General features: G+C 63.2%; 55 protein-coding genes (2 of these 55 only partly in view). 36 read left to right on the forward strand and 19 right to left on the reverse strand.

The genetic code is table 11. From position 1 onward, the window contains the following. The 3 genes in view from BM408_RS17915 to BM408_RS17925 are tightly spaced (each overlapping or abutting the next) and all read left to right on the forward strand, a layout consistent with a single transcriptional unit that may run on beyond the window. A protein-coding gene (locus BM408_RS17915) for a PDR/VanB family oxidoreductase (RefSeq protein WP_092131537.1) crosses the window boundary here: on the forward strand, window positions 1-786 show its 3' portion. It extends 204 nt beyond the left edge of the window; only the last 786 of its 990 coding nucleotides appear in the window; its start codon lies beyond the left edge, outside the window; the stop codon is at window positions 784-786. Next, entirely contained in the window at window positions 783-1,982 is a 1,200-nt protein-coding gene (locus BM408_RS17920) for a Gfo/Idh/MocA family protein (protein WP_092131539.1), read from the forward strand. The genes BM408_RS17915 and BM408_RS17920 overlap by 4 nt, the downstream gene beginning before the upstream one ends. Further along, window positions 1,979-2,584, forward strand: a complete 606-nt coding sequence (locus tag BM408_RS17925; protein WP_254774866.1) for a MarR family winged helix-turn-helix transcriptional regulator — start codon at window positions 1,979-1,981, stop codon at window positions 2,582-2,584. Before BM408_RS17920 ends, BM408_RS17925 begins: the two co-directional genes overlap by 4 nt. Window positions 2,585-2,635: 51 nt before the next feature. Here BM408_RS17925 and BM408_RS17930 read toward each other — a convergent pair whose 3' ends face one another. Both BM408_RS17930 and BM408_RS17935 read right to left on the reverse strand, forming a co-directional pair. Next, entirely contained in the window at window positions 2,636-3,271 is a 636-nt protein-coding gene (locus BM408_RS17930) for a 3-oxoacid CoA-transferase subunit B (RefSeq protein WP_092131541.1), read from the reverse strand. Window position 3,272: 1 nt separating this feature from the next. Further along, window positions 3,273-3,980 (reverse strand): CoA transferase subunit A, encoded by a 708-nt coding sequence (locus BM408_RS17935; RefSeq protein ID WP_092131543.1) that lies wholly within the window; start codon window positions 3,978-3,980, stop codon window positions 3,273-3,275. Between the two features lie 100 nt (window positions 3,981-4,080). Between BM408_RS17935 and BM408_RS17940 the strand changes: the two genes are divergently transcribed. The 3 genes from BM408_RS17940 (at window position 4,081) to BM408_RS17950 (ending at window position 5,774) form a co-directional block, all read left to right on the forward strand. Further along, window positions 4,081-4,638: a PAS and helix-turn-helix domain-containing protein gene (locus tag BM408_RS17940; RefSeq protein WP_092131544.1), complete on the forward strand. Its 558-nt coding sequence runs from the start codon at window positions 4,081-4,083 to the stop codon at window positions 4,636-4,638. Between the two features lie 130 nt (window positions 4,639-4,768). Continuing rightward, window positions 4,769-5,275, forward strand: coding sequence for a DUF1993 domain-containing protein (locus BM408_RS17945; RefSeq protein ID WP_092131546.1), 507 nt, complete (start codon window positions 4,769-4,771; stop codon window positions 5,273-5,275). Between the two features lie 4 nt (window positions 5,276-5,279). Then, on the forward strand, window positions 5,280-5,774 hold the full coding sequence (locus BM408_RS17950; protein WP_092131548.1) for a GNAT family N-acetyltransferase: 495 nt from the start codon (window positions 5,280-5,282) through the stop codon (window positions 5,772-5,774). Between the two features lie 8 nt (window positions 5,775-5,782). Here BM408_RS17950 and BM408_RS17955 read toward each other — a convergent pair whose 3' ends face one another. Further along, a complete protein-coding gene (locus tag BM408_RS17955) occupies window positions 5,783-6,151 on the reverse strand; it encodes an HPF/RaiA family ribosome-associated protein (protein ID WP_092131549.1) in 369 nt (122 codons plus the stop codon). A gap of 192 nt (window positions 6,152-6,343) precedes the next feature. Then, on the reverse strand, window positions 6,344-7,246 hold the full coding sequence (locus BM408_RS17960; protein ID WP_092131551.1) for a LysR family transcriptional regulator: 903 nt from the start codon (window positions 7,244-7,246) through the stop codon (window positions 6,344-6,346). Between the two features lie 135 nt (window positions 7,247-7,381). Between BM408_RS17960 and BM408_RS17965 the strand changes: the two genes are divergently transcribed. Further along, on the forward strand, window positions 7,382-8,407 hold the full coding sequence (locus BM408_RS17965; protein WP_092131552.1) for a zinc-binding alcohol dehydrogenase family protein: 1,026 nt from the start codon (window positions 7,382-7,384) through the stop codon (window positions 8,405-8,407). Window positions 8,408-8,527: 120 nt separating this feature from the next. On the opposite strand, the gene BM408_RS17970 is transcribed toward BM408_RS17965, so the two are convergent. Beyond that, window positions 8,528-9,964, reverse strand: coding sequence for a catalase (locus BM408_RS17970; RefSeq protein ID WP_092131554.1), 1,437 nt, complete (start codon window positions 9,962-9,964; stop codon window positions 8,528-8,530). 306 nt (window positions 9,965-10,270) lie between these two features. Here BM408_RS17970 and BM408_RS17975 point away from each other — a divergent pair, with 306 nt between their 5' ends. Together BM408_RS17975 and BM408_RS17980 are read left to right on the forward strand one after the other, a co-directional pair. Then, window positions 10,271-10,645 (forward strand): carboxymuconolactone decarboxylase family protein, encoded by a 375-nt coding sequence (locus BM408_RS17975; protein ID WP_092131555.1) that lies wholly within the window; start codon window positions 10,271-10,273, stop codon window positions 10,643-10,645. Next, entirely contained in the window at window positions 10,642-11,148 is a 507-nt protein-coding gene (locus BM408_RS17980; RefSeq protein ID WP_092131557.1) for a GNAT family N-acetyltransferase, read from the forward strand. The genes BM408_RS17975 and BM408_RS17980 overlap by 4 nt, the downstream gene beginning before the upstream one ends. Before the next feature lie 52 nt (window positions 11,149-11,200). On the opposite strand, the gene BM408_RS17985 is transcribed toward BM408_RS17980, so the two are convergent. The 3 genes from BM408_RS17985 to BM408_RS17995 all read right to left on the reverse strand — a co-directional run bounded on the left by BM408_RS17985 (window position 11,201) and on the right by BM408_RS17995 (window position 15,810). Further along, entirely contained in the window at window positions 11,201-12,397 is a 1,197-nt protein-coding gene (locus BM408_RS17985; RefSeq protein ID WP_092131559.1) for an FAD-dependent monooxygenase, read from the reverse strand. After that, the gene (locus BM408_RS17990; RefSeq protein WP_175541838.1) at window positions 12,397-15,285 is read right to left on the reverse strand and encodes an aconitate hydratase; all 2,889 of its coding nucleotides are present in this window, start codon (window positions 15,283-15,285) and stop codon (window positions 12,397-12,399) included. The genes BM408_RS17985 and BM408_RS17990 overlap by 1 nt, the downstream gene beginning before the upstream one ends. A 111-nt stretch (window positions 15,286-15,396) precedes the next feature. After that, window positions 15,397-15,810, reverse strand: a complete 414-nt coding sequence (locus BM408_RS17995; protein WP_092131562.1) for a hypothetical protein — start codon at window positions 15,808-15,810, stop codon at window positions 15,397-15,399. A 153-nt stretch (window positions 15,811-15,963) separates the two neighbouring features. Here BM408_RS17995 and BM408_RS18000 point away from each other — a divergent pair, with 153 nt between their 5' ends. Beyond that, window positions 15,964-16,800 (forward strand): helix-turn-helix domain-containing protein, encoded by an 837-nt coding sequence (locus BM408_RS18000; RefSeq protein ID WP_092131724.1) that lies wholly within the window; start codon window positions 15,964-15,966, stop codon window positions 16,798-16,800. Window positions 16,801-16,812: 12 nt separating this feature from the next. Here the strand turns inward: BM408_RS18000 and BM408_RS18005 are convergent, their stop codons facing one another. The 4 genes from BM408_RS18005 to BM408_RS18020 form a co-directional block, all read right to left on the reverse strand. Then, window positions 16,813-17,175: a DUF1428 domain-containing protein gene (locus BM408_RS18005; RefSeq protein ID WP_092131726.1), complete on the reverse strand. Its 363-nt coding sequence runs from the start codon at window positions 17,173-17,175 to the stop codon at window positions 16,813-16,815. 442 nt (window positions 17,176-17,617) lie between these two features. Beyond that, the gene (locus BM408_RS18010; RefSeq protein WP_092131563.1) at window positions 17,618-18,706 is read right to left on the reverse strand and encodes an ABC transporter ATP-binding protein; all 1,089 of its coding nucleotides are present in this window, start codon (window positions 18,704-18,706) and stop codon (window positions 17,618-17,620) included. 24 nt (window positions 18,707-18,730) lie between these two features. Then, entirely contained in the window at window positions 18,731-20,326 is a 1,596-nt protein-coding gene (locus BM408_RS18015) for an ABC transporter permease (protein WP_092131565.1), read from the reverse strand. A 36-nt stretch (window positions 20,327-20,362) separates the two neighbouring features. Continuing rightward, window positions 20,363-21,391, reverse strand: a complete 1,029-nt coding sequence (locus tag BM408_RS18020) for an iron ABC transporter substrate-binding protein (protein WP_092131566.1) — start codon at window positions 21,389-21,391, stop codon at window positions 20,363-20,365. A 320-nt stretch (window positions 21,392-21,711) separates the two neighbouring features. Here BM408_RS18020 and BM408_RS18025 point away from each other — a divergent pair, with 320 nt between their 5' ends. Both BM408_RS18025 and BM408_RS18030 read left to right on the forward strand, forming a co-directional pair. Beyond that, window positions 21,712-22,215: a pyridoxamine 5'-phosphate oxidase family protein gene (locus BM408_RS18025; protein WP_092131568.1), complete on the forward strand. Its 504-nt coding sequence runs from the start codon at window positions 21,712-21,714 to the stop codon at window positions 22,213-22,215. A 16-nt stretch (window positions 22,216-22,231) separates the two neighbouring features. Next, on the forward strand, window positions 22,232-22,615 hold the full coding sequence (locus tag BM408_RS18030; protein ID WP_092131569.1) for a hypothetical protein: 384 nt from the start codon (window positions 22,232-22,234) through the stop codon (window positions 22,613-22,615). A 63-nt stretch (window positions 22,616-22,678) separates the two neighbouring features. Here the strand turns inward: BM408_RS18030 and BM408_RS18035 are convergent, their stop codons facing one another. The 6 genes from BM408_RS18035 to BM408_RS18060 all read right to left on the reverse strand — a co-directional run bounded on the left by BM408_RS18035 (window position 22,679) and on the right by BM408_RS18060 (window position 29,521). Further along, on the reverse strand, window positions 22,679-23,191 hold the full coding sequence (locus tag BM408_RS18035; protein WP_092131571.1) for a BON domain-containing protein: 513 nt from the start codon (window positions 23,189-23,191) through the stop codon (window positions 22,679-22,681). A 55-nt stretch (window positions 23,192-23,246) separates the two neighbouring features. Continuing rightward, window positions 23,247-25,862 (reverse strand): bifunctional aconitate hydratase 2/2-methylisocitrate dehydratase, encoded by a 2,616-nt coding sequence (gene acnB, locus BM408_RS18040; protein WP_092131572.1) that lies wholly within the window; start codon window positions 25,860-25,862, stop codon window positions 23,247-23,249. 63 nt (window positions 25,863-25,925) lie between these two features. After that, complete coding sequence (locus tag BM408_RS18045) at window positions 25,926-26,555, reverse strand: hypothetical protein (protein ID WP_092131727.1); 630 nt, start codon at window positions 26,553-26,555, stop codon at window positions 25,926-25,928. A 123-nt stretch (window positions 26,556-26,678) separates the two neighbouring features. Next, complete coding sequence (locus BM408_RS18050; RefSeq protein ID WP_092131574.1) at window positions 26,679-27,692, reverse strand: HpcH/HpaI aldolase/citrate lyase family protein; 1,014 nt, start codon at window positions 27,690-27,692, stop codon at window positions 26,679-26,681. Next, window positions 27,689-28,474, reverse strand: a complete 786-nt coding sequence (gene tam, locus BM408_RS18055; RefSeq protein ID WP_092131575.1) for a trans-aconitate 2-methyltransferase — start codon at window positions 28,472-28,474, stop codon at window positions 27,689-27,691. The genes BM408_RS18050 and tam overlap by 4 nt, the downstream gene beginning before the upstream one ends. 60 nt (window positions 28,475-28,534) lie before the next feature. Next, entirely contained in the window at window positions 28,535-29,521 is a 987-nt protein-coding gene (locus tag BM408_RS18060; RefSeq protein WP_092131577.1) for a malate dehydrogenase, read from the reverse strand. 286 nt (window positions 29,522-29,807) lie between these two features. Between BM408_RS18060 and BM408_RS18065 the strand changes: the two genes are divergently transcribed. From BM408_RS18065 to BM408_RS18180, 23 genes are all read left to right on the forward strand, one after another. Then, window positions 29,808-30,605 (forward strand): GntR family transcriptional regulator, encoded by a 798-nt coding sequence (locus BM408_RS18065; protein WP_254774867.1) that lies wholly within the window; start codon window positions 29,808-29,810, stop codon window positions 30,603-30,605. 120 nt (window positions 30,606-30,725) lie between these two features. Continuing rightward, window positions 30,726-31,172 carry a succinate dehydrogenase, cytochrome b556 subunit gene (gene sdhC / locus BM408_RS18070; protein ID WP_092131579.1) on the forward strand — a complete coding sequence of 149 codons (447 nt, stop codon included), beginning with the start codon at window positions 30,726-30,728 and terminating at the stop codon, window positions 31,170-31,172. 18 nt (window positions 31,173-31,190) lie between these two features. Further along, window positions 31,191-31,556, forward strand: coding sequence for a succinate dehydrogenase, hydrophobic membrane anchor protein (sdhD, locus tag BM408_RS18075; RefSeq protein ID WP_092131581.1), 366 nt, complete (start codon window positions 31,191-31,193; stop codon window positions 31,554-31,556). Window positions 31,557-31,609: 53 nt separating this feature from the next. Beyond that, the gene (sdhA, locus tag BM408_RS18080) at window positions 31,610-33,403 is read left to right on the forward strand and encodes a succinate dehydrogenase flavoprotein subunit (protein WP_092131582.1); all 1,794 of its coding nucleotides are present in this window, start codon (window positions 31,610-31,612) and stop codon (window positions 33,401-33,403) included. Between the two features lie 54 nt (window positions 33,404-33,457). Beyond that, entirely contained in the window at window positions 33,458-34,162 is a 705-nt protein-coding gene (locus tag BM408_RS18085) for a succinate dehydrogenase iron-sulfur subunit (protein WP_092131584.1), read from the forward strand. Between the two features lie 20 nt (window positions 34,163-34,182). Further along, entirely contained in the window at window positions 34,183-34,491 is a 309-nt protein-coding gene (locus BM408_RS18090; protein WP_092131586.1) for an FAD assembly factor SdhE, read from the forward strand. Between the two features lie 49 nt (window positions 34,492-34,540). Next, window positions 34,541-35,851, forward strand: a complete 1,311-nt coding sequence (gltA, locus tag BM408_RS18095) for a citrate synthase (protein ID WP_092131588.1) — start codon at window positions 34,541-34,543, stop codon at window positions 35,849-35,851. 300 nt (window positions 35,852-36,151) lie between these two features. Further along, window positions 36,152-37,153 (forward strand): LysR family transcriptional regulator, encoded by a 1,002-nt coding sequence (locus tag BM408_RS18105; RefSeq protein ID WP_092131592.1) that lies wholly within the window; start codon window positions 36,152-36,154, stop codon window positions 37,151-37,153. Between the two features lie 74 nt (window positions 37,154-37,227). Further along, window positions 37,228-38,649, forward strand: coding sequence for a 3-isopropylmalate dehydratase large subunit (leuC, locus tag BM408_RS18110; protein ID WP_092131594.1), 1,422 nt, complete (start codon window positions 37,228-37,230; stop codon window positions 38,647-38,649). Window positions 38,650-38,660: 11 nt separating this feature from the next. Beyond that, window positions 38,661-39,311, forward strand: a complete 651-nt coding sequence (gene leuD / locus BM408_RS18115) for a 3-isopropylmalate dehydratase small subunit (protein WP_092131596.1) — start codon at window positions 38,661-38,663, stop codon at window positions 39,309-39,311. Further along, window positions 39,311-39,898, forward strand: coding sequence for a hypothetical protein (locus BM408_RS18120; RefSeq protein ID WP_092131598.1), 588 nt, complete (start codon window positions 39,311-39,313; stop codon window positions 39,896-39,898). The genes leuD and BM408_RS18120 overlap by 1 nt, the downstream gene beginning before the upstream one ends. Continuing rightward, a complete protein-coding gene (gene leuB / locus BM408_RS18125; RefSeq protein WP_092131599.1) occupies window positions 39,895-40,965 on the forward strand; it encodes a 3-isopropylmalate dehydrogenase in 1,071 nt (356 codons plus the stop codon). Before BM408_RS18120 ends, leuB begins: the two co-directional genes overlap by 4 nt. Before the next feature lie 283 nt (window positions 40,966-41,248). Then, the gene (gene asd / locus BM408_RS18130; RefSeq protein WP_092131601.1) at window positions 41,249-42,388 is read left to right on the forward strand and encodes an aspartate-semialdehyde dehydrogenase; all 1,140 of its coding nucleotides are present in this window, start codon (window positions 41,249-41,251) and stop codon (window positions 42,386-42,388) included. A gap of 253 nt (window positions 42,389-42,641) precedes the next feature. Continuing rightward, a complete protein-coding gene (locus BM408_RS18135; protein WP_092131603.1) occupies window positions 42,642-45,341 on the forward strand; it encodes a FimV/HubP family polar landmark protein in 2,700 nt (899 codons plus the stop codon). A gap of 49 nt (window positions 45,342-45,390) precedes the next feature. Further along, the gene (gene truA, locus BM408_RS18140; protein ID WP_092131605.1) at window positions 45,391-46,185 is read left to right on the forward strand and encodes a tRNA pseudouridine(38-40) synthase TruA; all 795 of its coding nucleotides are present in this window, start codon (window positions 45,391-45,393) and stop codon (window positions 46,183-46,185) included. Next, the gene (locus tag BM408_RS18145; RefSeq protein ID WP_371327028.1) at window positions 46,173-46,991 is read left to right on the forward strand and encodes a phosphoribosylanthranilate isomerase; all 819 of its coding nucleotides are present in this window, start codon (window positions 46,173-46,175) and stop codon (window positions 46,989-46,991) included. The genes truA and BM408_RS18145 overlap by 13 nt, the downstream gene beginning before the upstream one ends. Beyond that, window positions 46,969-48,228: a tryptophan synthase subunit beta gene (gene trpB / locus BM408_RS18150; protein ID WP_092131609.1), complete on the forward strand. Its 1,260-nt coding sequence runs from the start codon at window positions 46,969-46,971 to the stop codon at window positions 48,226-48,228. The genes BM408_RS18145 and trpB overlap by 23 nt, the downstream gene beginning before the upstream one ends. Then, entirely contained in the window at window positions 48,225-49,043 is an 819-nt protein-coding gene (gene trpA / locus BM408_RS18155) for a tryptophan synthase subunit alpha (RefSeq protein ID WP_092131610.1), read from the forward strand. The genes trpB and trpA overlap by 4 nt, the downstream gene beginning before the upstream one ends. Window positions 49,044-49,166: 123 nt before the next feature. Further along, window positions 49,167-50,039 carry an acetyl-CoA carboxylase, carboxyltransferase subunit beta gene (gene accD, locus BM408_RS18160; RefSeq protein ID WP_092131730.1) on the forward strand — a complete coding sequence of 291 codons (873 nt, stop codon included), beginning with the start codon at window positions 49,167-49,169 and terminating at the stop codon, window positions 50,037-50,039. Between the two features lie 127 nt (window positions 50,040-50,166). Further along, entirely contained in the window at window positions 50,167-50,829 is a 663-nt protein-coding gene (locus BM408_RS18165; RefSeq protein ID WP_092131612.1) for an LON peptidase substrate-binding domain-containing protein, read from the forward strand. An 87-nt stretch (window positions 50,830-50,916) separates the two neighbouring features. Beyond that, window positions 50,917-52,476 carry a lysine--tRNA ligase gene (lysS, locus tag BM408_RS18170; RefSeq protein WP_092131732.1) on the forward strand — a complete coding sequence of 520 codons (1,560 nt, stop codon included), beginning with the start codon at window positions 50,917-50,919 and terminating at the stop codon, window positions 52,474-52,476. A gap of 35 nt (window positions 52,477-52,511) precedes the next feature. Continuing rightward, complete coding sequence (locus BM408_RS18175; protein ID WP_092131614.1) at window positions 52,512-53,039, forward strand: YgjP-like metallopeptidase domain-containing protein; 528 nt, start codon at window positions 52,512-52,514, stop codon at window positions 53,037-53,039. 64 nt (window positions 53,040-53,103) lie between these two features. After that, a complete protein-coding gene (locus BM408_RS18180) occupies window positions 53,104-53,703 on the forward strand; it encodes a peroxidase-related enzyme (RefSeq protein WP_092131616.1) in 600 nt (199 codons plus the stop codon). Between the two features lie 19 nt (window positions 53,704-53,722). On the opposite strand, the gene BM408_RS18185 is transcribed toward BM408_RS18180, so the two are convergent. Further along, entirely contained in the window at window positions 53,723-54,322 is a 600-nt protein-coding gene (locus BM408_RS18185; RefSeq protein ID WP_254774868.1) for a TetR/AcrR family transcriptional regulator, read from the reverse strand. A 141-nt stretch (window positions 54,323-54,463) separates the two neighbouring features. Here BM408_RS18185 and BM408_RS18190 point away from each other — a divergent pair, with 141 nt between their 5' ends. Further along, window positions 54,464-55,044, forward strand: partial view of a metal-dependent hydrolase gene (locus BM408_RS18190; protein ID WP_092131619.1) — the 5' portion only. 322 nt of this gene lie beyond the right edge of the window; 581 of the gene's 903 nt are visible here — the first part of the coding sequence; it begins with the start codon at window positions 54,464-54,466; its stop codon lies off the right edge, out of view.

Raw genomic sequence — 55,044 nt, forward strand, 5'->3', positions numbered from 1 at the left:
TCGCTGTGCAGCGACCCGGCCGACAGCAGCGCCTGGCAGATCGCCGTCAAGCGCGACGGGCGCGGCCGCGGCGGCTCCATCAGCATGGCCGACGATGTGCAGGCCGGGCAGTTGCTGTCGGTCAGCGCACCGCGCAACAACTTCGAGCTGGCAAGCCACGCCGCGCAATCGATCTTTGTGGCGGGCGGCATCGGCATCACGCCGGTGCTGTCAATGATGCGGCACCTTCAGCGCACCAATGCCGACTTCAAGCTTTACTACTGCACGCGCGATGCGGGCAGCACGGCCTTCATTCACGAGCTGCAATCCGAATTCGCCGGCAAGGTGCAGATCCACCACGACAACGGCGACATCGACCAGGCGCTGGACCTGTGGCCGGTGTTTGAAAAGCCCACTGCGGCACATGTCTACTGCTGCGGCCCCAAAGGCCTGATGGACAGCGTGGAAGACATGTCGGGCCACTGGCCTTCGGGCGCTGTGCATTTTGAAAGCTTCGGCGTTGACGCCACGGTGTATGCGGAAAACACGCCCTTCCATGTTCGCCTGCAAAAGAGCGGAAAGACGGTTGAAGTCAGTGCGGAACAAACCATTCTGGAAGCCTTGCGCGCCACAGGCCTGCGCGTGGCCAGCTCCTGCGAAAGCGGCACCTGCGGCACCTGCAAAACCCGGCTGCTGGCAGGCGTTGCCGAGCACCGCGACATGGTGCTGACCGACGAGGAAAAAGCCGACCACATCATGGTGTGTGTCTCCCGGGCAAAATCGCCTGAACTGGTACTGGACTTATGACAAACCGGCTACTCAAGATCGGCGTGGTGGGCCTGGGGCGGGCCTTCACGCTTATGCTGCCCACCTTTGTGCACGACAGCCGCGTCACGCTCGTAGGCGCGACCGACCCGATTGCGCAGGCCCGCGCGCAGTTTGAAAAAGATTTCGGCGCGCCCTCTTACGATTCCATCGAAGCGCTGTGCGCCAACCCGGCGGTCGAGCTGCTCTACATCGCCTCGCCCCACCAGTTCCACGCCGAGCATGTTCGTCTGGCTGCCTCCTTCGGCAAGCATGTGATGGTGGAAAAGCCCATGGCCCTCACAGTGGACGAATGCACCGGCATGATTGAGGCGGCCCATCGCGCGGGCGTGCACCTCATCGTCGGCCACAGCCACAGCTTCAATACGCCGATCAGGCGCACGCGTGAGCTCATCGACAGCGGCCGCTACGGTGCGGTGAAGATGATCCACGCCATGAACTACACCGACTTCCTCTACCGGCCCCGCCGGCCCGAAGAGCTGGACACGGCCGCCGGCGGCGGCGTGATCCACAGCCAGGCCACGCACCAGATGGACATCGTGCGGCTGCTGGGCGGCGGGCTGGTGCGCAGCGTGCGGGCGCACACCGGCGCGTGGGATGCCAGCCGCCCCACCGAAGGCGCTTACAGCGCATTGATTGAATTTGAAGGCGGCGCATTTGCCTCGTCTACCTACAGCGGCTACGGCCATTACGACTCAGACGAGTTGTTCAGCAACATCGGCGAAATGGGCCAGGCCAAAAACCCGGCCGACTACGGCGCAGCCCGAAAGCGCCTGGAGGCTGCGGCAACGTCTGCCGAAGAAACCGCACTGAAGGCCGCGCGCAACTACGGTGGCAGCCTCTACACGGCCGGCACCGCCCTGCCCCAGGGCCTGCAACACCAGCACTTCGGCCAGTTCATCGTGAGCTGCGAAAAAGCCGATTTACGCCCCGGCCCCGCGGGCATTGCCATCTACACCGACCGCGAAAAGACCTTTGAAGCCCTTTCCGCCCCGGCCATCCCGCGCCAGGAGGTGATTGACGAGCTGTTTTCCGCCGTCGCAGAGGGCAAACCGCCCGTCCATAGCGGCGAATGGGCCCGCGCCACCACCGCCGCCTGCCTGGCGCTGCTGGAATCCGCCCGGTCCGGCGGCAGTTGCACCCCTTCGCACCAAGTCAGTCACAATGCCAACTCATGAGCAATGACACGCAAAACATCATCCGCCACTGGCGTGAAGCCGTTCCCAACGACCGCCTCGCCCACCTGATCCGCGATGCCTCGCGCGCCTTTCACCGGGCGCTGCAGGTCAGGCTGGCGCAGCACGGCGTACCGTTCGGCCACTGGACTTTTCTGCGCATCCTCTGGGAGTCGGACGGGCTGACGCAAAAAGAGCTCAGCGAGCGCGCGGGTGTGATGGAGCCCACCACCTTCACCGCCATGAAGGCCATGGAGTCGCTGGGCTACATCGTGCGCAAGCAGTTGCCCACCAACAAGAAGAATATGTACGTCTACCTGAGCGACGAAGGCCGCGCGCTCAAGAAGCTGCTGGTGCCACTGGCGGAAGAAACCAACAGCGTCAGCATCGAAGGCATCGCGCCCGAAGACATCAAAACCACGCGCACCGTGCTGCTGGCGATGATCGAAAACCTGGCCCGGGACGAACTGCTGCAGACCACACCAACCGCCAGGCGCAAGTCCGGCGCGGCCGCAGGACGCAAGCTCAGCGGCAAAGCCGCGGGAAAAGACAAAGCAGATAAATCCGACAAACCCGCTGCGGGAAATAAAAAAGCCGCCGCCTGAAGAAGGCCGCGGCTTTTTGTTTGGGTTTGGGGCCTCTTAAGCCCCGGTCATTCAGACCAGCGTCACGCCGGTCTTGGCCTGCACCGCTTCACGCGTTACGCCGGGCGCCAGTTCCACCAGCTTCAGGCCAGCGGGCGTCACGTCCATCACGGCCAGGTCTGTGATGATGCGGTCCACCACGCCCACGCCTGTCAGCGGCAAGGTGCACTGCGGCAGGATCTTCATGTCTTCGGTGCCGTCTTTCTTGCGGGCAACGTGCTCCATCAACACGATCACGCGCTTGACGCCGGCCACCAGGTCCATCGCGCCGCCCATGCCCTTGACCATCTTGCCCGGGATCATCCAGTTGGCCAGGTCGCCCTTTTCGCTGACCTGCATCGCGCCCAGGATGGACAGGTTGATCTTGCCGCCGCGAATCATCGCAAAGCTTTCATGGCTGCCAAAAATGGCCGAGCCCTTGATGGTGGTGACAGTCTGCTTGCCGGCGTTGATCAGGTCGGCGTCCACTTCGTCTTCCGTCGGGAAGGGGCCAATGCCCAGCATGCCGTTTTCAGACTGCAGCCACACTTCCTTGTCACCGGTGAAGTTGGCCACCAGCGTCGGGATGCCGATGCCGAGGTTCACATAAAAACCGTCTTCGAGTTCCTGGGCGGCGCGCGCCGCCATCTGGTCTTGGGTCCAAGGCATGTCAGGCTCCTGCTTTCTCGGTGATGGTTCGTTTTTCGATGCGTTTTTCGGGGTTCGCATTCAGCACGATGCGGTGCACATAAATCCCCGGCAGATGGATGTCGTCGGGCGCCAGTTCGCCGATCTCGACAACCTTCTCCACCTCAACGATGCAGATCTTGCCGGCCATCGCGGCGGCGGGGTTGAAATTGCGGGCTGTGAGGTTAAAGCGCAGGTTGCCGGACTTGTCAGCTATATGTGCCTTGACCAGGGCCACATCGGGCACCAGCGAGCGCTCCATCACATAGGTCTCACCGTCAAATTCGCGCAATTCCTTGCCATCGGCCACTTGCGTGCCCACGCCGGTCTTGGTGAAAAAGGCCGGGATGCCCGCGCCGCCCGCGCGCAGCTTTTCAGCCAGCGTGCCCTGCGGCGTGAATTCCAGCTCGAGTTCGCCGGCCAGGTACTGGCGCTCGAACTCCTTGTTCTCGCCCACATAGCTGGCAATCATTCTTTTGATCTGCCGCGTGCGCAGCAGCTTGCCCAGGCCGAAGTCATCCACGCCCGCGTTGTTGGAAATCACCGTCAGGTCCTTGACCTGGCTGTCGCGTAGCGCGTCGATCAGCGCTTCGGGGATGCCGCACAAGCCGAAGCCGCCGACAGCCATCAACTGGCCGTCTTTGACGATGCCCTTGAGGGCCTCAGCGGCGGAGGGAAATAGTTTCTTCACAAAGAGTCTCCTGGTGTCATCGGGCAGTCAGGGTCTGCTACCCGCCATCCATTACGATACTACTTATTAAATTACGTAGTTTTCCGTAAAGGTAAGTACTGTGGAAGTGGATTACCAGCTCGCATTCGATCTGGCACCCGTTGGCTTGGTGCTGTCACGCAACCGTTCCATTGTGGACTGCAACCAGCATTTGTGCGAGATGTTTGGCGCCACGCGCGAGCAGCTCGCCGGCCAGTCCTTCCTGATTCTTTACCCCAGTGTGGACGAATACGAGCGCATAGGCGCGCGCATGATCCCCTTCCTGAACGCCAAGGGACTTTACTCCGACGACCGCATCATGAAACGCGTCGACGGCCGCAACAAGGGCGAGACCTTCTGGTGCCACGTCACCGGCCGGGCGCTCAACCGCAGCGCGCCGCATGAAGCCGGCATCTGGACCTTTGAAGACCTCAGCTCGCGCCGCCCCGTCACCGCCGAACTCACCGCACGCGAACGCGAAGTGGCCGCCCACCTGATGGACGGCATGACCTCCAAGGAAATCGGCCGCGCGCTGGTCATCAGCCACCGCACGGTCGAGATTTACCGAGCGCGGCTGATGCGCAAATACAAGGCATCCACCACAGCCGACCTGGTGCACAAGCTGATGGCCGGTTCCTGAGCCTCCGTTCCAAGGCACCACGAGCAAGGTTTTTGCAACAGGGACAAAATCAGTTCCGGCGTTTATGCCTCGGCCTTCCAGGCCATCCCGGCCATCCCGCCGAAACCACCCACCCCTCACGAGAACCCCCATGCCACTGACGCTGTACCAAGCCTCCATCCCCGTCTTTATCCGCGGCTTTACCAACCTGTCTGCCGTGCTTGAAAAAGCCAAGGCCCACGCCGCAGCCAACAACATCGACCTGGCCACCTACGTCAACGCCCGTCTGGCGCCCGACATGTACCCGCTCTCGGGCCAGGTTCAGAGCGCAAGCGACGCCGCCAAATTCGCCGCCGCGCGCCTGGCGGCCATCACCGCGCCCAGCTTTGCCGACACCGAAACCACGTTTGACGAGTTGCAGGCCCGCATCGCCAAGACGCTGGACTTCCTCAAGACCGTGAGCGAGGAACAAATCAACGCCCGTGCAGGCGGCCAGGTCACGCTGAAAATCCGCGGCAAGGAAATGACTTTCGACTGCGAGCCCTATTTGCTGAACTTCGCGCTGCCCAATTTTTTCTTTCACGTCACCACGGCGTATGACGTGCTGCGCAACCAGGGTGTGCCACTGGGCAAGATGGATTATTTGGGTAGCTTCTGAACGCATGCACATCCGGCCTTACACCGAGGCGGACTTGTCCGCCGTCGCCCAGCTCTTCACCGACGCGATTCACGGCCTGGCGGTGAGCCACTATGACGAAGTGCAGCGCGCCGCATGGGCGCCGCGCCCGCCCGACCTGAGCCTGTGGGAAAACCGCCTGAAACCGATCAAGGTTCTGGTGGCACAGGAAGAAACGCAGGAAGAAAACCGTGGCGCCCTGCTGGGCTTTATCGGTTACGAGAACAACGGCCATATCGACCTGATGTTCACCTCGCCCGCGGCCGCACGGCGCGGCATTGCGTCACGGCTGCTGGGCCAGGCCGAAGCCGTGCTGCGCGCACTCGAAGTCAAAGAGCTGTTCACCGAGGCCAGCCTGCTGGGCCGGCCGTTTTTTGAGCGCCAGGGCTTCGCGGTGAAGGAAGAGCAGCACATCGAATTGCGCGGTGCGCACTTCCGCCGCTTTGCCATGGTCAAGGCACTCGGCCACGGCAAGGCTTAAGGGCTTCCTCAGGACGCGCCGGGCTCGGGCGCCGGCTCGTGCCGAATGGTTTCGCGGTCGCGGTGGTGGTCGCGCAGTTTGCCCAGGGTGTGATCCAGCACGCGTTTGAGTTTGTCGCTGGCGCCGCGAAATGCCAGGTCCTGGTTGGGCGCGTTGTGGTTGACGGCCAGCGGCTCATGGTGCGCCAGCCGCGCTTCCATCACGCAGCGCTTTTGCTCAAGGCCGGCCTTGTCGCTGTTCTCGTCGCTCATGTGTACTTCAATGCGGGTGATGTCGCCCTTGAAGCGGCTCAATGATTCATGGAGTTCGGTGCTGGCCCAGCGCTCAAAAGATTCGCCGGTGTGCAGGGTGTTCTTGGAATTGACCTGGACTTGCATGGGGAGTTTTCCTTTCAGGGTTGGCAGCGCGCGGGCCTGCGGGCCGGGCTGCTTGCCACCAGGGCGGTGGCTTGAAAATTCATTGTGCGCGCGATCGGGAGGAAGCCGTGTAGTCCTGAACGCAACCCTGAAGTAAGGGCGGTCTTCAGCGTTCAGCTTGCGCGCCGTCACAAAGCGTCGCAGACTGTTTCATTAAGCCCTGGACAGTGCCGCGCAGCGTTCAGCAATGAACTCGCGCAGCAGCCGCAAACCCGGCGTGAGCTGCCTGCGCCCAGGCAGCACCATATAGATGGGCGAGGCCTCGGTCTGCCACTCAGTGCATAGCGCCACCAGCCGGCCCGCGGCCAGGTCTGCCGCCACATCCAGCCCCGACTTGTAGATAACCCCCCGGCCGGCCAATGCCCACAGGCGCACCACATCGCCGTCGTTGGCGATATTGCCGCCGCCCACGCGCAGGGCAGCCTCTTCGCCGTCGCGCCAGAAGCGCCAGCGGTCATACACGTCTTCACCCAGCATGAAGCACAGGCAGGCGTGTTGGGCCAAGGCAAGGGGTGTGTCGGGCGCACCGTGCTTTGCCAGGTACGCGGGCGAAGCACACAACACGCGGCGGTTCGTCAGATCGACCGGCAGCGCCAGCATGCTTGAGTCGGGTGGGTCGCCCTGGCGAAAGGCGGCGTCCACCAGGTCGCTGTAGACATTGGTCACGCGGTCCGACAAATGCAGGCGGTACTGGATGCCGGGGTGCAATTGTTGAAACGCCTCCAGCCAGGGCAGCAGCAGGTTGCGGCCGAAGTCCGAAGGCGCAGCCAGTTGCAGCATGCCGCGCACCTGCTGCCGGCCGCTGCTCAGCTCCAGCTGCGCATCACGCAAGGCCGCCAGCGCGGGCCGGCAATGCGCCAGAAACACCTCACCCTCGCGCGTGAGTCGCAGGCTGCGAGTGGAGCGCACGAAAAGCGGCGCCTGCAACTCTTCCTCCAGCCGTTTCAGCGCCGCGCTGGCGGCGGCTGGCGTCAGGTCCAGGCCGCGGGCGGTGGCCGAGAGGCTGCCGGTGTCGACAGTGCGGACAAAGATTTCCAGGTCTTGCAGGGCTTTCATTTACAAATTTTATTTGTAAATACCTTCAATTAAAAGCCTGTTTATCTTCATTTTCAAACTCAATACAGTTCAGGCATCGGTTTTGAATCAATTTTGAGCAAGCCTCCATATCACCACACGCAAAGGAAATCAGACATGAAAGCCATCGGCTACACCCAGGCCCACGCCCTCAACACCGCAGGCCAAAACGGCCTCACCGACATCACCCTGCCCGACCCAACGCCCACCGGCCACGACATCCTGGTGGAGGTCAAAGCGGTGTCTGTGAACCCTGTAGACACGAAGGTGCGAGCCAGCGCGGCCCGCAGCGCCGGCGCCGACTACAAGGTGCTCGGCTATGACGCCAGCGGCATCGTGCGCGCGGTCGGTCCCGAGGTCACGCTGTTCAAGGCGGGCGACAAGGTCTGGTACGCGGGCTCCATCGCCCGGCCCGGCACCAACAGCGAGCTGCACCTGGTCGACGAACGCATCGTGGGCCGCATGCCGCAAACACTGAGCTTTGCCGAAGCCGCCGCCCTGCCGCTGACCAGTATCACCGCCTGGGAAATGCTGTTCGACCGGCTCGGCATCTTGCCGGGCAAAACACCCAACCCGAAAAAGCTGCTGATCATCGGCGCCTCGGGCGGTGTCGGCTCAATCATGACGCAGCTGGCCACCCGCCTGACTTCACTCACCGTGATCGGCACCGCGTCGCGGCCCGAAACCCAGGCCTGGGTAAAAGAACTAGGCGCTCACCACGTCATCGACCACAGCCAGCCGATTGCCGAAGAACTCAAGCGCATCGGCATTCCCGCCGTGGACTACATCGTGAGCCTCACGCAAACCGACAGCCACCTGGCGCAAATCGCCGAAGCCATCGCACCGCAAGGCAAGTTCGGCCTGATCGACGACCCGATGAACTTCGACATCACGCTGTTCAAACGCAAGAGCGCATCCATCCACTGGGAACTGATGTTCACCCGGCCCCTCTTTGGCACGCCCGACATGGTGGCGCAGCACCGGCTGCTCAACGAGGTCGCCCAGCTTGTCGATTCCGGCTTGATCCGCACAACGCTGACGGAGACGTTTGGTGCGATCAATGCGGCCAATTTGCGGCGGGCGCATGGGGTGATTGAGTCTGGGAAGGCTAGAGGGAAGGTTGTGTTGGAAGGTTGGGTTTGAAAGGTCTTTGATCTTTGCCGATCGGGTGGGGTGAGCTGGGGCTGCTGGCCGGGGGTTGCCCGGCCAGCCCCCCTCAGCAGAGGGCGCTAAAGCCGGAACCAGCCCGGACAAGCTAGAGGTTCAACCCGCAATTTTCGCCAACGCCTTAGCCACCCCCGCCCCATAAGCCGGATCAGCCTTAGCGCAATTAGCAATGTGCCGTTCCTGAATAGCCTTGGAAGCCCCCCCAACCGACCGAGCAGTATTCTCAAACAACACCTGCTGCTGCGCCGGCGTCATCAACCGGAACAGATTGCCGGGCTGCGAGTAGTAGTCCTCATCAACCCGGTGATTCCAGTGATCAGCCGCGCCTTCAATCGACAGCGGCGGTTCGGCGAAATCGGGTTGCTCCTGCAAAGCGCCCTTGCTGTTGGGTTCGTAGCCAATTTCCGAGCCGTTGTTGCTGTCCACGCGCATGGCGCCGTCGCGGTGGTTGCTGTGGAAGGGGCACTTGGGTGCATTCACAGGAATCAGGTGGTGGTTCACACCCAGGCGGTAACGCGCCGCGTCGCCATAGCTGAAGAGGCGCGACTGCAGCATCTTGTCGGGTGAGAAGCTGATGCCGGGCACCACATTGGCCGGCGAGAAAGCCAGTTGCTCGACTTCGGCGAAATAGTTTTCGGGGTTGCGGTTCAGTTCCATCACGCCCACATCGATCAGCGGGTAGTCCTTGTGCGGCCAGACCTTGGTCAAATCAAACGGGTTCAGGTGGTAGGTGGCCGCGTCTTTTTCGGGCATGACCTGGATCTTCAGGTTCCAGCGCGGGAAGTCCTTGTTGTCGATGGCGTTCAGCAAGTCTGCCTGGGCGCTTTCACGGTCGCGGCCCACGATCTCGGTGGCTTCGGCGTCGGTAATGTTCTCAATGCCCTGCTGGGTGACGAAGTGGAACTTGACCCAGAAGCGCTCGTTCTTCGCATTGAGGAAACTGAAGGTGTGGCTGCCGAAGCCGTGCATGTGGCGGTACGACTTCGGAATGCCGCGGTCGCTCATCACGATGGTGATCTGGTGCAGCGCCTCGGGCAGCAGTGTCCAGAAGTCCCAGTTGTTTTCGGCGCTGCGCATATTGGTGCGCGGGTCGCGCTTGACGGCGCGGTTTAGGTCGGGAAACTTCAGCGGGTCGCGCAGAAAGAACACCGGCGTGTTGTTGCCCACCATGTCCCAGTTGCCTTCTTCGGTATAAAACTTCACGGCAAAGCCGCGGATGTCGCGCTCGGCATCGGCCGCGCCACGCTCGCCGGCCACGGTCGAAAAGCGGAGCACCAGCTCCGTCTTCTTGCCGACTTGCGAGAAGATTTTGGCCTTGGTGTATTTCGTGATGTCGTGCGTCACGGTGAAGGTGCCGTAAGCGGCCGAGCCCTTGGCATGCATGCGGCGCTCGGGGATCACTTCGCGCGCAAAGTGCGCCAGCTTTTCCAGGTGCCATACGTCCTGCAACAGGACCGGGCCGCGCGGGCCGGCGGTTTGTACGTTCTGGTTGTCGACGACCGGTGCGCCGGCGGCGGTGGTGAGTTTGCTCATGATGGGGCTCCTTTGATCAAATGGGTGGACTGGGCTGGCTGCGTCTCATCAATAGATACGAACTATTGACAGTGAATTGATTGTTGTCAAAAACTATTCATGGCGCAAGGCTTGGCCGATAGTAATTATTCAAAGCGCCGATAGCCGAATACGGCCCAAATTGCAGCCCAAACTACGGCCCACCTAACAGCTTAAATGTCGCGCGCTTGTTTGACGATGCGGTGACCATGGAATCACGACGAACGGTCACCCCGTGACATGCCGCCGCCCGGCTATGCTGGCGGCTTCTATTTCAGGAGCAGTTCAATGGATTCCCAATTCGACAAAGGCCTGGCCACGCGCAAGCAGGTGATGGGCGAGGACTTTGTGGCCAACGCGTTTGGCAAGGCAACCAACTTTTCCATGCCCATCCAGCAGTACATCACCCGCAATGCCTGGGGCGATGTGTGGCAGCGCCCGGGGCTGGACCTGAAAACCCGCAGCATGATCACGGTGGCGATGCTTGCCGCCATGGGCAAGCAGCATGAACTCAAAGGCCATGTGCGCGGCGCGCTCAACAACGGCGTGACGCCCGAACAGCTGCAAGAGGTGTTGCTGCATGCGAGTATTTACTGCGGCCTGCCCGCCGCCGTGGAAGCCTTTCGCACAGCCGCCGAAGTGGTGGATGCGCCCAAACCATGACAGCGATACGCCGCTGCGGGGAGGCCGACTGGCCCGACGTCTGGCCGCTGCTGCGCGCCACCTTTGCCACGGGCGACACCTACACCTTTTCGCCGCAAAGCACCGAAGCCGAGATACACGCCGCCTGGATGGAGGCGCCCCGCGCCACCTATGTGGTGCGCGAAGGCAGCGCCAGCGACGGGCGGGTGCTGGGCACCTACTTCATCAAGCCCAACCAGCCCGGCCAGGGCGCGCATGTCTGCAATTGCGGTTATGTGGTCGCGCCAGAAGCGCAAGGCCAGGGGCTGGCCTCGGCCATGTGTGAGCATTCGCAGCGCGAGGCGCTGGCCATGGGCTTTCTGGCCATGCAGTTCAACATGGTGGTGTCGACGAATGAGCGGGCCGTCAAGCTGTGGCGCAGGCTGGGGTTTGATGTGGTGGGGACGCTACCGGGGGCTTTCCGCCACCAGCGACTGGGTTTGGTGGATGCGTTTGTGATGTTCAAGACTTTAAAAGCGCCTTGAAGCGACTTGAAGCGCCTTGAGCAGTTAAACCTCAGGTACCCCCAAGCCAAATTCAGGTAGCCCTCACCCCGCCCCCATACAGCCAGGGCATGTCCAGCACCCGCGCGCCCAGCATCTTCATCGACACATTGCGCCCCCAGCGGACCACACCATCGGCATGAAATATCTGCCCATTGCGCAGCGCCCTCGCCTGCACACGCGCATTGCGTTGCCAGCGGTTGAGTGCATAGCGCTGCAGCATGGTGGGCACATCAAAGGCCGGGTCCAGCGCCTGGGCCAGGGCGTGGCCCAGCTCGGCGGCGTCTTCAATCGCCATGCCGGCGCCCTGCGCCAGGTAGGGCCGCATCGGGTGGGCAGCATCGCCCAGCAGGGCCACACGGCCCACAGCCTGCTGGTGGGCGCCTTGCATGGGTGGGCGGTCGTGCAGCACCCACAGGCGCCAGCCTTCCACCGCATCGAGCACCTCGCGCAGGGCGGCGGAGCAGCCGGCCGTGGCGGCGGCCAGGTCGGCCGCGTTGGCGCTGTGGTCCCACAGGTCGGCCTCTGCCGGAACTTCGCCTTGCACGATGGCGACGATGTTGAGCCACTCACCGCCGCGCACCGGGTACTGCACCACATGCATGCGTGGGCCCAGCCAGGCGGTAACGTGCTGGCTTCTGAGTAGTTTGGGCAAGCCGGCCTGCGGCACCAGCGCGCGATAAGCCAGGTGGCCGGTGCGCCGCGGCAGGCCGTCGCCCAGCAGTTGCTGGCGCACCATGCTCCACACACCGTCAGCGCCAATCAGCGCATCGCCTTCAATGCCGGGGCCGTCATCGGCTTGCACCATGACGGCCTGCGCGGTCTGGCTGAAGGATTGCAGCGGGCGGCTGAGGTGCAGCTTGACGTCGGCATGCTGTTGCACGGCTTCGAGCAGCAGGCGGTGCAAGTCCGCGCGGTGCAAGGTGGCATAGGGCGCGCCATATCGCTCGGCGATGCTGGCGCCCAGCGGCAACTCGCCCAGTGTCTGGCCTGAAAGCGCACAGCGCACCTGGAGGCGCTCCGGAAACGCGGAGACGATCTGCAAGGCGCCGGCCAGCCCCCAGCCCTGCAACACCTTCACCACGTTGGGGCCAAGCTGGATGCCGGCGCCGGCTTCGCTGAACGCATTGGCACGTTCAAACAGGCGCACATCCCAGCCGGCGCGTGTTGCAGCCAGCGCAGCGGCGAGCCCGCCGATCCCTCCGCCGGCGATCAGAGCCTGCCGAAGCATTAAGCGAGCAACTGCCGCAATACAAACGGCAAGATGCCGCCGTTGCGGTAGTAGTCGACCTCAATCGGTGTATCCACACGCAGGATCACGGTGACCTCTTCACGCGAGCCATCAGCGCGCGTGATAACCAGTTTGGCCTCACTTTGCGGCTTGAGCTCGGGGTGCGGAATTACATCGATGACTTCGGTGCCGGTGAGCTTCAAGGTCTGCCACGACTCGCCCGGCTTGAACTGCAGGGGCAGCACGCCCATGCCCACCAGGTTGCTGCGGTGGATGCGCTCAAAGCTGCGCGCCACCACGGCCTTGATGCCCAGCAGCTGCGTGCCCTTGGCGGCCCAGTCGCGTGAGGAGCCGGTGCCGTATTCCTCGCCGGCAAAGATCACGGTGGGCGTGCCTTGCTCCATGTACTTCATGGCGGCGTCGTAGATGAACATCTTCTCGTTGCCGGGCTGGAACAGCGTCACGCCGCCCTCTTCACGCGAGCCTTCCGCATCCGGCGGAATCATCAGGTTCTTGATGCGCACATTGGCAAAGGTGCCGCGCATCATCACGTCGTGGTTGCCGCGGCGCGCGCCATAGCTGTTGAAATCGGCCTTCTGCACGCCATTGGCCTGCAGCCACAGGCCCGCCGGTGAGCTGGCCTTGATGGAGCCGGCCGGCGAGATGTGGTCGGTGGTGATGGAGTCGGCAAACAGCGCCATGATGCGCGCGCCCTTGACCGACACGCTGCCGGCCTCGCCCGCCTTCATAGTGAAGTCCTTGAAGAAAGGCGGCTCGGCGATATAGGTGCTGGCCGGCCAGGTGTAAGACGTGCCTTTGACGCCCTTGATGTTTTCCCACAGCTTGCCGGGCTCGGTCTTGACCTTGGCGTAGTTGGCGCGGAAGGCCTTGCCGTTCATCGCGTACTTCATGAGCTTGTAGATCTCGTCGCTGGTCGGCCAGATGTCACCCAGGTACACATCCTTGCCGCCCTTGCCTTTGCCGACGGGCTCGGTCATCAGGTCGCGCATCACCGTGCCGGCAATGGCGTAGGCCACTACCAGCGGCGGACTGGCCAAAAAGTTGGCCTTGAGGTTCGGATGGATGCGCGCCTCGAAGTTGCGGTTGCCCGAAAGCACGGCCGCGCAGACCAGGTCGCTCTTGCTGATGGCTTCATTCAGCTCGGGCGTCAGGTCACCGGCGTTGCCGATGCAGGTGGTGCAGCCGTAGCCGGCCAGCGCAAAGCCCAGCTTTTCAAGGTAAGGCAGCAAACCGGTTTCGGTAAGGTACTCGGTCACGATGCGTGAGCCGGGCGCCAGCGAGGTCTTGATGTGCGGCTGCACCTTCAGGCCCGCTTCCACCGCCTTCTTGGCCAGCAGGCCTGCGGCCAGCAGCACGCTGGGGTTGGAGGTGTTGGTGCAGCTGGTGATGGCGGCGATCAGCACATCGCCATTGCCGACCGTGATGCCGGGCGCCGAATGCACCACCTCGGTCTGCGCCGTGGCGGGTGCGTCGGTGGTATTGCTGGCGCGGGCGTGCGCCAGCGTGGGGCGGTTGCCTTCCATCTCCATCACGGGGCGTGCGGCGCCTGCCGGTGTGGGCGGCGCGGACGGCAGCGTGTCCAGCCGGCCTTCGTCGGTGCGGCGCACCAGGTGGCGGGTATTGAGCATGCCGGCGGGCTGGTTAAAACCGTTCTCGGCTATCGGCTTGCTGAAGAGCGACTTGAACTGGCCGGCGACATTGCCCAGCTCGATGCGGTCTTGCGGGCGCTTGGGGCCGGCCAGGCTGGGCGTGACGTCGCCCAGGTCGAGCTTGACCACATGCGAGTAATCAATCTCGCCGGCCTTGGCCACGCCAAAGAGGCCCTGCGCCTTGAAGTAGGCCTCGAAGGCTTCGATTTCTTCTTTGGTGCGGCCCGTGCCCTTGAAGTAGTCGATGGTTTTTTCATCGACCGGGAAGAAGCCCATGGTGGCGCCGTATTCGGGCGCCATGTTGCCGATGGTGGCGCGGTCGGGCAGCGCCAGTGTGCGCGTGCCTTCGCCGAAGAACTCAACAAACTTGCCGACGACTTTTTCCTTGCGCAGCTGCTCGGTCACGCGCAGCACCAGGTCGGTGGCGGTGACGCCTTCGCGCAGGCGGCCGGTCAGCTCAAAGCCGACCACGTCGGGCGTGAGGAAGTAAACCGGCTGGCCCAGCATGGCGGCTTCGGCCTCGATGCCGCCGCAGCCCCAGGCGACCACGCCGATGCCGTTGATCATGGTGGTGTGGCTGTCGGTGCCGACCAGCGAGTCGGGGTAGTACACGCCGTCTTTGCTTTTGTGCACGCCGCGCGAGAGGTATTCAAGATTGACCTGGTGTACGATGCCGAAGCCCGGCGGCACGACGCCGAAGGTGTCGAAAGCCTGCATGCCCCACTTCATGAATTCGTAGCGCTCGCGGTTGCGCTGGAACTCGAGCTTCATGTTGAGGTCGAGTGAATTCTTCTTGCCGTAGTAGTCGACCATGATGGAGTGGTCGACGACCAGGTCGACCGGCACCAGCGGCTCTATGGCTTTGGGGTTCTTGCCCAGCTTCAGTGCCACGCTGCGCATGGCGGCCAGGTCGGCCAGCAGCGGCACGCCGGTGAAGTCTTGCAGCACCACGCGCGAGACGACAAAAGGGATCTCTTCGCTGCGCTCAGCTTGCGGCAGCCAGTTGGCCAGCTGCGCCACATGTTCGGCCGTGACCTTTTTGCCGTCGCAGTTGCGCAGCACCGACTCAAGCACGATGCGCATGGACACCGGCAGGCGGGCGACTTTGGGGAATTGTTTGGCGAGCGCCGGCAGAGAGTAGAACTTGCCGGTTTTGCCGGAGGCGGTCTTGAAGCTTTTGAGCGTGGAGGAAAAAGCGTGGGGAGGCGGTTTGGCCATGGCGGACTCCTTTTTATTGACAGCAGCCCCCATTCTGGCAGGCACTGCGGCCCCGTGGGGGGCCGCGCCCGCATACCCTGCCCTCCTGCCCAGTCTTGTGCCCTCTTTTGCTTACCAGGCGGGCTGGGGCGCCGCGCGGCGCAGGCCGAAGTACTGCAGCTCGGCCAGCATCGCCACCGTCAGCGCCTGCACCACTACGTAAGCCACGCCCAGCATGGAAGGCGACACGCTGCCGCTGACCAGCAGCAGCACGCAGGCCAGCGCCCAGCCTATGTTGCCGGCCACCAGCGCCCAGATGACGGGCCGCGGCAAGGGATTACGCGTTGAAACAAACGCAACGACGGCCGCATAGACCAGCAAAAACTCGCCGGTGTAGGCAATCAAGGCCTCGGGCAGGTTCAAGAGGCGCGCCATGGCGGCCGGAAAAGCGACCTGCAACACGCCGCAGGCAATGCAGGACAGCGCGTCCACACGCAGCACATTGCGCAGGAAGTTGGGGGAAGAGAGGATGGAACTCGAAGACATGGCAAAACTCCTGAAGTAGCAGCCGGGGATGTTGGTCAGCGCGCCGGGCCGCCGGGTCGGTGCGCATGGGGGTCATCATTCCCGCGCAACAGCCGCCCGTCGATAACCTGCCAGGTAATGGAAAACCGGCCGCATGGCTTTACGATGGCATCCATGACCGCCAGCACCCACCACCCCAGCCGCCCCACGCCGCGCAGCGCGCCCCAGCCTTTTGGCGACCACCTGCGCCACTGGCGCCAGCACCGGCGCCTGAGCCAGCTCGATTTGGCCCAGGAGGCTGACATCTCGACGCGCCATTTGAGTTTTGTGGAAACGGGCCGCTCAGTACCCAGCCGCGAGATGGTGCTGCGGCTGTCCGAGCGGCTGGACATTCCGCTGCGCGAGCGCAATGCGCTGCTGGTGGCCGCCGGCTACGCACCCATGTACCGCGAGCGCCCGCTGAACGACCCGGCGCTGGATTCGGCCCGGCAAGCGGTGGAGCTGCTGCTCAAAAGCCATGAGCCCTACCCCGCCCTGGCGCTGGACCGCCACTGGAACATAGTCGCCACCAACCGCATGGTGCCGCACCTGCTGGCGGGCGCCGACCCCTCGCTGCTGGAAGCGCCCGTCAACGTGCTGCGCCTGAGCCTGCACCCCAAGGGCCTGGCACCACGCATCGCCAACCTGATGCAGTGGCGCGACCATTTGTTTGAGCGCCTGCGCCAGCAGATCACCGCCACGGCCGACCCGGCGCTGGTGGCGCTGCTGGAAGAGCTGAAGGCCTACCCCGTGCCGGAAGAAGCGAAAGGCCCCAACCTGGAGGGTGAACACCCGGGCGTGGTGATGCCCTTCAAGTTCAACACGCCTTCAGGCGTTTTGAGCTTTATCAGCACCACCACCATCTTCGGCTCGCCGGTAGATGTGACGCTGCAGGAGCTGGCGATGGAGACGTTTTTCCCGGCGGATGATTTCACGCGCCAGGCCTTGCATGCGCTGGCGGCGCAGGGTTAAACGCCCAGAGGCTTAAAGCTCAACAATCGTTTTAAAGCCGCCCCAGATCATCCGTTGCCCGTCGAAGGGCAAGTCCTTCGGGTCCATCATGGCTTCCAGGCGCGGGTCGGCCATGACTTTTTTGTTGATGCTGTCGCGCTGCTTGCGCGATTTGTAGGTGATCCACGAGAACACCACCACCTCGTCTTTTTTGAGCTTGACGCTTTGCGGGAAGGAGGTGACCTTGCCGGGCTGCACGTCGTCGGCGACGCATTCGGTGTATTCGAGCGCGCCGTATTCCTTCCAGAGCTTGCCGGCCTTGCTGGACAGCTTGCGGTAGGCGTCCAGTTTCTTGGCGGGAACGGCGACGATGAATCCATCTACATAACGGGCCATGGGGAAATCTCCTTGCTTGGGCGAATCAATCAAAAACCAGAAAACCCGGATGAAGGCGGACGGCGTGTCCGCAACCGTCCGGGCTGCGAAGTTGGCTGCTTTCGGGTTGTTGTTGGCCTGTGTCTGGTCTCTTTTGGCCTGTTTTGGCTTGATGGGCAGCTTGTGTACAGCGTACACAACATCTTTGGAAAAAGACAGAGCGGCGTTTGAAAAGAGGTAACAAAGCTTGTCGCGGCCCTGTTTTGCCGGTGAAGCGGTGAAACGGCGCCGAGGCGGATGCCGTAGCAGCAAGAGGGCCTGGCAGGCAGATTGCCAGGTTTGCCGCGCTGGCGGGGACCATGAATCGCTATCTTTTTAGTAGCTGCTTACTCAATTCCCATGCGGGTTCTGGCTATTTTTGATGGGTGAAAAAGGGCTTTTTTGAGGCTTTTCAGGCTCCGGCTCAGCCCGCAAACACATGCGCCTGCCCGGCCACCGTGATGCGCACCATGGCGCCCGGCGCCGGCGCATGCATACCCGTGCTGTGCACCAGCAGCGGCGAGTCCGCCCCGTCGCCGACGGAGGCCGCCTGCCGCAGCAGCCGCACCGACAGCACGCAGACCGAGCCGCCAAAGTCGGTGTCGGTGACCGCGCCATAGCACCCGTCTGCCTGCGAGCCGTGCGCCGCCGTTTCGACGGGCACCTCAGCCACCTGCAGTTGCTCGGGCCGCAGCATGATCTGCGCCGCGCCCTGGCGTGCGGGGTCGTTGACGGCAATGCGGCCCAGCGCGCAGTCGGCCCAGCCGCCAGCCAGTTGGGCGGGCAGCACGATGCTGTCGCCCAGAAAGCCAGCCACTGCCGCATCGCGCGGGCGCAAATACAAATCGAGCGGGCGGCCAGCCTGCACCAGCAGCCCGCCGCGCATCACGGCCACCTGGTCGGCGAATGACAAAGCCTCGGCCTGGTCGTGCGTGACGAGAATGGTGGTGATGCCCGCCGCGCCCAGCAGCTGCGCCACCGCTTTGCGGGTGCTGGCGCGCAGGCCGGTGTCCAGTGCTGAAAAGGGTTCGTCCAGCAGCATCAGCCTGGGCCGCTGGGCAAGGGCACGCGCCAGCGCCACGCGCTGCTGCTGCCCGCCCGAGAGCTCATGCGGGCGGCGCGCCAGCATGGCGGTGTCCAGCGCGACCATGTCCATCAGCTCGGCGATGCGTTCGGCGCGCTTGGGCGTATTGCGCGGCAAGCCGAAGCCGACATTGCCTTCAATCGTGAGGTGCGGAAAAAGCGCGCCGTCTTGCGGCACATAACCGATGCCGCGTTCATGCGCGGGCACGGCGTCGGGGCCGTCGGCCAGTTGCCGCCCGCCCAGGGTGACGCGGCCGGCGTCGGGCGCCTCAAAGCCGGCAATGATGCGCAGCAGCGTGGTCTTGCCCGAGCCCGAGGGGCCGACGATGGCGGTGCGGCTGCCGGGCGCGACGCTCAGGTCCACGCCGCCCAGCGCCTGCACGGCGCCGTATTGCTTGCGGATGGCCTGCAGTTCAAGAGATGTGGTCATAAGCTGTCATAAATCGTCATGGCGTCATCGTCCCGCCGTGCGTTTGGATTGTTGGTAAAGCAGCCAGGTCATGGGCAGCGAGAGCAGCACCATGATGAGCGCATAGGGCGCGGCAGCGGCGTAGTCGATCTCGCTGCTGTAGGCCCAGAAAGAAGTCGCCAGCGTGCGCGTGCCGTTGGGCGCGAGCATCAGTGTGGCGGTGAGTTCGTTGGTAATGCCCAGGCCCACCAGCGCCGCGCCGGCCGCCGCACTGGGCGCGGCCAGCCGCATGGTGATGGCCCAGAGCGCCTGCGCGGGCGTGCGGCCCAGGCTGCGCGCGGCCTGCTCCAGCTCGACCGGCGCCTGCGCGATGCCGGCACGCAGGCTGATCAGCGCGCGCGGCAAAAACATCAGCAAATACGCCAGCAGTACAGTGACGGCCGTCTGGTAAATCGGCAGCCGCACCGTGACCGTGACAAGCGCCAGCGCCACCACCACACCGGGCAGCGAGCCGACCATGTAGTTGCAGGCCTCCAGCACGCGCTGCAGGCGGCCAGGCGATCGTATCGACAGCCAGGCCATGGGCACCGCAGCCACGGTGGTCAGCAGCGCACCGGCCACGGCCAGCCCCAGGGTCTGGAAAAGCGCCGGGCCGAGTTCATCAAAGCGCCAGACCGCCGCGCCGCCGGCCACCAGCCAGCGCACCAGCGTGACCAGCGGCACACCCAGCGCCAGCACACAAAGCACCGTAGGCAGCAGCAAACCCCAGACAGTGAAGCGGCCCAGGCTGCGTTTAAAAGGCATGCGCGCCGCGCCGGAACCGACGCGCGCATAACGCTCTTTGCCGCGCGCAAGCGACTCCAGCCCCAGCAGCGCAAAGCAGCACACCACCAGCACGCCCGAGAGCATATTGGCGGCGGGCCCGTTGTAGGTGGACTGGAACTGGTCGACGATGGCGGTGGTGAAGGTGTCGAAACGGATCATCACGTAAAGGCCGTATTCGGCCAGCAAGTGAAGCCCCACCAGCAGCGAGCCGCCGCACACCGCCAGCCGCAGCTGCGGCAGCACGACACGGAAGAACACCGCCCAGGGCCCCAGGCCCAGTGAGGCGGCGCTGTCTTCCATGCCCGGGTCCAGCCGGCGCAGGGCTGCGGCCACCGGCAAATACAAAAACGGAAAGTAGGCGATGACCGAGACCATCACGCCGGCGGGCAGGCCGTGCAGGCTGGGCGCGACCGTCATCCACGCATAACTCTGCACAAAGGCCGGCACCGCGAGTGGCGCCACCAGCAGCCAGGCCCAGGTGCGCGCGCCGGGCAGGTCGCTGCGTTCAGTCAACCAGGCCAGCGCCACGGCCAGCACCGCGCACAGCGGCACCGTCAGCACCACCAGCAAGGCGGTGTTGACCAGCAACTCGCCGACGCGCGGCCGGAAGATCAAGGCAGAGGCCGTCTCCCAGCCGGTTTGCACGCCGACCCAGAGGACAAAACCCAGCGGCAGCAAGGCCAGCAGCGCGACGACAAGCGCCGCAGCGCCCACCCATGACAGGCGCCAGCCGCCGGGCCCTGCAGCAGGTGACTGCAACAGCGCCGCAGCCGCCGGGTTCAGGGCGGCATCGGCATCAAGGGGCAAGGCGCTCAAAAGGTGTCGGTCCGCAAGTTTGAAACGAAGAGCGGTTTACAGCAGGCCAGCCTGGGTCATCAGGTCGGTGACCTTTTTGCTGTTGAGGTTGGAGGGCTCAACCTTGGGCGCTTGCAGTTCGGCCAAAGGCACCAGCTTGGGGTTGGACTGCACACCGTTGCCGACAGCGTATTCATAAGCGTCGCCGTTCTTCAGGATGTCCTGGCCGCCTTTGCCGGCGATCCATTTCACAAAAGCCTGGGCTTCGGGCTGGTGCTTGCTGGAGGCCAGCACGCCGCCGCCGGAGATGCTCACAAAAGCGCCCGGGTCCTGGTTGCGGAAGTAATGCAGCTGGGCGTTGTTGCTGTTCTCGCCGGTCTTGGCCTGGTCGCCGTAGTAGTAATAGTGGTAAATGATGCCGCCTTCAATCTGGCCGCCGTTGACGGCCTTGAGCACGGTGCCGTTGCCTTTGTAAGGCGTGGCGTTTTCCTTCATGGCCTTGAGCCAGGCAGCGGTGGCGGCTTCGCCCTTGAGCTCGAGCAGCGCGCTCACGATGGCCTGGAAGTCCGCGCCGGAAGGCGATGCGGCCCAACGCCCCTTCCACGCGGGCGTGGCCAGGTCCAGCATGGACTTGGGCAACTGGGCCGGCGTGAGCTTGGCCTTGTTATAGACAAACACGGTGCTGCGCGCGGCGATGCCCGTCCAGCGGCCATGCGCGGGGCGGAAATTGGCAGGCACTTCAGACAGCGTGGCCGCATTCAGCGGCGCGAACAGGCCGGCGCTGTCGACCAGCGCCATGGCGGGCGAATTTTCTGTCAGGAACACATCGGCGGGCGAGGCTTTGCCTTCCTGCACGATCTGGTTGCCCAGCTCGGTGTCGCTGCCGTTGCGCAGGGTGACCTTGACGCCGGTTTCCTTGGTGAAGGCCTCGGCCCAGGCCTTGGTCAGGCTGGCGTGCTGGGCGTTGTAAACCACGATGCCTTCGGCGCTGGGGGTGACGGTTTGAGCGGTAGAGGCCAGAGGGGCGGCCAGCAGGCCAGCCGCCAGCGCTGCGGCGCCGGCCAGGGAGGAGAAAGACAGTTTCATGAAACACCTTTAAAGAGGAATAGGCCAGGTTCGCCCGAACCGGACCGGGCGCGGCGAAGGCCTTAAAGCCTGCGGGGCGCCTGTAAGCAAGCCGTCATTACAAATGCGAATTACTTGCATCTGTATGGTAACCGCTTATGCCGTTTGGTTCCCCTGCCAAGTCAGGGTTTACACAGGATGCGGCCTGCCGCCAGGGCTTGCCGGCGCTGTCGGCACTTGCTGACAGCGGGCTGGGCCGCCCGCTGATTCGCAGCGTGCTGTCTGGTGCTTAGCCTCAAAGGATTGACTTGGCAATAGATTCACCAACACACGGAGTTTTCATGAGCGCAGCAAAATCAGACCACGACACCCTTTGGGCCTTGATCAAGGACATCAAGTTCGGCATGCTGACGCACCGCCATGCCAACGGCATGCTGCACGCGCACCCGCTGACGACCCAGAACCAGTCTATTGACGAAGGCGCGCAGCTGTACTTCTTCATCTCGCGCGCCAGTGAGCTGGCCCAGCGCCTGCAGCAAGACGGCAATGTCAATGTGTCGTACTCGGACCCGGGTGATGACAGCTATGTGTCGCTGTCCGGCCAGGCAGTGATTTCGGATGACCAGGCGAAAAAAGAGGAACTCTGGACGCAGTTGGCGCGCGCCTGGTTTCCGGCCGGCGTGAACGACCCGGACCTCGCCCTGCTGGAAGTGCACATTCACCATGCCGAATACTGGGATGTGAAGGAAAGCAAGATGGTGCAGCTGGCCAAGATGGCGAAGGCCGCGCTGACCGGAGAAACGCCGCCCAGGCTGGGCGAGCACAAAGAACTGCATTTGTCCTGAGCGGGCACAGACCATCATGCCCTTTATCTCCTTCAACAAATCCACCGAACCGGCCGCCCCCGACGACCTGCGCATCAACACCACGGCCGTACTCTACGTAGAAGCCTCGCGCCCCGACCTGGTCGGCCAGACCACCATCCATATGCTGGGCCAGGGCACCACGGTAAATGCCGTCACCGAATCGATAGGCACAGTGGTCTCGTCCATAGGCGGGCTGGTCGCCGTCAAACGCCACTACCTCGCGCCCCCACCCGACGACGGCGCCAGCACGGTCTATGTGCTGCCCGCCAACATCAGCCACATACGCCCCAACCTGCCGCTGTCGCCGGAGTTCTGGTATTTGAAGTTTGTGGATGGGTCGGAACTACGGGTGATGGACCCATTGCCGTCGGACCTGTAGAGCGCTGCACATAAAAAAGCCCTGCTGAAAACAGCAGGGCTTTTTTGTTGTGCTGGCGGCGGTTTATTTGGAGGCCGGTTGCGCCGGGACATAACGCAAAGGCTCATCGCCCACACGCAGGTAGTTCACCACACCCATCACATCGTCGACCAGCCAGACGGCTTTTTCAAGCGCCTCGGATTGTTCGCGCGTCTTCACGCAGCCTTTGAGAAAGACCAGGCGCCGCTCGCCCTGCACCCACACACTGGTGTCGTCGAAACGTCCGTCGAGCTTGATGTACTGCGACACACGCGGGATGATCTCCTGGTCGTACCAGTAGGAGTTGGCCAGGCGGCAACGCCCCACGCGGTAGCAACTGCCGCCGTGCTGCGCCCGCACATGGGCCGCGTCGCGCACTTCCTGCTCGGTGTAAAGCGGCCCCTCAGGCACAGGGCACGGGTTGATCGCCGATGTGACCTGGAGGAAGGGGTCGTTGAAGGCGTTGGTGCGTGCTTCCTGGGCTTGAGCGTGAGCGCCTGCACCGGCGACCAAAAAAAACGCAAAAAAAAGGAAGGAAAGAAGTGACGGTTTCTTCATCACTTCATCCTTCCATTTCACCCGGCGGCTGTCAAGCCGCCGGCGGGGTGTCCACTTACGCGGCCACGCCGTCCTTCACGGTGTCGGCCATATCGGTGTAGTCCTTGACCTTGTCGAAGTTGAGGTACTGGTAGACGGTGCCGCTGGCAGCCGTAAGCACGCCCATGTCGGCCATGTATTCGGCCTTGGTGGGGATGCGGCCCAGCTTGGAGCAGATCGCGGCCAGTTCGGCGGAGCCGAGGTAGACGTTGGAGTTCTTGCCCAGGCGGTTGGGGAAGTTGCGGGTGGAGGTGGAGAACACCGTGGCGCCCTCTTTCACCTGCGCCTGGTTGCCCATGCACAGGCTGCAGCCCGGCATTTCCATGCGGGCGCCGGCCGAGCCGAGCACGCCGTAGTGGCCTTCTTCGGTCAGTTGCTTGGCGTCCATCTTGGTGGGCGGCGCCATCCACAGCTTGACGGGAATGTCGCGCTTGTTTTCGAGCAGCTTGGAGGCTGCGCGGAAGTGGCCGATATTGGTCATGCAGCTGCCAATGAAGACTTCATCGATCTTGCTGCCGGCGACTTCGCTGAGCGTCTTCACGTCGTCAGGGTCGTTCGGGCAGGCCACGATAGGCTCGTGGATGTCGGCCAGATCGATCTCGATGACGGCGGCGTATTCGGCATCCGCGTCGCCCTTGAGCAACTGGGGGTCGGCCAGCCAGGCTTCCATGGCGGCGATGCGGCGCTTGATGGTGCGCACGTCCGAGTAACCCGTGGCGATCATCCACTTCAGCATCGTGATGTTGCTGTTGATGTACTCGATGATGGGTTCCTTGTTCAGGTGCACCGTGCAGCCGCCGGCAGAACGCTCTGCGGACGCGTCGGAGAGTTCGAACGCCTGCTCGACCTTCAGGTCTGGCAAGCCTTCGATCTCCAGGATGCGGCCCGAGAAGATGTTCTTCTTGCCTTGTTTGGCGACGGTCAACAGGCCGGCCTTGATGGCGTAGAGCGGGATCGCGTTGACCAGGTCACGCAGCGTGATGCCGGGCTGCATTTCGCCCTTGAAGCGCACCAGCACGGATTCAGGCATGTCCAGCGGCATCACGCCGGTGGCGGCGCCGAAAGCCACCAGGCCGGAGCCTGCGGGGAAGCTGATGCCGATGGGGAAACGGGTGTGGCTGTCGCCGCCGGTGCCGACGGTGTCGGGCAGCAGCATGCGGTTGAGCCAGCTGTGGATGATGCCGTCGCCCGGACGCAGCGAAATGCCGCCGCGCGTGCTGATGAAGTCTGGCAGCTCGTGGTGCATCTTCACGTCGACGGGCTTGGGATAAGCCGCGGTGTGGCAGAAGGACTGCATGACCAGGTCGGAGCTGAAGCCCAGGCAGGCCAGGTCTTTCAGTTCGTCGCGCGTCATCGGGCCGGTGGTGTCTTGCGAGCCGACCGAGGTCATCTTGGGTTCGCAATACGTGCCGGGGCGCACGCCCTGGCCTTCTGGCAGGCCAACCGCACGGCCGACCATTTTTTGCGCCAGCGTGAAGCCGCGGCCGTTGTCTGCCGGGCTGACCGGCAGGCGGAACTGGGTGGACAGCGGCAGGCCCAGCGCAAAGCGCGCCTTGGCGGTAAGGCCGCGGCCGACGATCAATGGAATGCGGCCGCCGGCGCGCACTTCGTCAAACAGCACATCGCTTTTCAGCTTGAACTCGGCAACGACCTTGCCGTCTTTGAGGGCCTTGCCGTCGTAGGGGCGCAGCTCGATCACGTCGCCCATGGCCATCTGGCTCACGTCGAGTTCGATCGGCAGCGCGCCCGAGTCTTCCATGGTGTTGTAAAAGATCGGGGCGATCTTGCCGCCCAGGCAGACACCGCCAAAGCGCTTGTTGGGCACATAAGGAATGTCCTGGCCCGTCCACCACAGCACGGAGTTGGTGGCCGATTTGCGCGAAGAGCCGGTGCCGACCACGTCGCCCACATAGGCCACGAGGTTGCCCTTGGCTTTCAGTTCTTCAATGAACTTGACCGGGCCGCGCTTGCCGTCTTCTTCGGGTGTGACGCCGGGGCGTGCGTTCTTGTGCATCGCAATGGCGTGCAGCGGGATGTCGGGGCGGCTCCAGGCGTCGGGCGCGGGCGAGAGGTCGTCGGTGTTGATTTCGCCGGCGACCTTGAAGATGGTGAGCTGGATGGACTCGGGCACTTCAGGGCGGCTGGTGAACCATTCGGCGTCAGCCCAGCTTTGCAGCACGGCCTTGGCGTATTTGTTGCCCTTGGCGGCTTTTTCCTGCACGTCGTGGAACTGGTCGAACATCAGCAGCGTGTGCTTCAGGCCGTTAGCCGCCTGCGTGGCGACGCTGTCTTCGGCGTCGTCGAGCAACTCGACCATGGGGCTGATGTTGTAGCCGCCCAGCATGGTGCCCAGCAACTGCGTGGCTTTTTCGCGCGAGATCAGCGCGCACTTTTCAGTGCCGTGGGCCACGGCGGCCAGGTAGCTGGCCTTGACCTTGGCGGCGTCATCCACACCGGCGGGAACGCGGTGGGTGATGAGCTCGACCAGGAAGGCTTCTTCGCCCTTGGGCGGGTTCTTCAGCAATTCGATGACTTCACCGGTTTGCTTGGCCGACAGCGGCAGCGGCGGGATACCCGTGACGGCGCGCTCAGCGACGTGGTTGCGGTAGGTTTGCAAGAACTCGGATGACATGCTGTTTTCTCCTGTATTCAAAAATCGTGGGGCTTAAAACTTTGGGGTGATTCTTTGGGGTGATTACTTCGCGGCGGATGCGGCCGGTGCAGGCGCTGCCGCTGTTGCCGGCTCGGTGGCTGCGGGTGCGGCGGCAGGCGCTTGCGCTGCGACCGGCGCCGCTGCGGCTGCGGCGGGCTTGTCCAGCACGCTGGCGGGCGGGTTCAGCTTCATTGCTTCGGCAAATGCATGTTGCGTGGGGCTCACGCATTCGTCGGCCAGGCGGATGCCCAACTTCTGGTTCATCAGCATGGACTTGTTGCCCAATTGCAGCCAGACGGCGCCGGCCTTCTGGTCTTCCAGGCGGACCGCACCGGTGGTGGTAGCGACCGGGAACATGCGGTATTTGAAATTCTTGCCCTGGATATCGAAGTAGCCAGGGTTCTTGGCGTCGGCCGTCAGGTTGACGGAAGCGCCCAACTCACAAGGCAGGTTGCCCACATGCACACGCTCGGCAATGGCCAGCTCGGCAGGCGACAGCGCGGCTTCAGCGGCTTCAATACCGGCGGCCACGTTCTTGGCGGCGCTCTTGAGGTTGGTGCGGTTGCCCGGGTTAATGACGGGTTGCTTCTTGGCGGCGGCAGGCTTGGCTGCGGCTGCTGCCGGCTTGGCGGCGGCAGTTGCCGGTTTGGCCGGGGCGGTGGTTTGTGCCATGGCCAGGCTGGCGGTGGCCAGCCATGTGACGGCGCCCAGGGCGGCAGCAAGAGAAGTGAGGGTGTTTTTCATGGGGCTTTCGTGCAGTGGTGCGGTAAAAATTCGATGAAAGGTTTTGGCGGCTCAGTGAAGCGCGGGCTGAAGTGCAGTCTGAAAGTAGCCTTGCGCCTCGGGCGGAAGCGCCCGGCCGGTCTGGTGCGCGCGCTCCAGCACCTGCCAGAAGTAACGGTAGCTTGCGCGGTCGTGGAGCTTGCCTTCAAAACTGATAGGCGCCCAGTCGGCGTTTGCAGCAGCGGCAATGATTTTTGTGGCGTCCTCGATGTCTTCCCCGCTGGGCGCAAAAGCTTCCAGGATGGGGCGGATCTGGTTGGGGTGGATGCTCCACATACGGGTGTAACCCAGTTCACGGGCGGCATGGCGTGCGGCGGCGGTCATGGCCGCAGTGTCATTGAACTCTGTGACAACACAATGCGATGGCACCTTGCCGTAAGCGTGGCAGGCCGACGCGATTTCAAGCTTGGCGCGCACCACCAGCGGGTGGGTGAACTGGCCACGGCTGCTCATGCCGTCGGCGGGAATCGCGCCGGCGTGCGCCGATACAAAATCCATCAACCCGAAACTCAGCGACTGCACGCGCGGGTGCGCGGCGATCTCAAAGGCATTGCGCACGGCCAGTGGCGACTCGATCAGCACATGCAGGGGCAAATCACCGGCCGATGCGGCGAGCAGCGCCTTTTCAGCGCGAATGACATCGGCCACCGACTCGACCTTGGGCACCATGATGTGCGTCAGGTGGCGCGCCAGCTTGCCGGCGATCACGGCCATGTCGGCGTCAAACGAAGGGTGGTCAACGGCATGCACGCGCACCGCGACGCGGGCCTTGTCGCGGGCCAAAGCCGCCAGCGCCACGACCATGGCGGCATGATCTGCCTCGCCGCCTACCGGTGCACCATCCTCGCAATCCAGCGTCACGTCAAACACGCAGGCACCAAACTCTTCAATCATCTCGGCCTGCAACTGCAGGCTTTTGCGCATGCGCGCTTCGACGCCGCTGTAGTGGTCGCAGACCGGCAGCAGCATGGCGCCGGCCTGGGCGCCCAGCAGCACTTGCGCGGGATGAGCGGCGGTGGTGCTCATGACTTGCGTTGGGCGACGATGAACATGCGCGGAAAAGCCAGCAGCAACTTGCCGTCGGTGCGCACGGGGTAAGCCCTGGCAACGCGCCGCTCGTATTCGGCGAGGTAACTCGCCTGTAATTCGGGCGGCAGGCGGTCGACGAAAGGCTTGAGGCCGGTTGCGCGCACCCACTCCACAATCGCGGCGGCCGAAGCCATCGGGTGCTGGTAAGCCGTGCGCCATACATCGACGTGCGCGGCTTTATCGGCCAGCAAGTCGTAGTAGCGGTCTATGGAAAACAGCTCGGTGCGCAGTCTGGAATAGTCGCCGATGGCGTCTTTCCACGGTGCCTCGGAGGCCAGCTCGCGCATCAAGCGGTGTGTCGGCTCGTCGCGGTTGTCCGGCATCTGCACAGCCAGCACGCCGCCGGGCGCCAGCGCGGCAAAAAGCCGCGGGATCAGCGCCGCGTGGTCGGGCACCCATTGCAGGGCTGCGTTGGCATAAATCAGCTGGGGCGCGGCATCACCTGCGCCGGGTTGCCAGCTGGCGATGTCGCTGAGCTCGAACGCCGCTACCGGCAGGCGCTTGCGCGCACTGACCAGCATGGCTTCGGAGTTGTCGGTGCCGGTGACCGCCGCCTCGGGAAAGCGGCGCGCCAGCAATTCGGTGGAATTGCCGGGGCCGCAACCCAAGTCAAACACCCTGGCCGCCGTCACCAGCGGAACCCGCGCCAGCAGCTCCTGGGCCGGGCGCGTGCGCTCGTCCTCATAGCGGCTGTAGAGGGCGGGGTTCCAGTCGCTCATGAGGGGCGTCGGTGGTGTGCGGGCAAGGTGTTGTGCGGCCTCGTACTGTCGTACTCTGGATTACAGGAGGTGCTTGACGCCGTCCTGCTCGCCCTTGAGCTCGTCCAGGGTCTTGGTGATGCGTTCCTGGCTGAAAGCGTCGATCTCGAGGCCTTCGACCAGTTTGTATTCGCCGTTTTCGCAGGTCACGGGGAAGCCGAACATGATGTCTTTCGGAATGCCGTACTGGCCGTCGGAAGGAATACCCATGGTGACCCACTTGCCGTTGGTGCCCAGGGCCCAGTCGCGCATGTGGTCGATAGCGGCGTTGGCGGCCGATGCGGCGGACGACAGGCCGCGCGCTTCAATGATGGCGGCGCCGCGCTTGCCGACGGTAGGCAGGAACACATTGGCGTTCCATTCCTGGTCGTTGATCATCTTGGCGACGCTTTCGCCCTTGATGGTGGCAAAACGGTAATCGGCGTACATCGTGGGCGAATGGTTGCCCCAGACGGTGAGTTTTTCGATATCGGCCACGGCCTTGCCGGTCTTGGCGGCGATCTGGCTGGCGGCGCGGTTGTGGTCCAGGCGCAGCATGGCGGTGAAGTTCTTGCGCGGCAGGTCAGGGGCGCTCTTCATGGCGATATAGGCATTGGTGTTGGCGGGGTTGCCGACCACCAGCACCTTGACGTTGCGGCTGGCCACGGCGTTAAGCGCCTTGCCTTGCGCCGTGAAGATGGCGCCGTTGACGGCCAGCAGTTCGGCACGTTCCATGCCGGGGCCACGTGGGCGCGAACCGACCAGCAGCGCGTAGTCGGCGTCCTTGAAGGCGGTCATCGGGTCGCTGTGGGCTTCCATGCCGACGAGCAGCGGGAATGCGCAGTCGTCGAGTTCCATCATCACGCCCTTGAGCGCCTTTTGCGGGCCTTCAACAGGCACTTCGAGCAGTTGCAAAATGACGGGCTGGTCCTTGCCGAGCATCTCGCCGGAGGCAATGCGAAACAGCAGTGCGTAACCGATTTGGCCTGCTGCACCGGTAACTGCAACGCGGACGGTTTTTTTGCTCATGATGGAGGGCTCCAGGAAAGTTGGAAATGGGTTGATATATGAGTGCGTGATGTGAGATGTCTGGCGTGGGCCTGGGATATCCGGGGTGGTCAAGAAGGGTTTTTACCCTTCCAAATCACCGCAAAACGGCAGGTCATGCGCTGGCTCAGCCCAAGATTTTACGCTTGAAAAGTGACGCACGTCAATTTGTCTTATGTCTTATATAAGATATGATTCGGACTTTATCCGCACTTGTTTTCCGGCAAGGCCGCGTGCGTGCCGCGGCGCCGTTTTAACCTGCTGTCCCATGGCCATCAACTCCTCTTCATTGACCGACACCGCAGCGCCAGCCCTCGATGCATCGGCGGGTTCGGGTGTGGCGCCGGCCTTCAGCCCGCTGTACCAGCAGATCAAGGTGCTGATCCTGCAAAGCCTGCAGGCCGGCGAGTGGAAACCGGGCGAATCGATTCCCAGCGAGATGGACCTGGCCGCGCGCTTTCGCGTCAGCCAGGGCACGGTGCGCAAGGCGATCGACGAGCTGGCGGCCGAAAACCTGGTGATGCGCCGCCAGGGCAAAGGCACGTTTGTTGCCACGCATGCCGAGCAGCACGTGCAATACCGCTTTTTGCGGCTGATTCCCGACAGCGGCGACACCAGCAGCGAAGGCCCGGCCGAGCGGCAGATCATCGACTGCAAGCGCCTGCGCGCACCGGCCGACATTGCCCGCGCGCTGTCGCTGCGCACCGGCGACGCCGTGCTGCAGCTTCGCCGCGTGCTGGCCTTTCAGGGCACGCCCACCATTCTTGAAGACGTGTGGCTGCCCGGCGGCCCTTTCAAAGGGCTGACGGCAGAGCGCCTGGCCGGCTACCGCGGCCCGATGTATGCGCTCTTTGAAACCGAATTTGCCGTGCACATGGTGCGCGCCGAAGAAAAAATCCGCGCCGTGGCGGCTGATGCCGCCTCGGCCGGCCTGCTGGATGTGCCCGTGGGCGAGCCGCTGCTAAGTGTGGAGCGCACCGCCTATACCTACAACGACCTGCCCATGGAACTGCGCCGGGGTTTGTACCGCACCGACACCCATCACTACAAAAATAACCTTAGTTGACGGGATTCATCAGGAAGCTGCAAACGTTTGTAAGCTTATTGCTGCATTGCAATAGAATTTGAGTCTCAGCTGTAATTGCTCCCCCGGTTACCACCCAGTTACATCCCACGAAAGCTAAAAATGACAGAGCTGGCATCCAAACAGCGTCCCAAGCGGCCCGAGTACCGCAACATCAACGCCCTCACCGACCTCCCCTCCTATCGCCTCCCGCTGGCAGGCATCGTCTCCATCCTCCATCGCATCAGCGGCTTCATCATGTTTTTGCTGATGCCCTTCATCATCTGGATGCTGGACACCTCGATCTCTTCCGAGATTTCCTTCGAAAAATTCAAGGCCGCCTTCAACATCGGCATGCTGGGCCTGCCCGGCTTCATCTGGAAGCTCGCCGCGCTGGCCCTGATCTGGGCTTACCTGCACCACTTCATCGCCGGCCTGCGCCACCTGTGGATGGACGTGAGCCACGCCGCCGTCAGCAAGGAGTTCGGCAAATCGTCCGCCCTCTTCACGCTGGTTGTGAGCGTCGCCCTCACGCTGGTCCTCGGCGCCAAGCTGTTTGGCCTCTACTGATCACAAGGAGCACAAAAAATGGCAGTTAACTACGGCTCCAAGCGCATCGTTGTCGGTGCCCACTACGGTTTGCGCGACTGGCTCGCGCAGCGCATCACGGCGGCCCTGATGGCCCTTTTCACCGTGCTGCTGCTGGTCCAGGTCGTCTTCAGCAAAGGCCCCATCCGCTACGACACATGGTCCGGCATCTTCTCGTCCCAATGGATGAAGACGCTGACTTTTGTAGTCATCGTCGCCCTGCTCTACCACGTGTGGATCGGCATGCGCGACATCTGGATGGACTACATCAAGCCGGCCTCCATCAAACTCGTTTTGAATGTTTTCACGATCGTCTGGCTGGTGGCCTGTGCCGGCTGGGGCATCCAGGTCCTGTGGCGCTTCTGAGCCGCCGCTAAACCTGCAGACCCGACAAGAAGACCGACACCCCACAAAAAATCATGACAGCAACATCCAAACTCCCCAAGCGCAAATTTGACGTCGTCATCGTCGGTGCCGGCGGCTCCGGCATGCGCGCATCGCTGCAGCTGGCGCGCGCCGGCCTCAATGTGGCCGTGCTCTCCAAGGTGTTCCCGACCCGCTCGCACACCGTCGCGGCCCAGGGCGGCATCGGCGCCTCGCTCGGCAACATGAGCGAAGACAACTGGCACTACCACTTCTACGACACCGTCAAGGGCTCCGACTGGCTCGGCGACCAGGACGCGATTGAATACATGTGCCGCGAAGCGCCCAAGGTCGTGTACGACCTCGAGCACATGGGCATGCCGTTTGACCGTAACCCCGACGGCACGATTTACCAGCGCCCCTTCGGCGGTCACACCGCCAACTACGGCGAAAAGCCCGTGCAGCGCGCCTGCGCCGCGGCCGACCGCACCGGCCACGCCATGCTGCACACGCTGTACCAGCAAAACGTCAAGGAAAAAACCAGCTTCTTCGTCGAGTGGATGGCGCTGGATTTGATCCGCGACTCCGCCGGTGATGTCGTGGGCGTGACCGCCCTCGAAATGGAAACCGGCGACGTCCATATTTTTGAAGCAAAGACCACGCTGCTGGCCACCGGCGGCGCGGGCCGCATTTTTGCCGCATCGACCAACGCTTTCATCAACACCGGCGACGGCCTGGGCATGGCGGCGCGCGCCGGCATCCCACTCGAAGACATGGAGTTCTGGCAGTTCCACCCGACCGGCGTGGCCGGCGCCGGCGTGCTGCTGACCGAAGGCTGCCGCGGCGAAGGCGCGATTTTGCGCAACAGCAACGGCGAGCGTTTCATGGAGCGCTATGCGCCCACGCTGAAAGACCTGGCGCCGCGCGACTTCGTTTCGCGCTCCATGGACCAGGAAATCAAGGAAGGCCGCGGCTGCGGCCCCAACAAGGACTACATCCTGCTGGACATGACCCACCTGGGCGTGGACGCCATCATGAAGCGCCTGCCCTCGGTGTTCGAGATCGGCCACAACTTCGCCAACGTCGACATCACCAAGGAACCGATTCCCGTGGTGCCCACCATCCACTACCAGATGGGCGGCATCCCGACCAACATCCACGGCCAGGTCGTCACGCAAGACGCCAACAACCACAGCCAGATCGTCAACGGCCTGTATGCAGTGGGTGAATGCTCCTGCGTCAGCGTGCACGGCGCCAACCGCCTGGGCACCAACTCGCTGCTGGACTTGCTGGTGTTCGGCAAGGCCGCCGGCAACCACATCGTCGAGTTCGCCAAGACCACCGCGCACAAGCCGCTGCCGGCCGACGCCGCCGACAAGACCCTGGCCCGCATCGCGCGCCTGGACAACGCGACCGACGGCGAATACGCGCAAGACGTGGCCAACGACCTGCGCGCCGCCATGCAGCAGCACGCCGGTGTGTTCCGCACGCAAGCCATCATGGACGAAGGCGTGACCAAGATCGCCGCCCTGCGCGACCGCGTCAACCGCATCGGCCTGAAAGACAAGTCGAAGATTTTCAACACCGCGCGCATTGAAGCGCTCGAAGTGGAGAACCTGATCGAAGCCGCGCAGGCCACCATCGTGTCGGCTGCCGCCCGCAAGGAAAGCCGCGGCGCGCATTCGGTCGACGACTACGGCGATACGCCCGAACACCCGAACGGCCGCAACGACACCGAATGGCACAAGCACACGCTGTGGTACAGCGAAGGCAGCAAGCTGGCCTACAAGCCGGTGCAGATGAAGCCCCTGACCGTCGAGTCCGTGCCGCTGAAGACACGCACGTTCTAAGCAGAAGACGAACAACACAGACGGCCCTGCGACCCCACAAGAAGCGAGAACCCCATGACCAAACGCACCTTCAAGATCTACCGCTACGACCCGGACACCGACGCCAAGCCTTACATGCAGACCATCGAGGTGGAGCTGGACGGCCACGAGCGCATGCTGCTGGATGCGTTGATGAAGCTCAAGGCGCAGGATCCGTCCATCAGCTTTCGCCGCTCGTGCCGCGAAGGTGTTTGCGGCTCCGACGCGATGAACATCAACGGCAAGAACGGCCTGGCGTGCCTGACCAACATGCGCACACTGCCTGAAGTCATCGTGCTCAAGCCGCTGCCCGGCCTGCCCGTGGTGCGTGACCTGATCGTCGACATGACGCAGTTCTTCAAGCAGTACAACTCGATCAAGCCTTACCTGATCAACGACAACGTGCCGCCCGAAAAAGAGCGCCTGCAGAGCCCCGAAGAGCGCGATGAGCTCAATGGCCTCTACGAGTGCATCCTGTGCGCCAGCTGCTCGACGTCCTGCCCCAGCTTCTGGTGGAACCCCGACAAGTTCGTCGGCCCGGCCGGCCTGCTGCAGGCTTACCGCTTTATCGCCGACAGCCGCGATGAAGCCACCGGCGAGCGCCTGGACAACCTGGAAGACCCGTACCGCCTGTTCCGCTGCCACACCATCATGAACTGCGTCGATGTTTGCCCCAAGGGACTGAACCCAACCAAGGCCATCGGCAAGATCAAGGAAATGATGGTTCTGCGCACTGTCTGACCCTTCCCTGACTGACAGATATGGAAACCGCCGACGCCCTGCTCGACGAGCGTGCCTTGAGCAAGCTCAAGTGGCGCTGCCGGCGCGGCCTGCTTGAGAACGACCTGCTGATAGAACGCTTCTTCCGGGGCCACGAAGCCACGCTAACCGTCAGGCAGGCTAAAGGGTTGAATGATTTAATGGATTTGTCCGACAACGATTTGCTGGACCTGCTGTTAAAAAGAAAAGATGCCGGTCAGCTACCCGATGAAGCGGCCAAGGCAAGTGCCTCTACTTCTGAGGCCCATGAAGTTTTAAAGTTGCTGCAGCCCGCAGCGCCGGCTCCGTGATTCCGCGCCCGTCACCCATTGACACTGATACGAAAGAAAGAAGCAAGAAATGAAGCTAGCTGACAACAAAGCCACCCTGTCCTTCAGCAACGGCAGTCCCAGCATCGAACTGCCGGTGTACCAGGGCAATGTCGGTCCGGACGTCGTCGACATCCGCAAGCTCTACGGCCAGACCGGCATGTTCACGTATGACCCCGGTTTCCTGTCCACCGCGTCCTGCCAGTCGGCCATCACCTATATCGACGGCGACAAGGGCGAGCTGCTGTACCGCGGCTACCCCATCGAGCAGCTGGCCACCAACTGCGACTACATGGAAACCTGCCACCTGTTGCTGTACGGAGAGTTGCCCAACGCCGACCAGAAGACGGACTTCGTCAGCCGCGTGACCAACCACACCATGGTCAACGAGCAGATGCAGTTTTTCCTGCGTGGCTTTCGCCGTGACGCGCACCCTATGGCCATCATGACCGGCCTGGTCGGCGCCCTGTCGGCCTTCTACCACGACAGCACCGACATCACGAACCCCGAGCACCGCGACATCTCGGCCATCCGCCTGATCGCCAAGATGCCGACACTGGTCGCCATGGCTTACAAGTACACCGTGGGCCAGCCCTACATGTACCCCAAGAACAACCTGAGCTACGCCGGCAACTTCCTGCACATGATGTTCGCCACGCCGTGCGAAGAGTACAAGGTCAACCCGGTGCTCGAACGCGCCCTGGACCGCATCTTCATGCTGCACGCAGACCACGAGCAAAACGCCTCGACCTCCACCGTGCGCCTGTGCGGCTCGTCCGGCACCAACCCGTTCGCGGCGATTGCAGCCGGTGTGGCCTGCCTCTGGGGCCCTGCCCACGGCGGCGCCAACGAAGCAGCCCTCAACATGCTGGGCGACATCCAGAAGCAAGGCGGCGTCGAGAAAATCGGCGAGTTCATCAAGCAGGTCAAAGACAAGAGCTCCGGCGTCAAGCTGATGGGCTTTGGTCACCGCGTCTACAAAAACTACGACCCGCGCGCCAAGCTCATGCAGGAAACCTGCAAGGAAGTGCTGAAAGAAATGGGCCTGGAAAACGACCCGCTCTTCAAGCTCGCCATGGCCCTGGAAAAGATCGCCCTCGAAGACGACTACTTCGTCTCGCGCAAGCTCTACCCCAACGTCGACTTCTACTCCGGCATCGTTCAGCGCGCCATCGGCATCCCCGTGCCGCTGTTCACCGCTGTGTTCGCCCTGGCCCGCACCGTCGGCTGGATCGCCCAGCTCAACGAAATGATCGGCGACCCTGAGTACAAGATCGGCCGCCCACGCCAGCTGTTCACCGGCTCCACGACCCGCCAGGTCATGCCGCTGGCCAAGCGCTAAGCCGCCCCGCGTTCACGCAAAGCCCGCCGGTGGCGACACCGGCGGGCTTTTTTACGTCCCAAGCTCTTTCAACGGCTTCAGCGCTCCTGCGGGCCCAGCAACTGCCTGCTATATTTTTAATAGCTGCTTACGCTCGTCTTTATTGGTCTGGAGCCCCAAAAGTGCCTCCAAACCTGGCCCCCTCAGCTGAAAACGCCCATCGGCAAGCTGGTCATCGTGTATTGCGATGACAAAACCATACTCCTGGTAGCAAAATAGCGTTTCACCGTCGTCTAACGCGATGACGTGATACCCCACACCATGAAAAGCTCAGAACGCAACTTTGCCCGCCGCATCGACCTGACCTCGCTTCAGCTCTTTGTGGCCGTGTGCGAGCTGGGCAGCATCGGCAAGGCGGCCGAGCGCGAATTCATCGCCGCCTCGGCCGTCAGCAAACGCCTGAGCGACCTCGAAGCCACGCTGGACACGCCGCTGCTCTACCGCCACACCCGCGGTGTTGACCTGACGCCCGCCGGCGAAAGCCTGCTGCACCATGCACGCTCGGTGCTGTTCAGCCTCGAGAAGATGCAGAGCGAGCTCAGCGAATACGCCGACGGCGTGCGCGGCCATGTGCGCGTGCACGCCAGCATTTCGGCCATCGTGCAGTTTTTGCCGGAAGACCTGGGCGCCTTCACCCGCGAACATTCCGGCATCAAGATCGACCTGGAAGAACACCTGAGCACCGAAGTTGTCCGTGCGGTGCAGGAAGGCGCGGCCGACCTGGGCATCTGCAACACCGCCGACGGTGCGGGCGACCTGCAGGTGCTGCCCTACCGCAACGACAAACTGGTGCTGATTGCGCCCAGAGGCCATGCGCTGTGCGCGCAAGGCGCTATCAAATTTGAAGCCGCGCTGGATTACGACCAGGTCGGCCTGCACTCCAACAGCTCGATCTACCTGGCGATGCGCGAGGCCGCCGCCCGGCTGGGCCGCACCATCAAGCTGCGCATCCACGTCACAGGCCTGGACGCCATGTGCCGCATGATCCACAACGGCCTGGGCGTGGGTGTGATGCCGCAGCGCGCCTTTGAGCTTATGCACGGCGTCGGCGAACTCGAATCCGTGCCGCTGCTGGACGCCTGGGCCGAGCGCCAGATCCAGCTGGTGGCGCGCGATTTCTCTACCTTGCCCTTGACTGCACGGCTGCTGGTAGAGCACCTCACGCTGCCCACGACGCAAGCGGCCATGCAGGCGGCGCTACCCCGTACCGCGCCAGCCAAGCCCGCCAAAAACGCAGCCGCCCCCGCCCGGGCAGCCGCCTAGAATCACCCACCACGACCACAGCCAGACGAACAGCGGCAAGCTGCCGCCACAACAAGAGACCACGAAAGAAAACCATGGGACGCACCCTCTACGACAAAATCTGGGACGAGCACGTCGTTCATACCGAAGAAGACGGCACCTCCATCCTCTACATCGACCGCCACCTGGTGCACGAAGTCACCAGCCCGCAGGCTTTTGAAGGCCTGCGCGAGGCCGGCCGCAAGGTCTGGCGCATCAGCTCCATCGTCGCCACCGCCGACCACAACACGCCCACCACCGGCTGGGAGCTGGGCTACGACGGCATCACCGACCTGGTGAGCAAAGAGCAGATCACCACCCTGGACAGCAACATCAAGGAATTCGGCGCTGCGGCGTTCTTTCCTTTCATGTCCAAGCGCCAGGGCATCGTGCATGTCATCGGCCCTGAAAACGGCGCCACCCTGCCCGGCATGACCGTTGTCTGCGGCGACTCGCACACCTCCACCCACGGCGCTTTCGGCGCCCTGGCGCATGGCATAGGCACCAGCGAGGTCGAGCACGTGATGGCCACACAAACCCTGCTGGCCAAAAAAGCCAAAAACATGCTCGTAAAGGTCGAGGGCAAGCTGGCCCCCGGACTCACCGCCAAAGACATCGTGCTGGCCATCATCGGCAAGATCGGCACGGCAGGCGGCACCGGCTACACGATTGAATTTGCCGGCGCGGCAATCCGCGCACTCAGCATGGAAGGCCGCATGACGGTCTGCAACATGGCGATTGAAGGCGGCGCGCGCGCCGGCCTCGTGGCCGTCGACCAGAAAACCATCGACTACGTCAAAGGCCGTTTGCTCTCGCCCACCGGCGTCGAATGGGACATGGCCGTCAAATACTGGAACACGCTGACCTCCGACGCCGACGCGAAATTCGACGCCTTGGTCGAGCTTGACGCCGGCCAGATCCTGCCGCAAGTCACCTGGGGCACCTCGCCCGAAATGGTGTTGTCGATCAATGACCGGGTGCCCGACCCCGACAAGGAAAAAGACGCCAACAAGCGCGACGCCATTGAGCGCGCGCTCACCTACATGGGCCTGCAGCCGGGCAAGGCGCTCAACGACCTGTACGTCGACAAGGTGTTCATCGGCTCCTGCACCAACAGCCGCATCGAAGACATGCGCGAAGCCGCCGCCATCATCAAGAAGATCGGCCAGAAGGTCGCCAAAAACGTGAAGCTGGCCATGGTGGTGCCGGGTTCCGGCCTCGTCAAGGAACAGGCCGAGCGCGAAGGCCTGGACAAGATTTTTGTAGCCGCCGGCTTTGAATGGCGCGAGCCCGGCTGCTCAATGTGCCTGGCCATGAACGCAGACCGGCTGGAGCCGGGCGAGCGCTGCGCCTCCACCAGCAACCGCAACTTCGAAGGCCGCCAGGGCGCCGGCGGACGCACGCACCTGGTCAGCCCCGCCATGGCTGCCGCTGCGGCGGTGCACGGTCATTTCGTTGATATCCGCAAATTCTCTTAAAGAGCAGCACCATGCAGAAATTCACCGTACACAAGGGCCTTGTCGCCCCGATGGACCGCGAGAACGTCGACACCGACGCCATCATCCCCAAGCAGTTCCTCAAGTCGATCCGCAAGACCGGCTTCGGCCCCAACCTGTTTGACGAATGGCGCTACCTGGATCCGGGCTTTCCCGGCCAGGACCCGGCCAGCCGCAAGCCCAACCCCGACTTCGTGCTGAACCAGCCGCGCTACGCCGGCGCGTCCATCTTGCTGGCGCGCAAAAACTTCGGCTGCGGCTCCTCGCGTGAGCACGCGCCTTGGGCGCTGGACCAGTTCGGCTTTCGCGCCCTCATCGCACCCAGCTACGCCGACATCTTTTTCAACAACAGCTTCAAGAACGGCCTCCTGCCCATCGTGCTGCCCGAAGCACAGGTGGCCCAGCTGTTCGATGAAGCGCTGGCCTTCCCCGGCTACCAGCTCACGGTCGACCTGGAGCGCCAGGTCATCGTCAAACCGCAAGGCGAAGAGTTGCCGTTCGATGTGCAGGCTTTTCGCAAGTACTGCCTGCTCAACGGCCTGGACGACATCGGCCTGACCTTGCGCAACAGCGACAAGATCAAGGCCTTTGAAGCCGAGCGCCTGGCAACCAAACCGTGGCTGAACCACACGGTGGCAGGTTGATGCAAGCCGCCTGTCGCTTTATTCGGGGCCTGCATTGCTGGGTCGGCGCGCTGGTTTTGGGCTTGCTGGGCAGCACCGCTGTTTACGGCCAGGGCGCTGCACCGTCCGTGCTGGTGTTGGGCGGTGCTTCGCACACCCAGTCCGGATTTGCCGACCCGAAGATTCAGCGTTTCTATACGGCAACCGCCGCAAATGCGGCAGAGCAAATGGCCGAGGCCCTGGGAAAGGCCGGCGTGCGCAACACCAAGTTCGTCGTCTGGTCGAGATACCCGGAATACCAGCAAGAGCTTGGCAACAACATCGCGGCTTGCGACTGCAATTTTTTGCTGCAGGTCTCGTTCGGGAAAGACGTGGCGGCGAACCCGCAAACGCTGTTTCTTGAGTACCAGTTGATGCACCTCGCCAAGTCCGCATCACAGCAAGCGGGATTCGCGCAGGTCAAGACAGAAGCCAGGTTCCAGCGCCGGTTTGACGTTCCCATTACCAATGACATCCTGGCTGAAGGAAAATTCCCCAGCTTCGCAACCGAAATCGCCGGCGAGATCGTCAAATCCGGCGCTCTGACAACCAACTCAAACTCAAAATGAAAATTGCAATCCTCCCGGGTGACGGCATCGGCACCGAAATCGTCGCGGAAGCCGTCAAGGTTTTAAAGGCGCTCGACCTCAAATTTGAAACCGAAAGCGCGCTGGTCGGCGGCGCCGCCTACGAGGCTCACGGTCATCCCCTGCCTGATTCCACACTCAAGCTCGCCAAAGAGGCGGACGCCGTGCTCTTCGGCGCCGTCGGCGACTGGAAATACGACAAGCTGGACCGTCCGCTGCGCCCGGAGCAGGCCATCCTCGGCCTGCGCAAAAACCTCGGCCTCTTTGCCAACTTCCGCCCGGCGATCTGCTACGCCCAGCTGGTGGACGCCTCCAGCCTCAAGCGTGAGCTGGTCTCCGGCCTGGACATCCTCATCATCCGCGAGCTGACCGGCGACATCTACTTCGGCCAGCCGCGCGGCCGCCGCGTCTCGCCTGACGGCCACTTTCCCGGCTCTGAAGAAGCTTTTGACACCATGCGCTACTCGCGCCCCGAGATCGAGCGCATCGCCCACGTCGCCTTCCAGGCTGCCCGTAAACGCGACAAGCGTGTCACCAGCGTCGACAAGGCCAATGTGCTGGAAACCTTCCAGCTCTGGAAAGACGTGGTCACCGAAGTCGGAAAAGAGTACCCCGACGTCGCGCTGGACCACATGTATGTGGACAACGCCGCCATGCAGCTGGTCAAAGCCCCCAAGAAGTTTGACGTGGTCGTTACCGGCAATATGTTCGGCGACATCCTGAGCGACGCCGCCGCCATGCTGACCGGCTCCATCGGCATGCTGCCCTCGGCCAGCCTGAACGACAAAAACCAGGGCCTGTACGAGCCCAGCCACGGCAGCGCGCCCGACATCGCCGGCAAAGGCGTGGCCAACCCGCTGGCCACCATCCTGAGCGCGGCCATGATGCTGCGCTTCAGCCTGAACCAGCCAGAAGCCGCCGCCCGTATCGAAAAAGCCGTGGACGCCGTGCTGAGCCAGGGCTTGCGCACGCCCGACATCTACAGCGAAGGCACGACCAAGGTCGGCACGGTGCAGATGGGCGATGCGGTGGTTAAAGCACTGGCCTGACGTTTTTTTACCGCAAAACCGCCCAAAACCGGCGTTTTGCCGGTGGTTTGGGCGGCTGTCAGCCCCGGTAAAGCCAAGCCTGGCTACAATCGGGACCTATGCGCAAAAACCCCGCACTCACCCGCCTGATCGCCGCTTCGCGCGCGACCAGCGCTGCGCCGGTTTTTGCCCAGATCACCAAAACGACCACCATTAAAGGCTAGCAAGCCTGGTTCGTCGTGCCCTGCCGGCTCGATGAGCCGGGCCAAAAAGCCTTATTTTTGACTTTTTGAAGGGCAACGCAATGAAACTCAAAGGCAATCTCACAGGGCTCGTCGGCTGGCGCGGCATGGTCGGCTCGGTCCTGATCGACCGCATGCAGGCCGAAGGCGACTTCGACCTGATCGAGCCGGTTTTCTTCTCGACCTCCAATGCCGGCGGCAAAGCCCCCGCCCAGGCCAAAAACGAAACCACGCTGAAGAACGCCTTTGACATTGAAGCGCTGAAAAAATGCGACATCATCATCACGGCGCAAGGCGGCGACTACACCTCTGAAGTCTTCCCCAAGCTGCGCGCAGCCGGCTGGACGGGCCACTGGATCGACGCGGCCTCCACGCTGCGCATGAATGACGATGCCATCATCATCCTGGACCCGGTCAACCTGCCCGTGATCCAGAACGCCATGGCCAAGGGCGGCAAGAACTGGATTGGCGGCAACTGCACCGTCAGCTGCATGCTGATGGGCGTGGGCGCGCTGTACAAGGCCGGCCTGGTCGAATGGATGACCAGCATGACCTACCAGGCAGCCTCCGGCGGCGGCGCGCAGCACATGCGCGAGCTGCTGACCCAGTACGGCACCATCAACAGCGAAGTCCGCGCCCTGCTGGACGATCCGAAATCGGCCATCCTGGAGATCGACCGCCGCGTGCTGGCCAAACAGCAATCCCTGAGCGGCGATGAAACCGCCAACTTCGGCGTGCCGCTGGGCGGCTCGCTGATCCCCTGGATCGACAAGGACCTGGGCAATGGAATGAGCAAGGAAGAGTGGAAGGGCGGCGCGGAGACCAACAAGATCCTCGGCCAGGGCGCCGGCTTCGGCACGGCCGAAACCCCGGTTGACGGCTTTTGCGTGCGTATTGGCGCGATGCGCTGCCATAGCCAGGCGCTGACCTTCAAGCTGAAGAAAGACGTGCCGCTGGCCGACATCGAGGCCATGATTGCCGCCGACAACGAGTGGGTCAAGGTTGTGCCCAACACGCGTGAAGCGTCGATCAAAGACCTCACACCCGTGGCTGTGACGGGCACCATGCAGATTCCGGTGGGCCGCCTGCGCAAATTGGCCATGGGCCCCGACTACCTGGGCGCCTTCACGGTGGGCGACCAGTTGCTGTGGGGTGCTGCCGAACCACTGCGCCGCATGCTCCGCATCCTGCTGCAGGCTTAAATTAATTCAGGTGAGTGGTTGCCAACATGTAGCCGCTCACCCGTAACCACTTGTGACAAGACGTTGTCGTCAGACAACATCCGAAACTTGTAAGTTGACGCTAACTCGCTGTGTCAAAACTTAAGTGGTGTCTTAGCTTGTCAGCCTAATGCCTTGATGTTAAGGTTGTTTTTCGAAAATTCGCATCGAGGTTTTTGTGCGCTTAAGCAGAATAAAGTTACATGCAGACCGAGCACTGGAGGCTCACAACCCCATGAATAATCGCGGTCGTTGGCGTATCGGCGCCCTGGCGAGTGCCATTGCACTTCTGGGCAGCCTGGCAAGTCTGGAAGCCCATGCGCTCGCGCTGGGCCGAATTACGGTTCAATCGGCACTGGGCGAGCCCCTTCGTGCGGAAATTGACATCGCAGACATCAAACCCGAGGAAGCCTCCAGCCTGAAAGCTGGCGTAGCGCCTCCCGACACCTTCAAGGCGGCAGGGCTGGAATACGGCTCCGTCGTCGCGGGCGTCGAGGTCAGCCTGCAGCGCCGCGCCGACGGCCGGGCTTATCTGCGGCTGAGCAGCAACAAACCCGTTACCGAGCCCTTCGTGGACCTGATCCTCGAGGCCAACTGGGCGAACGGCCGCATCACACGCGACTACACCATGCTGTTTGACCCGCCCGCGCTGCGCTCCAGCGCCGCAGGCAGCGCAGCAGCCCCAACGGCCCCCATCCTGTCCCGGCCCCTGCCCCCAGTGGCGCCGCCGGCCAAAGGCATTGCCTCCATCCCTTACTCGCCCAGCACGGCCGCGCGCCCTGCGCCGGTGGCCAAAGCCCCAGCCGCCAGCCTTGAAAAAGTGCCGGCAGGCGGCGACAAGCAAGTCACCGTCAAGGCCGGTGACACCGCCGGCAAAATCGCCGCCCAGAACAAGCCTGCCAGCGTGTCTCTGGACCAGATGCTGGTGGCACTGCTCAGAAGCAACCCGGATGCCTTCATAGGCGGCAACGTCAACCGGGTCAAATCCGGTGCGGTGCTGGACATTCCAAGCGCGGAAACGGCCAGCGCCATTTCCTCCAGCGAAGCCAGCCAGACCATCGTTGCCCAAAGCAAGGACTTCAACAACTTCCGCCGCAAACTCGCCGAGAGCGTGCCGGCCACGCAAACTGCCGGCGCCGACCGCCAGGCCGGCGGCAAAGTGCAGGCCAAGGTCGAAGACCGCGCACCGGCCAGCGCCACGCCCGACAAGCTGACCCTATCCAAGGGTGCCGTCCAGGGCAAGGCTGCTTCGGCCACCGAAGACAAGATCGCCAAAGAAAGGCAGGCCAAGGAAGCCTCCGCGCGGGTGGCTGAGCTGTCCAAAAACATCAACGACCTCAACAAGCTGGGCGGCGCACCTTCCGCAGCAGCGCCAGCGCCGGCGGCTACCGCCGCCAAGACGCCAGGCGTAGCGGTTCCCGCGCCCGCCAGCGTCGCCGCCACCCCGGCCGCAGCGGCTGCACCGGCAGCTGCCGCCCCCGCAACCCCCGTAACCCCTGCGGTGCCCGTCGCCGTGCCAGCACCGGCCCCAGCCGCCGTCGCTTCGGCAGCAGCGGCGGCTCCCGCTGTGCAAGCCGCCAGCAGCGCAGCAGCCCCGGCTGCTGCGCCCCAACCGGCCGCTGTGGCCAGCGAAGCCGCACCAGCACCGGTTGCTGCGGCACCGGCAGCGCCAGCGGCGCCCAAGAAGCCCGCCGTCACGCCACCACCGCCTGAACCCAGCCTGGTCGACGAGTTGCTCGAGAACCCGTTGCTGCTGCCCATCGCCGGCGGCATCTTGCTGCTCCTGGCCGGTTTCGGTTTCTACCGCTACCGCCAGCGCGGCAGCTCAGCCCAGGTCGACAGTTCCTTTCTCGAAAGCAGACTGCAACCAGATTCTTTTTTCGGCGCCAGCGGCGGCCAGCGCATAGACACCAATGAGAGCAACGTCACGGGCTCTTCTCTGGTGTACTCGCCTAGTCAGCTAGACGCCGCTGGCGACGTCGACCCAGTAGCCGAAGCCGATGTGTACCTGGCTTACGGACGTGACTTGCAAGCTGAGGAAATCCTCAAGGAAGCCATGCGCACCAGCCCGATGCGCGTGGCCATCCATGCCAAGCTGATGGAAATCTACGCCAAGCGCCGCGACAGCAAAGCTTTTGAAACGGTCGCTGTCGAGGCCTTCAACCTCACCCACGGCAACGGCCCTGAGTGGGCCTACATCACCGAGATGGGCCGTGAGCTTGACCCCGCCAACCCGATGTACCAGCCCGGCGGCCAGCCTGCCGGTGCGACGTTCAACCCCGGCGGCACGCTGGCGATGAACACGCAGCCCGCCCCCATCGCACCAACGCCGGCAGCGCCCTCCGTGGACGTCGACCTGGACCTGGACTTCTCGCTCGGCGACGAACCCGACACAAGCGCGGCAGCGATATCAGCACCGCCCCCGGCGCCAGCACCGGCCCCACGGCCGCCTGAGCCTACGGTGGCGATGAAGCCCCAGCCAGCCGCCCCCGTCATGGAGATGGACTTCGGAAGCGCCACCGTTGCGCTGCCCCCCACGGCCGCACCCGCAGCCAAGCCTGCCGAGGCGCCTGAACCCGACGTTGCCTTCGAGGGCCTGAACTTCACACCCGAACCCTTCACGCCACCACCCAAGCCGGTGGCTGCAGCAAAGGCGGCGCCTGCGCCGGCCCCCGCCGCCGACAGCGGCCTGCTGGAGTTTGACCTCGGCTCACTGTCGCTGGACCTGAACGGCCCGACGACCGAAAGCCCGGCTCTCGCCGTGGAAGCTTCGCCTTCCGCCGACGGCCCGCTGGAAACCAAGTTCCTGCTGGCTGAAGAGTTCCGTTCGCTGGGTGACACGGACGGCGCCCGGTCGCTGGCCGAAGAAGTGCTGGCCGAAGCCAGCGGCCCCCTGAAAGTCAAGGCGCAGGCGTTCCTGAACGCCCTGTCTTGAGCGCAGCCTGAACGCACAGCGTTCACTGCGCGCCGGCCCGGGTTCAACCGTGAGGATTGCACTCGGCGTCAGCTACAGCGGCACTGCCTATGAGGGCTGGCAAAGCCAGCTCTCGGGCAACACGGTGCAAGACAAGCTGGAGCTGGCGTTGGCAAAGTTTGCCGCCCAGCCCATCCGCACCCTCTGCTGCGGGCGCACCGACGCCGGTGTGCACGCGCTGATGCAGGTCGTGCACTTCGACACTACCCTGCAGCGCGACATTGCCTCATGGGTGCGCGGTACCAATACTTTCTTGCCCAGCGACATTGCCGTTCAGTGGGCGCGCGAAGTTCCCGACGAGTTTCATTGCCGCGGCAGCGCCATTGCGCGCCGCTATGCCTATGTGGTGCTCGAATCACCCGTGCGCCCCAGCGTTGAAGCCGGGCGCGTCGGCTGGGTCTACCGGCCGCTGGACGGCGCCGCCATGCGGCAGGCCATCACCCACCTCATCGGCGAGCATGACTTCAGCTCCTTCCGGGCCGCGCAGTGCCAGGCCAAATCGCCCGTCAAAACCATCAGCCGGATCGATATTTCCGAGCGCGCCGGTACAGGCTCCAAATACTGGCGCTTTGAGTTCGAGGCCAATGCCTTTTTGCACCACATGATCCGCAACATCATGGGTTGCCTGGTAGCCGTGGGCCAGGGCAACTACCCACCCGGCTGGCTGGCCGAGGTGAGGGACGCCCGCAGCCGGGATGTCGCAGCGCCCACTTTTTCGCCGGATGGCCTGTATTTCCTGGGCCCCGTCTACGAAGACCACTATGGCCTCCCAAATCGCACAGCCGCCTATGATTGGCTTCCATGAAAATAGCCCCCACACTCCCCGCTGCGCGTGGTTCGTTGCCCCCCGAGGGGGCCGAATTCGCCTTGGGGCGGCCCGGCGGCGAATTACCCGCCACCCGCACCCGAATCAAGATCTGCGGCCTCACCCGTGAGGAAGACGTAGACGCAGCCGTGGCCGCCGGCGTCGATGCGGTCGGCTTTGTGATGTACGAGGCCAGCCCGCGATATGTGACGGCCGAGCGCGCCGGCGAGCTGGCCCGCCGCCTGCCGCCTTTTGTCACACCGGTGCTGCTCTTCGTCAACGCGCCCGCTACAAAAATCGTAGCTGCCTGCGCCCATGTACCAACGGCTTTGCTGCAATTTCACGGTGACGAGACGCCGCAAGCCTGCCTGGAGGCCGGCCGGCCCTTTATGCGGGCGGCACGCGTTCCACTGGATGAAAGCCCCACAGAAACCACGCCGGCGGCCCCTGTCCGCTTTGATCTCGTAAAATACGCTCAGGACTTCAAAGCCGCACAAGCCATCCTGCTCGACGCTCATATCGAAGGTTACGGCGGCGGCGGGAAAACATTCAATTGGTCACTTCTTCCTCCAAACGTCAACGCTCACCTCGTTTTGTCTGGTGGATTGACGCCTGCAAACGTGATCGATGGCATTTTGCAAGTCAGGCCGCGTTGCACAACGCTGGCCGTTGATGTCAGTTCCGGCGTCGAGATTTCCAAGGGAATCAAAAGCGCCGACAAGATCAACCAGTTTGTCGCGGCCGTGCGCGCCGCCGACGAACTCCTTGCAAAGAGTCCCAACCATGTACGAGTACCACCAGCCTGACGTTTCAGGCCATTTCGGAATTTACGGCGGCAGTTTTGTTTCAGAAACACTGACCCACGCCATCAACGAGCTCAAAGACGCTTACGCCAAATACCAGCACGACCCGGAGTTCCTCGCTGAATTCCATTCCGAGCTGGCGCATTTTGTAGGCCGTCCTTCCCCGATCTACCACGCCGCGCGCATGAGCCGTGAACAGGGCGGCGCGCAGATTTACCTCAAGCGCGAAGACCTGAACCACACCGGCGCGCACAAGATCAACAACACCATCGGGCAAGCCATGCTGGCGCGCCGCATGGGCAAGCCGCGCGTCATCGCCGAAACCGGCGCCGGCCAGCACGGCGTGGCCACCGCCACCATCTGCGCGCGCTACGGCCTCGAATGCGTGGTCTACATGGGCAGCGAAGACGTCAAGCGCCAAAGCCCCAACGTCTACCGCATGAACCTGCTGGGCGCCACCGTGGTGCCGGTCGAAAGCGGCAGCAAGACACTCAAAGACGCGCTCAACGAAGCCATGCGCGACTGGGTCGCCAACGTGGACAACACCTTCTACATCATCGGCACCGTGGCGGGCCCGCACCCCTACCCCATGATGGTTCGCGACTTCCAGAGCGTGATCGGCGCCGAATGCCTGCAGCAGATGCCGGAATTCATCGGCAACAAGCAGCCCGACGCGGTGATTGCCTGCGTGGGCGGCGGCAGCAATGCCATGGGCATCTTCCACCCCTATATCCAGCACGCCAAAACCCGCCTGATCGGCGTCGAGGCCGCCGGTGAAGGCCTGGACAGCGGCAAACACTCAGCGTCGCTGCAGCGGGGCCTGCCCGGCGTGCTGCACGGCAACCGCACCTATGTGCTGCAAAACGAGGACGGCCAGGTCACCGAGACGCACAGCATCAGCGCGGGTCTTGATTACCCTGGCGTCGGGCCCGAGCATGCATTCCTCAAGGACATCGGCCGCGCCGAATACGTCGGCATCACCGACACCGAGGCGCTGGAAGCCTTTCACTACCTGTGCCGCACCGAGGGCATCATCCCGGCGCTTGAATCCAGCCACGCGGTGGCCTGCGCCATGAAGATGGCCCGCAGCATGCGCCCGGACCAGAGCCTGCTCGTCAACCTCTCGGGCCGGGGCGACAAGGACATCGGCACCGTGGCTGACCTTTCAGGCGCCGATTTTTACGACCGGCCTTCGATGCGCGGCCTCTCCGTCAAGGGCGCAAGCAAGGAAACGTCATGAGCCGCATTGCCTCCACCTTCTCCACGCTGAAAAGCCACGGCCGCAAAGCCCTCATTCCCTATGTCACGGCGGGCTTTCCCTTTGCCGATGTCACCCCCGAGCTGATGCACAGCATGGTGGCCGGCGGCGCCGATGTGATCGAGCTGGGCGTGCCCTTTTCCGACCCCAGCGCCGACGGCCCCGTGATCCAGAAGGCCGGCGAAAAAGCCTTGTCTTTTGGCATAGGCCTGGCGCAGGTGCTGGAGATGGTGCGCCAGTTCCGCACCAAAGACAGCGCCACGCCCGTGGTGCTGATGGGCTACGCCAACCCGGTCGAGCGCTACGACATCAAGCACGGCGGCAGCAAAACCGAGAGCGCTTTCATCCGCGACGCCGCACAGGCCGGCGTGGACGGCGTGCTCATCGTCGACTACCCGCCTGAAGAATGCGTCGAATTTGCCGCCCGGCTGCGCGCCCATGGCATGGATTTGATCTTTTTGCTGGCCCCCACCAGCACCGACGCCCGCATGGCCCAGGTGGCGCAAGTCGCCAGCGGCTATGTGTACTACGTCTCGCTCAAGGGCGTCACAGGTGCCGGCACGCTGGACGTGGACGCCGTGGAAGCCATGCTGCCGCGCATCCGCAAGCACGTGAACGTACCGGTGGGCGTGGGCTTCGGCATCCGCGATGCCGCCACGGCCAAGGCCATCGGCAAGGTGGCCGATGCGGTGGTGATCGGCAGCAAGATCATCCAGCTGATTGAAAACCAGCCGCGTGACAAGGTAGCAGCGGTTGCGCATGATTTTTTGAGGGAAATCCGTACTGCTTTAGGCTGACTTTCGATGCCTCTTTTGCGGGGTGAAACCGGCGCATAATTGCGCTTTTCGCCCGGCAAAAGCCCAAAAGGCATTGAAGCGACAGGCGCCCAGGCGCTGCCCGATACACAAGGACTGACACACATGTCTTGGTTAGAAAAACTCCTCCCGCCCAAAATCAGCCCCACCGACCCGACCGAGCGCCGCAGCGTGCCCGAAGGCCTGTGGATCAAATGCCCCAGCTGCGAAGCCGTGCTCTACAAGACCGATCTGGAGAAAAACCAGAACGTCTGCCCGCAGTGCAGCCACCACCATCGCATAGGCGCCCGCGCCCGGCTGGACGCTTTTCTGGATCCGGAAGGCCGTTATGAACTGGGCCAGGAAGTGCTGCCCGTCGACGCCCTGAAGTTCAAGGACAGCCGCAAATACCCCGAACGCCTGAAAGAAGCGCTTGAGAACACCCAGGAAACCGACGCCCTGGTGGTGATGGGCGGCGCCGTGCACAGCATCGGTGTGGTGGTCGCCTGCTTTGAGTTCGACTTCATGGGCGGCAGCATGGGCAGCGTGGTGGGCGAGCGCTTTGTACGCGGCGTACACGCGGCCATCGAACAAAAAGTGCCTTTCATCTGCTTTACCGCCACCGGCGGCGCGCGCATGCAGGAAGGCCTGCTCAGCCTGATGCAGATGGCCAAAACCAATGCGGCCCTGACCCGCCTGGCCAAAAAGGGCCTGCCCTACATCAGCGTGCTGACCGACCCGACCATGGGCGGTGTGAGCGCCGGCTTTGCCTTTGTGGGCGACATCGTGATCGCCGAGCCCAAGGCCCTGATCGGCTTTGCCGGCCCGCGTGTGATCGAGTCCACCGTGCGCGTGACGCTGCCTGAAGGCTTCCAGCGCGCCGAGTTCCTGCAGACCAAAGGCGCGGTCGACCTGATCTGCGACCGCCGGGAACTACGCAAGACCGTGGCCAACTCCCTGGCCATGCTGCTGCGCCAGCCGGCCGATGCCGTCAGCTGAAATACCGGCGAATCCTGAAAAGACCTTCAAAAGCCCCTGAAGCAAGGCGTATTAGACGCACGAGAAGTTCACCGCTCGGGTCACATGGGATGATGTGGTTCACGGCACTCCAAAGCACGATGAGACCATGCCCGAAGCCTTGACGCTGAGCTCCCTTCCCCTCTTCCCGCTGGGTGCCGTCCTGTACCCCGGCGGCGTGCTGCCGCTGCGCATCTTTGAGGTCCGCTACCTCGACATGATCGGCAAATGCCACAAGGCTGGCGCGCCCTTCGGCGTGGTCTCGCTCACCGAAGGCTCCGAAGTGCGCCGGCCCGCCGATGCCGGCGTCCCCACGGGCGACGGGTTTGCCAACGAGGCCTTCAACACCGTGGGCACCCTGGCCACCATCACCGAGTTTTCCATCCCCCAGCCGGGCCTGATGGTCATCCGCTGCACCGGTGCGCAGCGCTTTGAAATCTCGCGCCGCGAAAAGCTCAAGCACGGCCTGTGGATTGCCGACGTCACGCGGCTCGAAGACGACCAGGCTGTCGCCATTCCGCCCGACCTGCAGGGCACTGCCGATGCGCTGGGCAGGCTGATCAAAAGCCTGCAGGTGCGCGACATACCCCAGGCCCAGATGCCGCTGCTGGCGCCCTACCGCCTGGACGATTGCGGCTGGGTGTCCAACCGCTGGTGCGAGCTGCTGCCGATTCCGCTGGAGCTTAAACAGCGCCTGATGGAACTGGACAACCCCCTGATGCGGCTGGAGCTGGTGAGCGACATCCTCGAGCGCACCGGCATCGCGCTTTAAAATCGGCAATTCGGCGCTTTTCAGGCCCCACCCCTGGTGGGCAAGGCGCCCGACACTTTTTCGACCTTTTCCGGAAACCTTGACCTTATGTCCAACGAGCCGAACACGCCCCCCGCCGCAGGCAGCGCCCCCCCCGTACCGCAAGACGACAACAAGTTGATCGCCGAGCGCCGCGAAAAGCTCAAGGTCTTGCGCCAGAACCAGGCAGACGGCAAAGGCGTGGCCTTCCCGAACGACTTCAAGCCGGCCGACCATGCGGGCAAGCTGCACGCCGCCCACGATGCCAAAGACGGTGAGGCGCTGGCCGCCGAAGCCATTCCCGCCAAGATCGCCGGCCGCATGATGCTCAAGCGTGTGATGGGCAAGGCGAGTTTTGCGACCCTGCAAGACAGCACCGGGCGCATCCAGATTTTCCTCACGCGCGACGAGATCGGTGAAGAACTCTACGCCGCGTTTAAACACTGGGACCTGGGCGACATCGTCGCGGCAGAAGGCAAGGTCTTCAAGACCAAAACCGGCGAGCTCTCCATCCACGCCACCAGCATCCGCCTGCTGACCAAAAGCCTGCGCCCCCTGCCGGGCGATTTTTACGGCATGGCCGACCAGGAGCAGAAATACCGCCAGCGTTATGTGGACCTGATCACCGACGAGCAGGCCCGCAAGCGCTTCACCGCCCGCAGCAAGGCCGTCAGCTCGATCCGCGAGTTCATGGTCAGTCACGACTTCCTCGAAGTCGAAACCCCGATGCTGCACCCCATCCCGGGCGGCGCCAACGCCAAGCCCTTCAAGACACACCACAACGCGCTGGACCAGGAGATGTTCCTGCGCATCGCGCCTGAGCTTTATCTCAAGCGCCTGATCGTCGGCGGATTTGACCGCGTCTTCGAGATCAACCGCAGCTATCGCAACGAAGGCATCTCGGTACGGCACAACCCCGAATTCACCATGATGGAGTTCTACGCGGCCTACTGGGACTACAACGACCTGATGGACTTCACCGAAGCGCTGATCCGCGATGCGGCGCAAAAGGCTGCGGGCACGCTGCAACTGAGCTACGGCGGCAAGGAAGAAAAAGTCGACCTCGCCAAACCCTTTGCGCGCCTCACGATCCGCGAAGCCATCCTCAAGCACACCGAAGCCGGCGAACATGTCGACGATGCCGTCTGGCTGACCAACGCGCTGCGCAAGCTGGGCATGAACGAGGAAAAAGACCGCCTCTCCACACGCTCGCTGGCCAGCCTGCAGGTGCTGTATTTCGAGGAGTTGGTCGAAGAAAAGCTCTGGCAGCCGACCTTCATCATGGAACACCCGACGGAGATTTCGCCGCTGGCCCGCGCCAACGACACCCGCCCTGAAGTCACCGAGCGCTTTGAGCTGTACATCACCGGCCGCGAGTTCGGCAACGGCTTCAGCGAGCTGAACGACGCCGAAGAGCAGGCCGCCCGCTTCAACGCGCAAGTGGCCGCCAAAGACAGCGGCGACGACGAAGCCATGTTTTATGACCACGACTTTGTGCGCGCCCTCGAATACGGCATGCCCCCCACCGGCGGCTGCGGCGTGGGCATTGACCGCCTGATGATGCTGCTGACCGATAGCGCCAGCATTCGTGACGTCATTCTCTTCCCCGCGCTGCGCCGCGAGGTCTGAAGCACGATCGGTGAGGCACTCGGCCTGAATCTCTCATGGCCAGTGTCGTCCCCTTGAAATACCTCGCCGGTTACCCGGACAACCTGCGGGTTCAGGTTCAGCAGTTGCTCGACCGGGGCCGGTTGGGCGAGGTACTGCTCGCCAAATACCCCCAGGCCCATGGCGTGCGAACCGACAAGGCCTTGTACGAGTACGTGATGGGCCTGAAGAACGACTTCCTGCGCAACTCGGAGCCGCTCTCCAAGGTCGCCTTCGACAGCAAACTCCATGTGATCGCCCATGCACTGGGTACGCACACGGCAGTCTCGCGCGTGCAGGGCAGCAAACTCAAAGCCAAACGCGAGATCCGCGTCGCCACCTTGTTCAAGGATGTGCCCGCGGAGTTTTTGCGCATGATCGCGGTGCATGAGCTGGCGCACATCAAGGAGAAGGCGCACGACAAGGCCTTCTACCAGCTGTGCACGCACATGGAGCCGCAGTACCACCAGTACGAATTTGATTTGCGGGTCTACCTCACACACATGGATGAGGTGGGAAAGCTGGAGTGGCCCGGGGCCGGTTAAAGCGGGGGCCGTATCATTGCCCAACACTGATCGCCACAGGAAGCCACAAGAAGGAGACAAGGCCATGCCCATCCGCTACCCCGCCCCGGAACTCAAAGACCTGCCCGACGACATCAAGGCCAAAGTCCTGGAGGTGCAGGAAAAAGCCGGCTTTGTGCCCAACGTGTTTTTGGCCCTGGCGCGCCGGCCCGCCGAGTGGCGCGCCTTCTTTGCTTACCACGATGCGCTGATGCTCAAGGAAGAAGGCTCCAACCCGAACGGCACGCTGACCAAGGGCGAACGCGAGATGATCGTCACCACCACCAGCGCGGCCAACAACTGCCTTTACTGCGTGGTGGCGCACGGCGCCATTCTGCGCATTTATGAAAAGAAGCCGCTGGTGGCCGACCAGGTGGCGGTGAATTACCGCAAGGCCGACATCACGCCGCGCCAGCGCGCCATGCTCGACTTTGCAATGAAGGTCTGCCTGCAGGCCGACCAGATCGAAGACGCCGACTTTGAAGCGCTGTACGGCCACGGCTTTGACGATGAAGACGCCTGGGATATCGCGGCGATCACGGCCTTCTTTGGCCTTTCCAACCGCATGGCCAGCTTCAGCAACATGCAGCCCAATCCCGAGTTCTATCTGATGGGCCGCGTGCCCAAGCCGCCCAAGCCCGCCTGACGGGTGCTGCTGGGCGTGATCAGGCCCTGATCACGCCCAGCACCATACGCACCAGCTCATCCTCAAATTCGGGCGTGCCCAGCAGCGGCGAATCTTCCAGCGAAGCGCTGCGGATTGCGCCCATTACCGCGCGCGTGGCCACAAACATCAACGCCGGCGTGGGCGCCCGCAAGGTCGGGTCGCCCAGCTGCGACAGCGCAAACGCATTGCGCTCGGAGGCCTCGCGCAGCGCCTGCGTGATGTTTTCATGGTGGTCCATGCGCCAGGCCAAGCGGATCATGGCGCGCTTGTGTTTGGGGCCGCTGCCGAAAGACTCGACCAATGTGTGCACCAGCTCGCGCACCGCCGAGTTGGCATCGCGGCGCTCCAGCACGGCACGCTTCATCAGCGCCTGAAGTTCATCCAGCACGCGCCGCCGCTCGCGGTTGATCATGGCCAGCAGGATGGCCTCTTTGCTGGGAAAGTACTGGTACAGCGTGCCGATCGAGAAGCCGGCTTTTTTGGCGACCTTGTTGGTCGTCAGGCCGGCCTCGCCTTCGCTTTCCACAATCTGAGCAGTGGCCTGAAAAATCGTCTCTATGGTGCGCTGGGCGCGGTCCTGCATGGGCAGTTTTCGCATGCTGTCAGAGGGGGAAGGGCCAGAAGGCGCGCCGGGCAGGGTCATGGTGTGAAAACTGAGCAATAGGCGAGTTGTGGGGCTGGACTCAAAACTGAATAATGCTCATTAACGGGTCTTTGTGCAAGGCCTGAATGCATACCGATGACACCCCTCGCTACATCCGCCGCAGTCTCTGACGCCACCACATCGGCCAGCCCTTCGGGCCTGACGGTGCGCAAACTGGAGCTGGACCTGAGCCAGGGCTTTGAGCGCCACTGGCACGGCGGGGATGCGTTCTTAAGCCAGTACCACAACGCGCTGTCTATGAGTTTTCCGGTCGGCGAGCAGTCTTTTATCGATGCGGTACGCGACTGCGCGAAGCTGCTGCCCCGCACACCCGAGCATGCACTGCTGCACGAAGCCGCCGCGCAGTTCATCGGCCAGGAGGCCACGCACCGCCATATCCATGGGCTCTACAACGCGCACCTTGAAAAGCAGGGCCTGGTCAACCGGTGGCAGCACTGGGCCACGGCGCGCATCGAGTTTGCGCATTCCAGAAACGTCAGCCCGCGCCATATGCTGGCCGTGACGGCCGCGTATGAACACCTCACCGCCGTGCTGGCGGACTTCATGCTGCGCCATGACACCACGCTGGACAAGGCCGAGCCGAAAATGCAGATGCTGTGGCGCTGGCACGCGGCCGAAGAAACCGAGCACCGCGCGGTGGCCTATGACCTCTACAA

It is taken from the genome of Polaromonas sp. YR568 (genome assembly GCF_900116715.1).
Classification (GTDB): domain Bacteria; phylum Pseudomonadota; class Gammaproteobacteria; order Burkholderiales; family Burkholderiaceae_C; genus Polaromonas.

What these genes read in the sequence shown, in the direction of transcription:
- BM408_RS17920 (WP_092131539.1), top strand. Translation starts at nt 783, where the DNA reads ATGACAAACCGGCTACTCAAGATCGGCGTGGTGGGCCTGGGGCGGGCC.
- BM408_RS17925 (WP_254774866.1), top strand. Translation starts at nt 1,979, where the DNA reads ATGAGCAATGACACGCAAAACATCATCCGCCACTGGCGTGAAGCCGTT.
- BM408_RS17930 (WP_092131541.1), bottom strand. Translation starts at nt 3,271, where the DNA reads ATGCCTTGGACCCAAGACCAGATGGCGGCGCGCGCCGCCCAGGAACTC.
- BM408_RS17945 (WP_092131546.1), top strand. Translation starts at nt 4,769, where the DNA reads ATGCCACTGACGCTGTACCAAGCCTCCATCCCCGTCTTTATCCGCGGC.
- BM408_RS17950 (WP_092131548.1), top strand. Translation starts at nt 5,280, where the DNA reads ATGCACATCCGGCCTTACACCGAGGCGGACTTGTCCGCCGTCGCCCAG.
- BM408_RS17955 (WP_092131549.1), bottom strand. Translation starts at nt 6,151, where the DNA reads ATGCAAGTCCAGGTCAATTCCAAGAACACCCTGCACACCGGCGAATCT.
- BM408_RS17960 (WP_092131551.1), bottom strand. Translation starts at nt 7,246, where the DNA reads ATGAAAGCCCTGCAAGACCTGGAAATCTTTGTCCGCACTGTCGACACC.
- BM408_RS17965 (WP_092131552.1), top strand. Translation starts at nt 7,382, where the DNA reads ATGAAAGCCATCGGCTACACCCAGGCCCACGCCCTCAACACCGCAGGC.
- BM408_RS17970 (WP_092131554.1), bottom strand. Translation starts at nt 9,964, where the DNA reads ATGAGCAAACTCACCACCGCCGCCGGCGCACCGGTCGTCGACAACCAG.
- BM408_RS17975 (WP_092131555.1), top strand. Translation starts at nt 10,271, where the DNA reads ATGGATTCCCAATTCGACAAAGGCCTGGCCACGCGCAAGCAGGTGATG.
- BM408_RS17980 (WP_092131557.1), top strand. Translation starts at nt 10,642, where the DNA reads ATGACAGCGATACGCCGCTGCGGGGAGGCCGACTGGCCCGACGTCTGG.
- BM408_RS17985 (WP_092131559.1), bottom strand. Translation starts at nt 12,397, where the DNA reads ATGCTTCGGCAGGCTCTGATCGCCGGCGGAGGGATCGGCGGGCTCGCC.
- BM408_RS17990 (WP_175541838.1), bottom strand. Translation starts at nt 15,285, where the DNA reads ATGGCCAAACCGCCTCCCCACGCTTTTTCCTCCACGCTCAAAAGCTTC.
- BM408_RS17995 (WP_092131562.1), bottom strand. Translation starts at nt 15,810, where the DNA reads ATGTCTTCGAGTTCCATCCTCTCTTCCCCCAACTTCCTGCGCAATGTG.
- BM408_RS18000 (WP_092131724.1), top strand. Translation starts at nt 15,964, where the DNA reads ATGACCGCCAGCACCCACCACCCCAGCCGCCCCACGCCGCGCAGCGCG.
- BM408_RS18005 (WP_092131726.1), bottom strand. Translation starts at nt 17,175, where the DNA reads ATGGCCCGTTATGTAGATGGATTCATCGTCGCCGTTCCCGCCAAGAAA.
- BM408_RS18010 (WP_092131563.1), bottom strand. Translation starts at nt 18,706, where the DNA reads ATGACCACATCTCTTGAACTGCAGGCCATCCGCAAGCAATACGGCGCC.
- BM408_RS18020 (WP_092131566.1), bottom strand. Translation starts at nt 21,391, where the DNA reads ATGAAACTGTCTTTCTCCTCCCTGGCCGGCGCCGCAGCGCTGGCGGCT.
- BM408_RS18025 (WP_092131568.1), top strand. Translation starts at nt 21,712, where the DNA reads ATGAGCGCAGCAAAATCAGACCACGACACCCTTTGGGCCTTGATCAAG.
- BM408_RS18030 (WP_092131569.1), top strand. Translation starts at nt 22,232, where the DNA reads ATGCCCTTTATCTCCTTCAACAAATCCACCGAACCGGCCGCCCCCGAC.
- BM408_RS18035 (WP_092131571.1), bottom strand. Translation starts at nt 23,191, where the DNA reads ATGAAGAAACCGTCACTTCTTTCCTTCCTTTTTTTTGCGTTTTTTTTG.
- acnB (WP_092131572.1), bottom strand. Translation starts at nt 25,862, where the DNA reads ATGTCATCCGAGTTCTTGCAAACCTACCGCAACCACGTCGCTGAGCGC.
- BM408_RS18045 (WP_092131727.1), bottom strand. Translation starts at nt 26,555, where the DNA reads ATGGCACAAACCACCGCCCCGGCCAAACCGGCAACTGCCGCCGCCAAG.
- BM408_RS18050 (WP_092131574.1), bottom strand. Translation starts at nt 27,692, where the DNA reads ATGAGCACCACCGCCGCTCATCCCGCGCAAGTGCTGCTGGGCGCCCAG.
- tam (WP_092131575.1), bottom strand. Translation starts at nt 28,474, where the DNA reads ATGAGCGACTGGAACCCCGCCCTCTACAGCCGCTATGAGGACGAGCGC.
- BM408_RS18060 (WP_092131577.1), bottom strand. Translation starts at nt 29,521, where the DNA reads ATGAGCAAAAAAACCGTCCGCGTTGCAGTTACCGGTGCAGCAGGCCAA.
- BM408_RS18065 (WP_254774867.1), top strand. Translation starts at nt 29,808, where the DNA reads ATGGCCATCAACTCCTCTTCATTGACCGACACCGCAGCGCCAGCCCTC.
- sdhC (WP_092131579.1), top strand. Translation starts at nt 30,726, where the DNA reads ATGACAGAGCTGGCATCCAAACAGCGTCCCAAGCGGCCCGAGTACCGC.
- sdhD (WP_092131581.1), top strand. Translation starts at nt 31,191, where the DNA reads ATGGCAGTTAACTACGGCTCCAAGCGCATCGTTGTCGGTGCCCACTAC.
- sdhA (WP_092131582.1), top strand. Translation starts at nt 31,610, where the DNA reads ATGACAGCAACATCCAAACTCCCCAAGCGCAAATTTGACGTCGTCATC.
- BM408_RS18085 (WP_092131584.1), top strand. Translation starts at nt 33,458, where the DNA reads ATGACCAAACGCACCTTCAAGATCTACCGCTACGACCCGGACACCGAC.
- BM408_RS18090 (WP_092131586.1), top strand. Translation starts at nt 34,183, where the DNA reads ATGGAAACCGCCGACGCCCTGCTCGACGAGCGTGCCTTGAGCAAGCTC.
- gltA (WP_092131588.1), top strand. Translation starts at nt 34,541, where the DNA reads ATGAAGCTAGCTGACAACAAAGCCACCCTGTCCTTCAGCAACGGCAGT.
- BM408_RS18105 (WP_092131592.1), top strand. Translation starts at nt 36,152, where the DNA reads ATGAAAAGCTCAGAACGCAACTTTGCCCGCCGCATCGACCTGACCTCG.
- leuC (WP_092131594.1), top strand. Translation starts at nt 37,228, where the DNA reads ATGGGACGCACCCTCTACGACAAAATCTGGGACGAGCACGTCGTTCAT.
- leuD (WP_092131596.1), top strand. Translation starts at nt 38,661, where the DNA reads ATGCAGAAATTCACCGTACACAAGGGCCTTGTCGCCCCGATGGACCGC.
- BM408_RS18120 (WP_092131598.1), top strand. Translation starts at nt 39,311, where the DNA reads ATGCAAGCCGCCTGTCGCTTTATTCGGGGCCTGCATTGCTGGGTCGGC.
- leuB (WP_092131599.1), top strand. Translation starts at nt 39,895, where the DNA reads ATGAAAATTGCAATCCTCCCGGGTGACGGCATCGGCACCGAAATCGTC.
- asd (WP_092131601.1), top strand. Translation starts at nt 41,249, where the DNA reads ATGAAACTCAAAGGCAATCTCACAGGGCTCGTCGGCTGGCGCGGCATG.
- BM408_RS18135 (WP_092131603.1), top strand. Translation starts at nt 42,642, where the DNA reads ATGAATAATCGCGGTCGTTGGCGTATCGGCGCCCTGGCGAGTGCCATT.
- trpB (WP_092131609.1), top strand. Translation starts at nt 46,969, where the DNA reads ATGTACGAGTACCACCAGCCTGACGTTTCAGGCCATTTCGGAATTTAC.
- trpA (WP_092131610.1), top strand. Translation starts at nt 48,225, where the DNA reads ATGAGCCGCATTGCCTCCACCTTCTCCACGCTGAAAAGCCACGGCCGC.
- accD (WP_092131730.1), top strand. Translation starts at nt 49,167, where the DNA reads ATGTCTTGGTTAGAAAAACTCCTCCCGCCCAAAATCAGCCCCACCGAC.
- BM408_RS18165 (WP_092131612.1), top strand. Translation starts at nt 50,167, where the DNA reads ATGCCCGAAGCCTTGACGCTGAGCTCCCTTCCCCTCTTCCCGCTGGGT.
- lysS (WP_092131732.1), top strand. Translation starts at nt 50,917, where the DNA reads ATGTCCAACGAGCCGAACACGCCCCCCGCCGCAGGCAGCGCCCCCCCC.
- BM408_RS18175 (WP_092131614.1), top strand. Translation starts at nt 52,512, where the DNA reads ATGGCCAGTGTCGTCCCCTTGAAATACCTCGCCGGTTACCCGGACAAC.
- BM408_RS18180 (WP_092131616.1), top strand. Translation starts at nt 53,104, where the DNA reads ATGCCCATCCGCTACCCCGCCCCGGAACTCAAAGACCTGCCCGACGAC.
- BM408_RS18185 (WP_254774868.1), bottom strand. Translation starts at nt 54,322, where the DNA reads ATGCGAAAACTGCCCATGCAGGACCGCGCCCAGCGCACCATAGAGACG.